Genomic DNA, 57,671 nt, shown 5'->3' with positions numbered 1-57,671 from the left:
GGAGCGGAGATGTCGGCCGCGGTGACTTCGCCCGCACCGGTCTTGCGCAGGTAGGCCGTGATGGGCTCGTCGCGCTCGCTCGAGACGACGAGCTGCTTGATGTTGAGGATGATCTCGGTGACATCCTCCTTCACGCCCGGGATGGTGCTGAACTCGTGCAGCACGCCGTCGATGCGGATGCTGGTGACGGCGGCGCCGGGGATCGACGACAGGAGGCTGCGACGCAGCGCGTTGCCGATCGTGTAACCGAAGCCGGGCTCGAGCGGCTCGATGACGAAGCGGCTGCGGAACTCCCCGATCTTCTCCTCGGTCAGAGTGGGACGCTGTGCGATGAGCACTATGGGTTCCTTTCGATCACGTGCCCGCTATATGACACGTGCGGTGGGTGAGGTGTTGAGTTGTACTCAGGGATGCTGCGGCCACCGCGTCACGCGGGGCCGCAGCATCCGTGCGACGAGGGGTCAGACGCGGCGGCGCTTGGGGGGACGGCAGCCGTTGTGCGCCTGGGGGGTGACGTCCTGGATCGAGCCGACCTCGAGGCCGGCGGCCGTCAGCGAGCGGATCGCGGTCTCGCGACCCGAACCCGGGCCCTTGACGAAGACGTCGACCTTCTTGACGCCGTGCTCCTGCGCCTGGCGGGCGGCGGACTCGGCCGCCATGCCGGCGGCGTACGGGGTCGACTTGCGCGAGCCCTTGAAGCCCACGCCGCCCGACGATGCCCAGCTGATGACCGCGCCGGAGGGGTCGGTGATCGAGACGATGGTGTTGTTGAACGTCGACTTGATGTGGGCGTGGCCCAGCGCGATGTTCTTCTTCTCCTTGCGACGCGGCTTGCGCGCGGCGCTCTTGGCCTGTGCCATGGTGTGCGTTCTCCCTAGATCCTGAGGCGCCGGCGGAGGCCTAGCGCGCCTTCTTCTTGCCGGCGACCGTGCGCTTGGGACCCTTGCGGGTGCGCGCGTTGGTCTTGGTGCGCTGTCCGCGCACGGGAAGGCCGCGGCGGTGGCGGATTCCCTCGTAGGAACCGATCTCGACCTTGCGGCGGATGTCGGCGGCCACCTCGCGGCGAAGGTCACCCTCCACCTTGTAGGTGCCTTCGATGTGGTCGCGCAGGGCGACCAGCTGGTCGTCGGACAGGTCCTTGACGCGCACATCCGGGCTGATGCCGGTGGCCGTGAGGATCTCGGTCGAGCGGGTACGGCCAACGCCGTAGATGTAGGTCAGGGCGATGACCACGCGCTTGTCGCGCGGGATGTCGACGCCGGCGAGACGTGCCATGCGACTCTCCTAGGAGTGTTGTGGAGGTGTGGAGCAGGATCGGTGCCCGGGCCTCCGCCCCGAGGTGTCCCCCGCATCCGCGGGTTCTGATCCTGCCGTTGTGTGTTCAGTTGTGAATCTGGGGGCGTCAGCCCTGGCGCTGCTTGTGGCGCGGGTTGCTCTTGCAGATCACCATCACCCGGCCGTGGCGGCGGATGACCTTGCAGTGATCGCAGATGGGCTTGACGCTGGGGTTGACCTTCATCGTGTTTCCTGTTCGCTGTCTTCGTACCGCGCCGGAGCACGGCCGTTACTTCTCGACCGGTCTAGCGGTAGCGGTAGACGATCCGGCCCCGCGTGAGGTCGTAGGGGCTGAGCTCCACGACGACACGGTCTTCGGGGATGATGCGGATGTAGTTCTGCCGCATCTTGCCGGAGATCGTGGCGAGCACCTTGTGTCCGTTGCTGAGCTCGACGCGGAACATCGCGTTGGGCAGCGCCTCGGAGATGACACCCTCGATCTCGATGACACCGTCTTTCTTCGCCATATACTCGCTATCGCTCGTTGCAGACCGGTCGGTCTGCGGTGGATGGGGATTCGGTGCTGTGACACGCCAATGAAGGCGCAACGCACCAAAGATCAATCATACGTGGTATCGCACCCCCCAGCAAACCGCCCGCTCCCCTCCCCCGCGCGCTCTCCCGCGAGACACCACATCTCGTCCGAAACGCACGGCGTCGCCTGATGTTCCAGCCAGGATGTGGTGTCTCGAGCGGATGCGGCGCTCCTCCCCCGCGCGCGAATCCGAGGATCCATCCACAGATCGCGCGCACACTCGCCGCGCTTCGACCGCGGATCCGAGGATGGCGCCATGTCGCTGCTCGATCCTCACTCCCTCCGCGCCCTGGTGCCGTCCCCGGTCATCCTCTCCGCCGCGCGCGACGAATCCCTGACCGGCGCCCGGCTGCGGGCCTCGAACACGCACGTCCGGGTGCGCCCCGGCGTGTACGCCCGTGCCGACCAGTGGAGCGCCCTGCGCCCGTGGGAGCGGTATCTCGCCCGCGTGCACGCCTACGCCCTGGTCCATCCGGACGCGGTCTTCTGCCTCGAGTCCGCCGCCGCGCTGCTCGGGCTGCCGGTGTTCGGCGAACCCCGCGACATCCACGTCTTCGACATCGGTCGCGCCCGCGGACGCCGGCACGGCGATGTGTGCATCCATGCGAGCGACACCGGACGGGCGATGACGGTGGGCGACCTCATCGTGACCTCGGTCGCCGACACCGCCGTCGATCTGCTGCGGGTCCTGCCACCGGCGTTCGCCCTTGCGGTGGGCGACGCGGCTGCGCGCCATCCGGCCGACCCCTGCACGGCCGACGACCTGCACGCCGTGGCCGGCACGCAGTCGAACCGCCGGGGCCGAGCTCAGCTGGAGTGGGTGTTCGCGCGCATCGACGACCGCGCGGAATCGGTGGGTGAGTCGGTGAGCCGCGCGGTCATCGAATGGTGCGGCTTCCCGACGCCGGTCCTGCAGCAGACCTTCCATTACGAAGGAGCCGAGGACCGCAGCGACTTCTACTTCCCCGACGAGCGGGTCATCGGCGAATCCGACGGGTTCGGGAAGTACCTGTCGGGGCAGGATGCGGCGGATCCCCGCGCCCTACGCAGGGAGAAGGCCCGCGAGGACCGGCTCCGCAGATACGAACGCGGCTTCGCCCGGTGGGACTACGGCGACGCGATGCGGGCGGCTCCGCTGGACGCCAAGCTGCGGATGGCCGGGGTGCCGGCGGTTCGCCCGCCCCAGCACGCCCTGCTCGCGACGCTGCGCGACCATCCTCGCGCGCGCTGAAACACCACACTCCGGCTGAGACCACCGGCGACGCCTGGTGCTTCAGCCGAAAAGTGGTGTCTCGGCGCTCAGTTGAAGCGGGAGACGATGTCGCGCTCGGGATCGCCGGTCAGGTCGGTCTGGTTGGACAGGACCTCTCCGTTGACCGCGATCGTCGGGGTGGCGACACCGGAGGCGCCCTCCTGCACCGGCGTCTCGCGGGTCATCGCGGTGACGAAGCGCTTGTACGTGCCGTCGGTGATGCACTCGGCGACGGCGTCGGATGCTCCGGCCCCCTGTGCGATCGCGATGATCTCGTCGTCGGTCATGCCGGTCCCGCCCTCGCTCGGCTGGTTGGCGTACATCGCCTGCACGAACGGGAGCACGTTGTCGGGGTCGTCCTCGGCGACGCAGTAGGCCGCGGACGCCGCCCGCGTGGAGTACTCCGTCCCTCCGGAGGCGCGGTCAAGGATCGAGACGGGGTGGATGTTGAGGGTGATCGTGCCGTCGGCGGCGAGGTCGGCGAGGGTCGGGCCGTAGGCCTGCTCGAACGACGCGCACGCCGGGCACATGAAGTCGACGTAGGTGTCGACGGTGTCTGGTCCGTCGCCCACCGAGATGGCGCCGGTGGATGCATCCACCGCGGGGCTGTCCGGTGCCTCACCGGCGGAGTTGGCCAGGGCGTTGCCCCACCACACCGCGGCGCCGATGCCGATGAGCACCACCACCACCGCGATGCTGATGCCGATTGCGAACCAGTTGACCTTGCGTTGCGCCACGATCTATCCGATCTCCGTCGGGACCACACCGAAGGGTGCGAGCTTGTCCGCGCCCCCGTCGGGGGCCGTGAGCACCCAGATGCCTCCATCGTGCACTGCGACGCTATGTTCCCAGTGTGAGCCGTCTGAACGATCGATGGTCGAGACCGTCCAGCCGTCGTCCTCGACGAAGGTCTCCTGGTCGCCGGCGACGACCATCGGCTCGATCGCGACGGCCAGCCCCGGCCGGACGGGCGCTCCGGGCTCGGCCGTGCGGTAGTTGAACACGCTCGGCGACTCGTGCATCTTGCGGCCGATGCCGTGCCCGACGTAGTCGCGCAGGATGCCGTAGGAGCCGGTCGCCGGGCTGTGGGCCTCGATGTACTCCTGGATCGCCGCGCCCACCTCGCCCAGATGCGATGCCGTCGCCAGCCGCGCGATGCCGGCCCACAGCGACCCCTCGGTCACATCCGACAGCCGCTGACGCGCGGCGACGAGGTCGGCCGGCGCATCACCGGGGACGACCACGCTGATCGCGGAGTCGCCGTTCCAGCCGCGGAGCTCGGCGCCGGCGTCGATCGACACCAGGTCGCCGGCCTGCAGCGCCCGGTCGCCGGGGATCCCGTGCACGACCTGCTCGTTGACCGAGGCGCAGATCGTGTGCCGGTACCCGCGCACCATCTGGAAGTTCGAGCGCGCACCGCGGGAGCGGATGACACGGGATGCCTCGGCGTCGAGGTCGAGCGTCGTGACACCCGGCGCGATCATCGCGCGCACGGCATCCAGCGCCGCGGCGGTGATGAGCCCGGGCTCGATCATCGACCGCAGCTGCGCGGCGGACTTGTAGGCGGAGGAGCGGAAAGCCACGTCAGACCGCGGCGGAGCGGGCGAACCCGCGCACCTCGAGCGCGGCGAAGATGCGCACGGTCACCTCGTCCAGCGAACCGACGCCGTCGATCTCGTCGACGATGCCGCGCGTGCCGTACACGCCGAGGATCGGCGCGGTCTCGGATTCGTAGATCGCCAGGCGCTGCGCGATGGCCTCTTCGGTGTCGTCGGCGCGGCCCTGCTCCTGCGCGCGCTTGCGCAGGCGCAGCATCGACTCCTCGCGCGGCACCACGAGCGCCAGCACGGCATCGAGGCTCTCGCCGCGGCCCTCGAGGAATTCGTCGAGGTTCATCACCTGGCTGAGGTTGCGCGGGTATCCGTCCAGGAGGAACCCGTCCGCGGCATCCTCCTTCGACAGCCGGTCACGCACGACGGCGCCGGTGAGCTCGTCGGGCACGAGGCGGCCGGCGTCGATGATCTCCTGGACCTGCAGGCCCAGCTCGGTGCCCCCCGCGACGTTCGCGCGGAAGACGTCGCCGGTGGAGACCACGGGGATGCCGAAGGCCTCGGCGATGCGGGCACCCTGGGTGCCCTTCCCCGAGCCCTGGGGGCCGACGATGAGGAGACGGAGGGGACGAGCCATCAGCGGAGGAGCCCTTCGTAGTGACGCTGCTGCAGCTGGGCGTCGATCTGCTTCACCGTCTCCAGGCCCACACCGACGATGATGAGGATCGAGGCGCCGCCGAACGGGAAGTTCTGGTTGGCGCCGACCGTCGCCAGGGCGATGAGCGGCAGGAGCGCGATGAGGCCCAGGTAGATCGAGCCGGGCAGCGTGATGCGGGTGAGGACGTAGTCGAGGTATTCGGCGGTGGGCCGGCCGGCGCGGATGCCGGGGATGAACCCGCCGTAGCGCTTCATGTTGTCGGCGACATCGACCGGGTTGAAGGTGATCGCGACGTAGAAGTACGTGAAGCCGATGATCAGCAGGAAGTACACCAGCATGTACAGCGGCGAGTCGCCCGTGGTGAAGTACTGCGAGATCCACGCGACCCAGCCGGGCACTTCCTCGCCCGCCTGCGGCTGGTTGAACTGCGCGATGAGGGCGGGGATGTACAGCAGCGACGAGGCGAAGATGACGGGCACGACACCGGCCATGTTCACCTTGATCGGGATGTAGGTGTTGGTGCCGCCGTACGTGCGTCGCCCCACCATCCGCTTGGCGTACTGCACCGGGATGCGCCGCTGGGACTGTTCCACGAAGACCACGAGAGCGACCACGAGGATTCCGACGGCCAGCACCAGGAGGAAGATCTCGAAGCTGCGGGCCTGCCAGATCGACCACATCGCGGCCGGGAAGGTCGCGGCGATGGAGGTGAAGATGAGGATCGACATGCCGTTGCCGACGCCGCGCTCGGTGACGAGCTCGGCGAACCACATGATGAGGCCGGTGCCGGCGGTCATCGTGATGATCATGAGCAGCTGCGCCCACCACACGTCGTTGGTGAGGACGTTCTCGCACTCGGGGATGCCGGTGACGCCGAACAGCTGGCCGCTGCGGGCGACGGTGACCAGGGTCGTGGACTGCAGCAGCGCGAGGGCGATCGTGAGGTACCGCGTGTACTGCGTCAGGCGCGCCTGGCCGGACTGGCCCTCCTTGTAGAGGGTCTCGAAGTGCGGGATCACCACGCGCAGCAGCTGCACGATGATCGTCGCCGTGATGTAGGGCATGACACCCAGGGCGAAGATCGACAGCTGCAGCAGGGCGCCGCCGGAGAACAGGTTCACCAGCGAGAGCAGGCCCTCGGTGCCGCCGGACTGCGCGAGGCAGGACTGCACGTTCGGGAAATCGACGAACGGGGCCGGAATGTGCGCACCGAACCGGTAGATGGCGATCACACCCAGGGTGAAGCCGATCTTGCGTCGCAGATCAGGCGTGCGGAATACCCGCGCAATGGCGCTGAACAAGTGGATTCCTCCAGAACGGTTCCGGCGCGCCGAGGCGCACAGACGACCAGCGTAACCCAGAAGGGCCGGGGGCTTACGCCTCCCGGCCCTTCTGCGGTTGGGGCGTGGTCAGTTGACCGAGCCGCCCGCCGCGACGATCTTCTGCTCGGCGGAACCCGAGACCTTGTCGACCGTCACGTTCAGCTTCACCGAGATGTCGCCGGTGCCGAGCACCTTGACCTTCTCGTTCTTGCGCACGGCACCCTTGGCGACGAGGTCGCCCACGGTGACGTCGCCACCGGCCGGGTACAGCTCGGCCAGCTTGTCCAGGTTGACGACCTGGTACTCGACGCGGAACGGGTTCTTGAACCCGCGCAGCTTCGGGGTGCGCATGTGCAGCGGCATCTGCCCACCCTCGAAGCCGATGCGCACCGAGTAGCGGGCCTTGGTGCCCTTGGTGCCACGGCCCGCGGTCTTACCCTTGGAGCCCTCACCACGACCCACGCGGGTCTTGGCGGTGTGCGCACCGGGGACCGGACGCAGGTGGTGCACCTTGAGCACGCCGGGACGCGTCGCCGGAGCGGCGTTCTTGGCGGCGGCGGGCTTGCTCGCCTTGGCTGCCGCGGGCTTGCGCGCGGGCGCCTTCTTCGCGGGCTTGTCGGCCTCGACGTTGTCGTTGTCAGCCATCAGTCGATCTCCTCAACCTTCACGAGGTGAGCCACGGTCTTGACGTAGCCGCGCGTCTGCGCGTCGTCGGGACGGACGACAGCGTCGCCGATCCGCTTGAGACCGAGGCTGCGCAGCGTGTCACGCTGGTTCTGCTTCTCGCTCACCTTGGACTTGATCTGGGTCACCTTCAGTCGGCTCGCCATCAGACACCTGCCTTCGCCGCAGCGGCGGCCTTGGCCTCGTTGCGGATGATGATGCCGGGCACGACAGCGTCGTACTCCAGGCCACGGCGCGCGGCCACGGCACGGGGCTCTTCGAGCTGCTTGAGCGCCGCGACGGTCGCGTGCACGATGTTGATCGTGTTCGACGAGCCCAGCGACTTCGACAGGATGTCGTGGATGCCGGCGCATTCGAGCACCGCACGCACCGGACCACCGGCGATGACACCGGTACCGGCGGCTGCCGGACGCAGCAGCACGACACCGGCGGCCGCCTCACCCTGCACGGGGTGCGGGATGGTGTTGCCGACGCGGGGAACGCGGAAGAAGTTGCGCTTGGCCTCTTCGACACCCTTCGAGATGGCCAGGGGCACCTCGCGGGCCTTGCCGTATCCGACGCCGACGACGCCGTTTCCGTCGCCCACGACCACGAGGGCCGTGAAGCTGAACCGACGACCGCCCTTGACGACCTTCGACACGCGGTTGATCGTCACGACGCGCTCGAGGAACTGGCTCTCGTTGCGGTCGCGCGATCCGCGGTCGCCGCGGTTCGGGTTGCGCTCGCGGCCGCCGCGGCGAGCCTCACGAGGCTCGCGGCTGGCGTCGGCGGTGCCGGCCGTGGCCGTCTCGGCCGTGGCCGGTGCGGCCTGGGACGCGTCGGTCACTTCGGTCTCCTTGTTGTCACTCACAGGTTCAGCCCTCCTTCGCGGGCGCCCTCGGCGATCGCGGCGACGCGACCGGCGTACCGGTTGCCACCGCGATCGAACACGACGTCGGTGACGCCGGCGGCCTTCGCGCGCTCGGCGACGAGTTCGCCGACCTTGCGCGCCTTGGCGGTCTTGTCACCGTCGAACGCACGCAGGTCCGTTTCGAGGGTGGATGCGGAGGCCACGGTGTGACCCTTGCTGTCGTCTACGAGCTGGACGAACACGTGGCGCGCCGAGCGGGTCACGACAAGACGAGGACGGACCTCGGTGCCGACGACCTTCTTGCGAAGGCGTGCGTGGCGTCGCGCACGTGCGACGGACTTCGACTGCACAGCCATGCTTACTTACCAGCCTTTCCGGCCTTGCGGCGGACGACCTCGCCCGCGTAACGCACACCCTTGCCCTTGTAGGGCTCGGGCTTGCGGATCTTGCGGATGTTGGCGGCCGCCTCACCGACGGCCTGCTTGTCGATGCCGCTCACGGTGAGGCGGTTGTTGCCCTCGACCGTGAAGGTGATCCCGGCGGGCGGGTCGACGAGCACGGGGTGGGAGAACCCGAGGGCGAATTCGACCGCGCTGCCTCGCTGGGCGACACGGTAACCCGTGCCGACCACTTCGAGACCCTTGGTGTAGCCCTGGGTGACTCCGATGATGTTGTTGGCGATGAGCGTGCGGGTCAGGCCGTGGAGCGACCGCGACTCGCGCTCGTCGTCGGGGCGGGTGACGAGAACCTGGTTCTCCTCGACCTTGACCTCGATGGGGCGCGCCACGGTGAGCGACAGCTCGCCCTTGGGGCCCTTGACGGCGACATCCGAACCGGTCACCGTGACGGTGACACCGGCGGGGATGTCGATGGGAAGACGTCCGATTCGCGACATGTCAGATCACCACACGTAGGCGAGGACTTCCCCGCCCACGCCCTTCTGCTCGGCCTGACGGTCTGTGAGCAGACCGGAGGAGGTGGAAAGGATGGCCACGCCCAGGCCGCCGAGAACCGTGGGGATCTCGGTCGAGCGTGCGTACACGCGCAGGCCGGGCTTGGAGACGCGCTTGATGCCGGCGATCGACCGCTCGCGGTTCGGGCCGTACTTCAGCTGGAGCGTCAGGGTCTGGCCGACGCGGGCGTCCTCGACGGACCATCCCGCGATGTACCCCTCCTGCTGGAGGATCTCGGCGATGTGGGTCTTGAGCTTGGAGCTCGGCAGCGACACGGTGTCGTGGTGCGCCGAGTTCGCGTTGCGCAGACGGGTCAGCATATCTGCGACCGGGTCTGTCATCGTCATGTGATGCTTCTTTCGATCATGAGGTTTCGGCTGCCGTTACACGACAGACGACCTTCTATGAATGGGTGGGGTGTTACGCCTGCGCGTCTTCGGAACGGAACGGGAAGCCCAGCTGACGCAGCAGCGAACGGCCTTCCGCGTCCGTCTTGGCGGTGGTGACGATCGTGATGTCGAACCCGCGGACCCGGTCGATGCGGTCCTGGTCGATCTCGTGGAACACTGCCTGCTCCTGGAGACCGAACGTGTAGTTGCCGTTGCCGTCGAACTGGTCGCCGGACAGTCCGCGGAAGTCGCGGATGCGCGGCAGCGCCAGGTTCACCAGGCGGTCGATGAACTCCCACGCACGGTCGCCACGGAGGGTGACGTGCGCGCCGATGGCCTGGCCCTCGCGCAGCTTGAACTGCGCGATGGACTTGCGGGCCTTCGTCACGATCGGCTTCTGGCCGGTGATCTTGACGAGATCGTCGATCGCGCCGTCGATCACCTTGCTGTCACGAGCGGCCTCGCCGACGCCGGTGTTCACCACGACCTTGACCAGGCCGGGGATCTGCATGACGTTGGTGTACCCGAACTCCTCCTGCAGCTTCTGCTGGATCTCGTTCCGGTACTTCTGCTTCAGGCGGGGCTGGATCTTGCCAGCCGCCGCGGCAGTCGCGGTGCTCATATTCAGAGGTCCTTGCCTGACTTCTTCGCGTAGCGCACGCGGACCGTGCGCTTGACGCCGTCCTTGACCTGCTCCTCGACCCGGTGGCCGACACGGGTCGGCTTCTTGGTCTCGGGGTCGACGAGGGCGACGTTGGAGATGTGGATGGGGGCTTCGAAGGTCTCGATGCCGCCCGTCTTGGTGCCGCGCTGGGACTGGCCCACGCGGTTGTGCTTGGTGACGTAGTTCACGCCTTCGACGATCACGCGGTTCTGCTCGACGAGGACCTCGAGGACCTTGCCCTGCTTACCGCGGTCTCCGCCGCGCTCGGGCTTGGCGCCCGAGATGACCTGAACCAGGTCGCCCTTCTTGATCTTCGCCATGATCAAATGACCTCCGGGGCGAGCGAGACGATCTTCATGAACTTCTTGTCGCGAAGCTCACGACCGACGGGTCCGAAGATGCGGGTGCCGCGGGGCTCCCCGTCGCTCTTCAGGATCACGGCGGCGTTCTCGTCGAACTTGATATAGGAACCGTCGGGACGACGGGTCTGCTTGACGACGCGCACGACGACCGCTTTCACGACGTCGCCCTTCTTGACGTTTCCGCCCGGGATGGCGTCCTTGACTGTCGCGACGATGACGTCGCCCAGGCCCGCGTAGCGGCGGTTGGAGCCGCCGAGCACACGGATGGTGAGCAGCTCCTTCGCGCCGGTGTTGTCGGCGACCTTCAGTCGGGATTCGTTCTGAATCATGCGATCACTTGGCCTTTTCGAGAATCTCGACCAGGCGCCAGCGCTTGGTGGCGCTGAGCGGACGGGTCTCGTTGATGAGGACGAGGTCGCCGATGCCGGCCGCGTTCGCCTCGTCGTGCGCCTTCACCTTGGAGGTGCGACGGATGACCTTGCCGTAGAGGGGGTGCTTCACGCGGTCCTCGACCTCGACGACGATCGTCTTGTCCATCTTGTCGCTCACGACGTAGCCGCGGCGGGCCTTGCGGTATCCGCGGGCGTCGACGTCGCGCACATCGTGCGCGGAGCTCTCGTGCCCGGCAGCCTGGTCGGCGACCTCAGCGGTCTTCTTGGTGGTGGCCATCACTCAGCCTCTTCCTTCACGGCCTCGTCGGCGGGAGCCGCCTTCTTGGCCTTCGTGGACTTCTTCGCCTTGGGGGCGGCCTCGACCGGCGCCGGCGTCGCACGGATCCCGAGCTCGCGCTCGCGGATCACGGTGTACAGGCGCGCGATGTCGCGCTTGACGGCGCGGATGCGGCCGTGGCTCTCGAGCTGGCCGGTGGCCGACTGGAAGCGCAGGTTGAACAGCTCTTCCTTGGCCTTGCGGAGCTCCTCGACCAGGCGGGAGTCTTCGAACGTGTCGAGCTCGCTGGGTGCGAGCGTCTTGGTGCCGATCGCCATTACGCGTCGCCCTCCTCGCGCTTGATGATGCGTGCCTTCAGGGGCAGCTTGTGGATGGCACGGGTCAGCGCCTCACGAGCGAGTTCCTCGCTGACGCCCGCGACCTCGAAGAGGACGCGGCCCGGCTTGACGTTGGCGACCCACCACTCGGGCGAACCCTTACCGGAACCCATGCGGGTTTCGGCCGGCTTCTTGGTGAGCGGTCGGTCGGGGTAGATGTTGATCCACACCTTGCCGCCACGCTTGATGTGACGGGTCATCGCGATACGAGCGGACTCGATCTGACGGTTCGTCACGTACGCGGGCGTGAGGGCCTGGATGCCGAACTCGCCGAAGGAGACCTTCGTGCCGCCGGTGGCCTGCCCGGAGCGACCCGGGTGGTGCTGCTTGCGGTACTTGACCTTGCGGGGGATGAGCATTACGCCGACGCTCCTTCTGCCACGGGGGCCTCGTTGCGGGGGCCGCGCGGCGGGCGGCGGTCGCCGCGGTCGCCACGGTCGTCACGACCGCGGGACTTCGGCGCGTTGGCCTGCTCGCGTGCGAGCTCCTTGTTGGTGAGATCGCCCTTGTAGATCCAGACCTTCACGCCGATGCGGCCGAAGGTGGTCTTGGCCTCGTAGAAGCCGTAGTCGATGTTCGCGCGGAGGGTGTGCAGGGGCACGCGACCTTCGCGGTAGAACTCCGAACGGCTCATCTCGGCACCGCCGAGGCGGCCGGAGACCTGGACGCGGACACCCTTGGCGCCGGCGCGCTGAGCGCCCTGCAGACCCTTGCGCATCGCGCGGCGGAAGGCCACGCGGGCGGAGAGCTGCTCGGCGATGCCCTGTGCGACCAGCTGGGCGTCGGCCTCGGGGTTCTTCACCTCGAGGATGTTGAGCTGGATCTGCTTGCCCGTGAGCTTCTCGAGGTCGGAGCGGATGCGCTCGGCCTCGGCGCCACGGCGACCGATCACGATGCCCGGGCGGGCGGTGTGGATGTCGACGCGGACGCGGTCACGGGTGCGCTCGATCTCGATGTTCGAGACACCGGCGCGGTCGAGCTGCTTCTTCAGCAGGTTGCGGATCTTGATGTCCTCGGCCACGTAGTCGGCGTAGCGCTGTCCGGGCTTCGTCGAGTCGGAGAACCACCGCGACACGTGGTCGGTGGTGATGCCGAGGCGGAAGCCGTACGGGTTTACTTTCTGGCCCATTACTTGCTCGCCTTCTTCTTCGTGCCGGTGGCCGCGCTCGTCGGAGCGTCAGCTGCCTCCGGCGTCGAGAGCACGACCGTGATGTGGCTCGTGCGCTTCTTGATCTGGAACGCGCGGCCCTGTGCGCGGGGCTGGAAACGCTTCAGCGTCGTGCCCTCGTCGACGTACGCGTTGGACACGTACAGGTCGGCGTCATCCAGGAATTCGTTCTCCTGGTCGGCCTTGACGCGTGCGTTCGCCATCGCCGAGGCGACGAGCTTGTAGATGGGCTCGCTGGCGCCCTGCGGCGCGAACTTCAGGATGGCCAGGGCCTCCTGAGCCTGCTTGCCCTTGATGAGCGCGACGACACGACGAGCCTTCTGAGGGGTCACGCGGATGTGTCGCACGCGTGCGATGGACTCCACCATTTCTCTCTCCTCTACGCCTCCGCGTCAGCGGCGGCGGCCCTTCTTGTCGTCCTTCACGTGGCCGCGGAAGGTGCGGGTGGGCGCGAACTCGCCCAGCTTGTGGCCGACCATGGTCTCGGTCACGAACACAGGGATGTGCTTGCGCCCGTCGTGCACGGCGATCGTGTGACCCAGCATGGCCGGGATGATCATCGAGCGACGCGACCAGGTCTTGATGACGTTCTTGGTTCCCGCTTCGTTCTGCGACACGACCTTGCGAAGCAGGTGCTCGTCGACGAAGGGGCCCTTCTTGAGACTGCGTGGCATCTTCTGTTCCTACCTACTTGCGCTTCTTGCCGGCGGTGCGACGGCGGACGATGAGCTTGTCGCTTTCCTTGTTGGCGTGGCGGGTGCGGCCCTCAGGCTGACCCCACGGCGTCACCGGGTGACGTCCACCGGAGGTCTTGCCCTCACCACCACCGTGCGGGTGGTCGACCGGGTTCATGGCGACACCGCGGACGGTCGGGCGCACGCCCTTCCAGCGCTTGCGGCCGGCCTTGCCCCAGTTGATGTTCGACTGCTCGGCGTTGCCGACCTCGCCGATGGTCGCGCGGCAGCGCGCATCGACGTTGCGGATCTCGCCCGAGGGCAGACGCAGCTGCGCGTACGGGCCGTCCTTGGCGACGAGGCGCACCGAGGCGCCGGCCGAACGGGCCATCTTCGCACCGCCGCCGGGGCGGAGCTCGATGGCGTGGATGACGGTACCGGTGGGGATGTTGCGCAGCGGCAGGTTGTTGCCGGGCTTGATGTCGGCGCCGGCACCGGATTCCACGACGTCGCCCTGCTTCAGCTTGTTCGGCGCGAGGATGTAACGCTTCTCGCCGTCCACGTAGTGCAGGAGCGCGATGCGCGCGGTGCGGTTGGGGTCGTACTCGATGTGCGCGACCTTGGCGTCGACGCCGTCCTTGTCGTTGCGACGGAAGTCGATCAGACGGTACTGGCGCTTGTGACCGCCACCGATGTGACGCGTCGTGATGCGGCCCTGGTTGTTGCGGCCACCGGTCTTGGACAGCGGGCGCAGCAGCGACTTCTCAGGCGTCGATCGGGTGATCTCGGCGAAGTCGGCCACCGACGAGCCGCGGCGACCGGGGGTCGTGGGCTTGTACTTGCGAATAGCCATAGTTGGAGTCCTTCTGTCCCGACCGTCAGCCGACTGCCGTGAAGATGTCGATGGTGCCCGACTTCAGGGTGACGATGGCGCGCTTGGTGTCCTTGCGCTTTCCCATCCCGAAGCGGGTGCGGCGGGCCTTGCCGACACGGTTGAGCGTGTTGACCGCGGCCACCTTGACGCCGAAGATCTTCTCGATGGCGAGCTTGATCTCGGTCTTGGTCGCGCGGCTGTCCACGTAGAACGTGTACTTGCCCTCGTCGATGAGCCCGTAGCTCTTCTCCGAGACGACCGGCTTGAGGATGACGTCGCGCGGATCCTTGTTGACGGTGGTCATGCCGACACCTCCTGGGTTGCGCCGGCCTTGGACGCGACGAACGCATCGTAGGCGGCCTTGGTGAAGACGATGTCGTCGGAGACGAGCACGTCGTAGGCGTTGAGCTGGTCGAACGTGAGCACGTGCACGTATGCGAGGTTGCGCACGCTCTTGACCGTGACCTCGTCACCGCGCTCGATGACGACCAGAACACGCTTCTGGTTCGGCGCGAGCTGGGCCAGGACCGCAGCAGCGGTCTTGGTCGACGGGGTGCCCTCGATGCCGAACGAGTCCACGACGTGGAGACGCTCGCCGCGTGCGCGGTCGCTCAGCGCGCCCAGGAGCGCGGCGGCGATCATCTTCTTGGGGGTGCGCTGGCCGTAGTCGCGGGGCTTCGGGCCGTGCACGATGCCACCGCCGGTCATGTGCGGCGCGCGGATCGAGCCCTGACGGGCGTTACCGGTGCCCTTCTGCTTGAAGGGCTTGCGGCCGGCGCCGGAGACCTCGCCGCGACGCTTGGTCGAGTGCGTGCCCTGGCGAGCCGCCGCGCGCTGCGCGACGACGACCTGGTGGATGAGCGGAATGTTCGTCTTGACGTCGAACAGAGCGGCGGGCAGCTCCACGGAGCCGGCCTTCTTGCCGTCTGCCTTCACGACGTCGAGCGCGAGAGTCGAGTCAGCCATGGAGATCAGGCACCCTTCACTGCGTTGCGGACGTAGACGATGCGGCCGCGCGCGCCGGGGACGGCGCCCTTGACGAGCAGCAGACCCTTCTCGGCGTCGACGGCGTGCACCGTGAGGTTGAGGACGGTCACGCGCTCGCCACCCATACGGCCGGCCATGCGCATGCCCTTGAACACGCGGCTCGGGGTCGACGATGCGCCGATCGAACCGGGCTTGCGGTGGTTGCGGTGCGCACCGTGCGAAGCGGAGACGCCCTTGAAGTTGTGGCGCTTCATGACGCCCGCGGTGCCCTTGCCCTTGCTGGTGCCGACGACGTCGACCAGCTGGCCCGCCTCGAAGAGGCCGTCCACGGTGAGCTCCTGACCGAGTGAGTAGTCAGCAGCATCCGCGGTGCGAACCTCGGTGAGGTGGCGGCGGGGGGTGACGCCGGCCGCCTCGAAGTGGGCGGTGAGCGGCTTGTTCACCTTGCGGGGGTCGATCTGCCCATACGCGATCTGAACGGCGTTGTAGCCGTCCTTCTCCGGCGTGCGCACCTGGGTGACGACGTTCGGAGCGACCTCGATGACGGTGACGGGAACGAGCTTGCCGTTCGCGTCCCAGACCTGGGTCATGCCGAGCTTGGTGCCCAGCAGGCCCTTCGAAACCTTGGAGTTGATATCAGCCATGTCGGACCTCAGAGCTTGATCTCGATGTTGACGTCGGCGGGCAGGTCGAGTCGCATGAGCGAGTCGACGGCCTTGGGCGTCGGGTCGATGATGTCGATGAGGCGCTTGTGGGTGCGCATCTCGAAGTGCTCGCGGCTGTCCTTGTACTTGTGGGGCGACCGGATGACGACGACGACGTTCTTCTCGGTCGGCAGCGGCACGGGGCCGACGACGGTGGCGCCGGCGCGGGTCACGGTGTCGACGATCTTGCGCGCGGACGAATCCAGTCCGGCGTGATCGTACGACTTCAGGCGAATGCGGATCTTCTGTCCCGCCATTGTCTGCTCACTCTCTTTCTCGCGTCTTACCGCTGTGTTCATTCGGAACACGGGCATTGGACGCACCATGGCGCTTGCACGCCGGGCACTTCGACGCCCTTCCGGGCGATGCTGCACCGCTGTTCTGCTGTCAAACCGGACGCCTGCGCATCCGGCCCGTCCTCCCCGCGCGCGGACGCACGGCTCCGGAGGGAGCAGAGGGGGTCGGTGTGTTGTTCTGCTGCCCGCGGCCTAGGTCTCGCGCTTTCACGCTGCCTATGCACTGCCCTGGCAGTGATCCGGAGCACGCACGTGGCGACTCCTGGAATGTGGAACTGCCCTAGTCTACGTGCAGCCCGGGCGTGTCGCAAACCCGGGCGTGTCGCGGGCCGGGCCCCGGGTCATGGGGCTGCCGCGACGTCCTCACGGGGGCGGCGACGCACGACCAGTGTCGTCGCTCCCCCGGCCAGGGCCAGCACGCCGAACAGGATGAGGGCCGCGAGTGGCCCGCCTCCGGTCGGCGGCAGCAACGATACCCGTACGGCCGCGTCGTCGCTGTCACGGCCCGCATCGCCGGGGTCGCCGAAGGTGTGGGAGTCCACCACGGCGACGTTGCGGATGGTGGTCGAGCCGGTGCCGGGGTCCACGGTGGCCGAGAGCGTGATCGGCGGCGCGCCGGATGCGCCGAGCCCCGACCCCGCCGGATGCAGCGGCCCGAACAGCTCGCAGCGCAGCGTGCCGCCGTACCCGGCACCGTTCTGACCTGTGACGGCGCAGGTCCGCCAGTTCGGGAACGCGTCGGCGTCACCCTTCCCCGGCCACGTCACGTCGGTGACCCGGATGCCGGTGGGGATCGGGTCGGTCACGACGACGCCTTCGGCGGCGGAGTCGGTGCTGACGTTGGCGGCCTCCAGCCGGTAGGTGAAGGCGCCGCCGGGCGCCGTCCGCTCGAGGCTGGACGTCTTCTCGATCCGCACGTCGGAGCGGCGGGCGGCGGTGCAGTCGCCGCCGGCCGGCATCTCGGCGATCTGGAAGGTCAGGGCCGGGTTCACGGTGAGGGTCAGGGTGGTCGGACCTCGCCAGGCGAAGTCCGTCTCGCCGGGGTCGAGGATCATCCCGTTGACGACGAACTGCGCCTGCTGCTCGGGCGTCATGACCGTGGTGGTGCCGGGGAGGTAGTACCCGCCGCCGGGGGCGTAGTCCGACGCGCGCAGCGGCCGCAGGCCGGCGTTGTCGATCCCGACGCCGGCCGCCGTCTCCCGCACGCCCACCCACGCGAACTCGTCCGCGTGAGTCGTCGACCCGCCGGGGTAGGACCGCTCGACGGAGGCCGGGTCGGTCGCCGGGCTCGCGCCATCCGGCGTCCACGACAGCTGGACCGGCTCAGCCACGAGGTCATCCGTCTTGACGAGGGTGAATCCGACGCTGGGCACGTCGCTGACACAGCGCGTGAACACCGCCGCAACGATGTCACGGGTCTGGACCGTGACGTCGTCGCAGTCGTTGCTGGGGTCGCTGTCGCCCACCGCCGTCACGCACGCCTCGTTGACGAGGCGGCTCTCGGGCAGCTGCGGCGTGGGTGCAGGGTCGTCGGGGCCGAGGGCGACGACGTCGGGCGCCGGCAGCGCGTTCACGGTGACCGAGAGGCGGATCGCCACGCTGCCCCCGGCAGGCAGAGTCGCCGCGCGCAGCGCTACGACGTTGCCGTCGTCCACGAGCGCGGGCGCGTTCTCGTTCGACCAGCCCGGGGCCGCCGAGAGGTCGATCGCGGTGACGGTCAGGCGGCTCGGTACGGGGTCGGCGACTCTCACGTCCGTCGCATCCACGATGCCGTTGTTCGTCACCGTGAGCACGTAGTCGAACGTGTCGCCGGCTTCCAGCGGTCCGTCCACGCCGTCGGTGGTCTTGACGATCCCGACGTCGTCGAAGGGCACGAGCTCGCACGCGTCGTCGTCGGCGCGGTACCCGCCCGACACCACGGTGGCGGTGTTGGCGATGGCGACCCCCGGACCTTCGACGTCGTCGCACTGCACCGGCTCGCCGGTCGGTGTCGTGGTGACGCGCACCTGCGCGGTGATGGTGAACAGGTGCTCCCGCACTCCGTCGGCGGCGGGGTCGAAGGTGCCGCTCACGATCGTCCACGTGCCGGTGCCGTCCCACGAGGGCTGGTCCGGTGCCGGGGTGTCGGTCGTGGCCGCCTCCGCGGTCCATTCGCCGGCCACCTCGACGCCCTCGGGCAGGTCGGGAGCGTCGGTGAGGACGTACGCGAGGGTCGGCAGCGGGTCGGCGGTGGTCGTGGGGTACCTGACCGCGACGTCGTAGACGACCGACCACAGCCCCGTGTCGGGATCGAGCACCGCCTCGCCGACGGCGGTCTTCTCGACCTCGGGGAACACCGGCTCGGCGCACGCGCGCACGTCGGTCTCGACGGTCGCCGAGGTCAGCTGCGCGGTGTTGAGGAACCCGCCCGCCGCGTCGGGGAGGCATGCGGTGGTGCCGCCCTCCACCGCGGCGGCGGTGACGGCGGCCACGACGCGCACGGTATACGTGTGGGTGGCCCCGGCCGCGATCGCCGTGCCGGAGGCGAGCACCGCAGGTTCCGGCGAGAACGTGAAGTCGCCGGAGGACTGTCCCGACCACGAGGCGCTGCGGATGTCGATGCCGTCGCCGAAATCGAGCGTGTCGGTGAGGTCGTACGCCGCCGACAGCCCCTTCGGGTTGTCTTCGCCGAGCGGGGGCAGGGTCACCTGGAGGTCGTAGACGATGGTCCACAGGCCCGTCGCCGGGTCCTGCTCGGTGGTGGTCACCGTCTTCGCGACGGACGGGTACACGCGCTCGTCGACGGGGATGCAGTCGGTGGCGTCGATCGGGATGGAGCCCACCTGGAGCAGGGCGGCGTTGAAGAACCCGCTGCCGGGCTCGCCGGTGCAGGCGGCGTCATCCTCGCTGTAGGCATCGGTGAGCTCGACCTGCCACGTCACGCGGTAGACGTGGGTGGCGCCGGCGGCGAGCGCGACGCCGGTGACGAAGTCCGCGCCGGGCGTCACCGGCAGGAGCGGCTGGGCCTCCGTGTCGGTGCGCTGGGCCGTCCCTGCGCCGAGCGTGACCCCTTCCGGGAAGGACGGGCTGTCGCCGAGCGAGTAGAAGGTGTCGTAGCCGCCCGAGGTGACGGTGAGGTCGTACGTGACGGTCCATCGCGTGGGTGCGTCGGGGTTCTGGGTCACCGCGACGCCGACCTTCTCGATCGTCGGCAGAGCGGGCTCCGAGCAGTCGGAGGCCGGAACCTCATCGCCGGCGACGGTGAGCGTGGCGGTGTTCAGGAACCCGCCGGCCGTCGTGCCGTCGCACGCGAGGTCGCCGCCCTCCCATGCCGCCGCGTCGACGCCGGCACGGGCCACCACGGTGTAGGTCTCCGTGGTGCCCGGCGCCAGCGCGCGGTCGGTCGCGAGCGTCGTTGTGCCGTCTGCGGCGAAGTCGCCAGTGCCCGTGGGGCCCGTCCACGTGGCGCCCTCCACGGTGATGTCGCCGCCGAACTGCAGCGCGTCCGCGAGGCTGTAGACCGCGACGAGCGCGTCGGACGAGTTGGCCACGGCGATGTCATACGTGATCTGCCACGTGCCGTCGGTGAGCTGGACCGTCGAGGTCACCGTCTTGGTGACGCCGGCATCGGGCCGCTCGATCTCCGCGCAGTCGGACGAGGTCGGCTCGGCGATCCCGTTCGTGACCGTCGCGGTGTTCCACACCCCGCCACCCTCGCCCACCACGGTCCCGCACGTCAGCGCCGCGTCGGTGACGGATGCCGCCACCGTCACCGTGCGCGAGAGCGTGTAGGTGTGCGTCGCACCGGCGGGAAGCGTGCCGGTCGCCAGCGGTCCGTCCCCCACCGGGTCGGCGCTGCGCACGAACGTGCCGCCGCCGACGGCGACCGGATCCGACGCCGTCCACTGCCCGCCCGTGACTCCGGCCGGGAGGGCGCCGGCGATGTCGCTCAGTTCGTAGGCCAGCTCGATCTGGCTGGGGTTGGCCACCGCGACCCGGTAGCTGAGCGTCCACTCGCCGGTGGTGAGGTTCTGCACCGTGGGCTGCGCGATCTTCTCCACCGTCGGGGCGGCCGGGACGGCGCATCCGGTGTCGGTCGCCTCCCCGCCCGGGTAGGTCGCCTCGGCGGTGTTGAAGAAGCCGCCGCCGGTCGTCGAGCACTCCAGCGCCGACGCGTCGACCGGGGTCTCGTTCGCCTCGGCCGTGATCACGAACGTGTACTCGTCGGTGCCGCCGGCCTCCAGCGGCACGTCGGTCACATCGGGCGCGCCCTCCCAGCCCTGCGTGAGGACGGTGAAGCTCGCGTCGAAGCCGGGCACGTCGGTGAGCGAGTACGTCGTGGGCAGGGTGCTGCTGGTGTTGGTGACGACCACGGGGTAGCGGATGGTCCACACCCCGTCGGCGGACTGCGCCACGGCGCCGTCGGACTTCTCGATGGTGACCGGGACGATGACATCGTCGTTGGTCAGCGTGCACGTGACGTCGTCGCCGGGCTGGAGGGTCAGCTCGGGAGCAGCCCTCGTCGTGTCGGGATAGCCGGTGCAGGTCAGGTCGGTCCAGTCGTATCCGTCGGGGCCGGTCTCGCCGATCGTGTACGCCACGCCAGCGGTGAGCTCCCCCGACGTTCCCGTGGGACCGCTCAGGTTCGGGCCATCCGGGGTCGTCGCCGTCAGGGTCCAGTCCGTCTCGTCCGCGGTGCCGCCGCTGTCGGTGACGATCACCTTCACCAGGGTGAGGGTGGGGGCGACGTCGTCGTTGACGAACCGGTACACCGGTCCGCCCAGCGCGGGGACGGTGACCTCCCAGTCGCCGTCGGCGTTCTGCCGCGGGTAACCGGCCGGGTCGGGGTTGGCCTCGACATCCACCCACTCCTCGCCCACGCGCCGTTGCAGGCGGGAGAACTCGTACCCCGGCACGGTCGACTCCTCGGTGAGGGTGTACACGTGGTCGGGGCGCACCTGGATGATGCTCGCCGCCGAGACCTCCTCGGATCCGGTGACGGTGGTGGGCGTGAGACCTTCGAGGGTCGCGGGGGTGGCCGTGAGCTCCCATTGGTCGGCCGTGGCGGAGCCGCCGTCGTCGTTCACCACGGTCTTCAGCAGGGTGAGCTGGGCGTCCTGGTTCACGAAGGTGCACTCCACGCGGTAGCCCAGCGGCACGTTGACGCCGCCGTTGATCCCGTCGGAGTAGCCGCTGTCGGGATACCGGTCGCCGTTCTCGTCGACGCGGATGCACGTCGCCGACCCCGTGGACAGGGGATTGGACTGCAGGTCCGTGCGCTCGTCGACCTGGAGGTACCGCGCGTCGCCGCCGGTCTCGAACAGCTGGTAGCGGGCATTGGGAGTGACCGGCTGCGATGTCGTGCCGGCGGCACCGTCGACGCCGGAGAACCCGGGGAGGCCTTCATCGACCGGCGCGCCGGCCAGGAACGACGCGTTCAGCGTCCAGCTCGTCGGGTCGGCGTCGCCGCCGTCGACCTCCTTGGCGAGGGTGAGACGGCTCTCGCACGTGACGGTGTTGGTGATCGTCGCGGTGTTCTGCGCCTGGGCGAGCGTCACGTCGTACCCGGCGCCGAGCGGGATGTCCACGGCGGCCCCGTTGAGGCTCGTCACGGCCGCGTCGTCGGTGCACAGCGTCGGATCGATCAGGGCGACCTGCTCGGTGAGCGTGACGGTGTCGCCCTGCGCGTACCCCGATCGGGTCACACCCCACCCCTGGTCGGTCGCTTCGGCATCGCCGGGACCGGTGAGCTGGAGCTGCGCGGAGAGGCCGCCGGGCTGGGCGCCCTCCTCGTAGGAGACACCGTTGACGACCCAGTTCTTGGTCACGGTGAGGTCGGCTTCCGGGCTGGGCGCACGGTTGTAGACGGTGCAGTTCACCGCCTGCGTGCTGGGCACGGTGACGGTGAAGCCGTCGGTGGGCGAGGCTGTGGGCACGACCGGATCACCGGTGTTCAGATTCGTGCAGACGGCGTTCTGGTCATCGACCGGCTGGAGGGTGAATCCGGGCTGCTGCACCTCCGTCACGGTGACCGATGCGTCTGGTGTGCCGCCGGGGAAGTCGAGCGGGTAGCTGACGGTGCCGGTGCCGTCGGCGGAGGTCGTCTGCACGGGCTCGGGCGTCGTGACGCCGGTGGTGCCGATCTCGCTGGTGAACTGCCAGCCGGCGCCGGCGGGCGTCGCCCCCTCGATGGATCCGGCGGGAGCGGACTGCGGGACGATCTGCTTGGTGACGGTCAGGGCCCCCTCGCAGTTGCCCAGCGCCAGGCTGCGCAGCGCCGTCCCGACCGCGGCGTAGTTCGCGGTCTGGTAGTAGTCGGCCGACGTGCCGTTGGAACCGTCGTAGGCGGTGGGGCCGGAGATGGCGCGCAGGTTCAGCGCCGTCGCGGCGCCGCTCGCGCCGTCACCGACGCCGAACGCGATGAGCCGCGTGGGCGATCCGCCTGCCGGACCAGCCTTCAGGGCGTTGGCGGAGAAGATGCCGTTCTCGGTCTCGCGGAAACGATTGAAGTTTCCCGGCCCCTGGTAGGGCTGGTTGTACAGGGTGGGATCGCCGTCGGTGATGATGACGGCGAGGTCGAAGTTGTTCGCCGCGGTGTTCGCGGCGGCCGCCACACCGAGTCCCCGGTCCCAGTTCGTGCCGCCCACCGCCGTCCAGCCGGCGTACCGGTTCTTGAAGGCATCCGCCTGCGTGGCGGTGGCCACGGAGGTCAGGCTCGGGAAGTTCGCGGTCGCCCCCTCCGCCGGCGTGACGGTGGAGAAGGAGAACAGCGACATGCGCGAGGGGGTGCCCTGGAGGGAGTCCACGAAGGCGTCGGCGGCACTCTTCAGCTGCCCCGTACTGGATCCGACCGAGCCCGACAGGTCGAGGATCAGCGCGACGTCGAGGCCGCAGGACACATCGAGCGCTGCATTGGTGCGCGACTGCTGCCAGATCCCCCGGACGCCGTCGCCTGCGACCCGGAGGACAGCATGAAGTCGCTCGCGTTCTGCGAGCTGTAGACGTTGCCGGCGCGCAGCTGGGTGCCGGTGCGGAACTGATAGGCGGTGGCCGTACCGCCGCCGCTCCCGGGGCCCGTGCGCAGTGACGGGTTGGCGTAGTACCCGTCGGGCACGCTGGCCTGGACGACCCAATAGCGGTCGTCGCGGTTGGCCTGGGGGATGTTGAAGAGCCCGAGGCCCGTCTCGGGGACGATGAAGGAGCAGTCGCCCGCGGCATCCGACGTGCACTTCGCCCATCCGTCCGCCGTGCCGGCCACCCCGTCGGGGCGCGTGCCGTTCGGCCCGCCGGCACCGCCTTCGTTGAGGAGCAGTACCACCCCGGCGAGGTTGGTCACACCGGTGATCCCGGTGCGGTCGGAGCCGACCTTGACGGTGATCACGGACGTGGTGGCGCCCGGTGCGGGCACGGCGAGCACGCCGACATCCGCAGGCTCATCGGTGGGCTCAGACTCGACCGGGGTCGGTGCGGCCGTGGGTGTCGGCGTGGCCCCGTCCTGGGGCGGTACGGGTTCGGCGGTGGGCGCGGCGGGCTCTTCGACCGGCGGCGGGACCGGCGCCTCCGTCGCAGGCGGAGCCGGGTCCGGCGTGGGCGCCGGGGAGGGGGCGGGCTCTTCCGGCGCGGGCGGAGCGTCCGGCGCGGGTGCGGCGTCCTGCTCGGGCGGGACGGACGCGGCGGACTCCGCTGAGTCGGCGGGAGGTGCGACGGCGGCCATCGCCGGCGAACCGAAGCCGGTGAACACGAGCACCGCGGTCAGCAACGCGGCCACGCCGCCGCCGTACCACCGGCGCCGCAGTCCGAGAGGGCGACGGGCAGAGGATGCCCCCATGTGTGTGCCTCTACTCATGATCACCTCGTTGCGCATCCCGCCGGGGTGAGCCTGCACCCGGTGGCGGCCCGAACCTAGACCGGGGACTTTGCGCACGGGAAGGGTACTTCGACCCGTCTCCGCGTGATCCGGGCCCTAAGGCCCATAGCCGAAAGTGCACCGACCCGGCGAGAGTGCACGGGATCCGGTGCACTCTCGCGGGGTTGATGCACTCTCAAGATCAGCGGAGGAGCTGGTGGGAGCGAAGGAAGGCAGCGAAGGCGTCGATTCCCGTGAGACGCTCGCTCCCCCACCGAACGGGCGTCCAGTCCGTCGCCGCGCAGAGCTCGCTCTCCCGAGTCCGCTGAGTGCGCAGAACGTCGCGGACGGAGAGTCCACGGGCCATCGCCGGGTCGAGGTACTTGCCGTCGCCGTCGAACGCCCCGAATCGGCGGAGCATCGGCCACGCGAAGTCGGGGTACGCCCGGCGCCCGCCGGCGAGGAGGACCTCGAGCTGCAGGATCGGCGCGGGCACCCCGAGCCGCTGCATCCACAGCCGCGACACGCTCTCCCCCGGCAGCTGCGCCCGTCCGTCGGCGAAGTCGGTGACGAAGCGCGCCTGCCGGATGCCGCGGGCCCCCGGCATCGCGTCCAGTCGCGCGTGGATCCCGGCGCGAAAGGCTTCGGCGGCGGTGAGGTCGTACAGCCCGTGTCCGCGCCAGGCGACAACGCGCAGCGCGGCGTCGAAGTACGCGACGGCGGCCTCGACCGACACCATGCGGATCACGTCGGCGATGGTGCGGGGCAGAGACGTGACGAGGATCCCGTCGCGCACCTCGACGTCCTCCGGGGGCAGCGGACCGCTGTGGCGGAACACGTCGGCACGGCTGCGCGCGGGATGAGCACCGGGATCGAGGGTGTGGACGCGGTCATCGCGCACGCGGAACCCGGGCAGATCCCATTCGGCGGCAGCACTGGTGAACGCGATGACCGGCGGGGACGCGCACGCCCGGACGAACGCCCGGGTGCGCAGTCTCGTACGCTCTTCGCTGGATGCCGCGTCCCACCGGCCGGCGTCGATGTACGCGCCGTGGCGGATGCGGACCACGGCGCCGCTGCGCACGCCCGCGGCCAGGGTGGCCTCGCGGCCTTCGCCGCCGAGGTCGGAGGTGAGGAGGAGTCCGTTCGTCTGCACGCCCTCCACCCTCCGCGCGCCCCACTACCGACGTCGTCGCCTCCCGCGCCTCTGTGCACTCCTCCCCCGCCCGCGCCCCTGTGCAGGAGAGGTGGCTCCCGCCGCGCCGCGCGCCGAGAGTGGGTGGATGGGGTGGGGCGGGCACGACGAAGGCCCCCGTACTGGACGGGGGGCCTTCGGGAAGGGGAAGCGTTACGCCTGGTCGGCCTGGCGACGACGGATCATCGCGACGCTCGTGACGGCGATACCGGCGGCCAGCAGCGCGCCGCCACCGATCCACACACCGGTCATCGACGCGGCGTCGATACCCGTGGCCGGCAGGGCCCCGCCACCGGCGGCCGCGACCGTGATGGCGAGGGTCTCGGCGTCGGTCGACGGGCTGTCCGAGGTGAGCAGGTAGGTGCCCGTGGCGTTGGTCGGCAGCGTGACGGTGGCGGTGGCCGCACCGTCGGCCGTGGCCGTCTTGCTCACCTGCGTCGAGGTGGGGGCGGCCTTCACGAGCGCGAGGTGCTCGTCGCCGACACCCTCACCCGTGAGGGTGAAGGTCACGGGCTCGCCGGGAGCGAAGCCGGTGAACGTGAAGGGGGCGCTGGCGCCGGGGGCCAGGGTGGCGGTCTCTGCCGGCGGGACGGCCGGGGTGTAGGCCGATGCCGCGACGGGCAGGGCGACGAGGGCGGCGGCCGCAATGACGACGGCGGCGAACTTTGCGCGGATGTTCTTCATTCGTATTCTCCAGAACTGGGGACGAGGACAAGGACAAGGACAAGGGGGTCGATCTGGGGCTGATCGACGGGGGGAAACTGCTACCTTTCCCGCCCTGTCGTCAGGCTATCGGCATTCAAAGGAAATACACAACTAAAGTTGTCGCCCCTCGCCGAAGTCTTCATCCGCCCGTAACACACGAGTCCGGAGACGACTCAGGGGCCGGGCCCGAAGGCCCGACCCCTGAGTCGGAAAGTCCGAGGACTTACTTGAGGATCTTCGTCACCGTGCCGGCGCCGACGGTGCGGCCACCCTCACGGATCGCGAAGCCGAGGCCCTCTTCCATGGCGATCGGCTGGATGAGCTCGACCGACATCTCCGTGGTGTCACCGGGCATGACCATCTCGGTGCCCTCGGGCAGCGTGATGACGCCGGTGACGTCCGTGGTGCGGAAGTAGAACTGCGGGCGGTAGTTCGTGAAGAACGGGTTGTGACGCCCACCCTCATCCTTGGACAGGATGTACGCGGTGCCCTCGAAGTTCGTGTGAGGGGTGACCGAGCCGGGCTTGACGACGACCTGGCCGCGCTCGACGTCGTCACGCTTGGTGCCGCGAAGGAGCAGACCGCAGTTCTCGCCGGCCCACGCCTCGTCGAGCTGCTTGTGGAACATCTCGATACCGGTGACCGTGGTCTTCTGCGTCGGGCGGATGCCGACGATCTCGACCTCGGAGTTGATCGCGAGCGTGCCACGCTCGGCGCGACCGGTGACGACCGTGCCACGGCCGGTGATGGTGAAGACGTCCTCGATGGGCATGAGGAACGGCTTGTCCTTGTCACGCACCGGGTCGGGGATGGACTCGTCGACGGCCTCCATGAGCTCGACGATCGAGTTGACCCACTTCTCGTCACCCTCGAGAGCCTTCAGGCCCGAGACGCGCACGACGGGAGCGTTGTCGCCGTCGAAGTCCTGGCTGGAGAGCAGCTCGCGGACCTCGAGCTCGACGAGCTCCAGGATCTCCTCGTCGTCGACCATGTCGGCCTTGTTGAGGGCGACCAGCAGGTACGGCACGCCGACCTGCTTGGCGAGCAGCACGTGCTCGCGGGTCTGGGCCATCGGGCCGTCGGTCGCCGCGACCACGAGGATCGCGCCGTCCATCTGAGCGGCACCGGTGATCATGTTCTTGATGTAGTCAGCGTGCCCAGGGGCGTCGACGTGGGCGTAGTGACGCTTGGGGGTCTCGTACTCGACGTGCGAGATGTTGATGGTGATACCGCGCTGGCGCTCTTCGGGCGCCGAGTCGATCGACGCGAAGTCGCGCTGGACGTTGGTGGCCGACGGGTACTTGTCGGCGAGCACCTTGGAGATCGCGGCGGTGAGCGTGGTCTTGCCGTGGTCAACGTGACCGATGGTTCCGATGTTGACGTGCGGCTTGGTGCGCTCGAACTTGGCCTTAGCCACTGGGTCCTCCTCAGGACGTTCGTGTAGAGGTTCCGGGCACTGGGTTGCGACCGGTCAGCTACGGGGTTGGTTCTCAGATTACTAGAGAGTCGGTATTGAGTTTGCTGGATGCCGGGGCCCTCACGAGGGAGGGACCCCGACATCCCGGGGCGGTGTTACTCGCCCTTGGTCTTCTGGACGATCTCGTCGGCCACGGCGCGAGGAACCTCGGCGTAGCTGTCGAACTCCATCGAGTACACGGCGCGGCCCGAGGTCTTCGAGCGCAGGTCGCCGATGTAGCCGAACATCTCCGACAGCGGCACGTTGGCCCGGACGACCTTGACGCCGGCGGCGTCCTCCATCGACTGGATCTGGCCGCGGCGGGAGTTCAGGTCGCCGATGACGTCGCCCATGTACTCCTCGGGAGTACGCACCTCGACGGCCATGATCGGCTCGAGGATGACGGGGTTCGCCTTGCGGACGGCCTCCTTGAAGCCCATGGAGCCGGCGATCTTGAACGCCATCTCGGACGAGTCGACGTCGTGCGACGCACCGTCCAGGAGGGTCGCCTTGACACCGACCATGGGGTAGCCGGCGAGCACGCCGACGTTCATGGCGTCCTGGAAGCCCTGGTCCACCGGCGCGATGTACTCGCGCGGGATGCGGCCACCGGTGACCTTGTTCTCGAACTCGTAGGTCTTGTCGGCCGTGACCTCGAGAGGCGCCAGCGCGAACTGGATCTTCGCGAACTGACCCGATCCACCGGTCTGCTTCTTGTGCGTGTAGTCGTGACGCTCGACGGCCTTCTTGATCGTCTCGCGGTAGGCCACCTGCGGCTTGCCGACGTTGGCCTCGACCTTGAACTCGCGCTTCATGCGGTCCACGAGGATGTCCAGGTGCAGCTCGCCCATGCCCTTGATGACGGTCTGACCCGTCTCGGAGTTCTGCTCGACGCGGAACGTCGGGTCTTCCTCCGCGAGCTTCTGGATCGCCAGACCCAGCTTCTCCTGGTCGGCCTTGGTCTTGGGCTCGATCGCGACCTCGATGACCGGCTCGGGGAAGGTCATCGACTCAAGGACGACCTGGTTGGCGCTGTCGGACAGCGTGTCACCGGTCGTGGTGTCCTTCAGGCCGATGACGGCGTAGATGTGACCGGCCGTGACCGAGTCGATCGGCATCTCCTTGTTGGCGTGCATCTGGAAGATCTTCCCGATGCGCTCCTTCTTGCCCTTGGTCGCGTTGACGACCTGGGCGCCGGAGTCCAGGTGACCGGAGTACACGCGGATGTAGGTGAGGCGACCGAAGAAGGGGTGCGTCACGATCTTGAACGCGAGGGCCGCGAACGGCTCCTCACGGTCGGCGTGACGCTCGATGATCGTCTCTTCGTTCTTCGGGTCGCGCGCCTCGATGGCGGGGACGTCGAGAGGCGAGGGCAGGTAGTCCACGACCGCGTCGAGCATCGGCTGCACGCCGCGGTTCTTGAACGCCGAGCCGCACAGCACGGGGTACAGCTCCGAGTTGATCGTGAGCTTGCGGATGGCGCCCTTGATCTCGGCGACCGTGAGCTCCTCACCGCCGAAGTACTTCTCCAGCAGAGCCTCGTCCGACTCCGCGACGGTCTCCATGAGCTTCTCGCGGTACTCGGCGGCCTTGTCGGCGAGGTCGGCCGGGATCTCCTGGATCTCGTACTTCGCGCCCATGGTCACGTCGCCCTTGGAGTCGCCGGGCCACACCAGCGCGCGCATCTCGACCAGGTCGACGACGCCGACGAAGTCGTTCTCGGCGCCGATCGGCAGCTGCAGCACGAGGGGCTTGGCCTTCAGGCGGTTGACGATGGTGTCGATGGTGAAGTAGAAGTCGGCGCCCAGCTTGTCCATCTTGTTGACGAAGCAGATGCGCGGGACGTCGTACTTGTCGGCCTGACGCCACACGGTCTCGGACTGGGGCTCCACGCCCTCCTTGCCGTCGAACACCGCGACGGCGCCGTCGAGGACGCGCAGCGAACGCTCCACCTCGACGGTGAAGTCGACGTGACCGGGGGTGTCGATGATGTTGATCTGGTTCTTGTCCCAGAAGCACGTCACGGCGGCGGAGGTGATCGTGATGCCACGCTCCTGCTCCTGCTCCATCCAGTCGGTGGTGGCAGCGCCGTCGTGGGTTTCGCCGATCTTGTGGTTGACGCCCGTGTAGAAGAGGATCCGCTCGGTCGTCGTGGTCTTGCCGGCATCGATGTGGGCCATGATGCCGATGTTGCGGACCTTCGTGAGGTCGGTGAGCACTTCTTGTGCCACGGGGTTTTCCTTTACGTCTTGTGTGGTGCGTCCGGCCGGGGACGGTATCCCCGGCCGGACGCGGAAAAGCTGTTTACCAGCGGTAGTGCGCGAAGGCGCGGTTCGACTCGGCCATCTTGTGGGTGTCTTCGCGGCGCTTGACCGCAGCCCCCAGGCCGTTCGAGGCATCCAGGATCTCGTTCTGGAGGCGCTCGGTCATGGTCTTCTCACGACGACCCTTGGCGTAGCTGACGAGCCAGCGCAGGGCGAGCGTGTTGGCGCGGTGGGGCTTGACCTCCACCGGCACCTGGTAGGTGGAGCCACCGACGCGGCGCGACTTGACCTCGAGGGTGGGGCGCACGTTGTCGAGCGCCTTCTTGAGGGTGGCGACGGCATCCTGGCCGTTCTTGGTCTCGACGCCGCGGAGCGCGGTGTACACGATCGACTCGGCGATGGACTTCTTGCCGTCGACGAGGATCTTGTTCACGAGCTGGGTGACGACGGGGGCGCCGTACACCGGATCGTTGACGACGGGACGCTTGGGGGCGGGACCCTTACGAGGCATCTAACTCAACCCTTCTTCGCGCCGTAGCGGCTACGGGCCTGCTTGCGGTTCTTCACGGCCTGGGTGTCCAGGGCGCCGCGGACGATCTTGTAGCGCACACCGGGAAGGTCCTTCACACGGCCGCCACGCACGAGCACGAGCGAGTGCTCCTGCAGGTTGTGGCCCTCGCCGGGGATGTACGCGGTGACCTCGGTGCCGTTGCGGAGCTTGACACGGGCGACCTTGCGCATGGCCGAGTTCGGCTTCTTCGGCGTGGTCGTGTACACGCGGGTGCAGACGCCTGCCTGCTGCGGGTTCGCCTTCAGTGCGGGAGCCTTGGTCTTCGAGACCTTCGGCGCACGCCCCTTGCGAACCAACTGCTGAATGGTTGGCACGTTCTCTCCTTGATAATGCTGCACGGTGACAGCCATGTGGTTTCACCACAGACCCGCCGGCGCGGCAGGAGGACTGACGCGTACTGGTGGTGGGTATGCCGTGGGGGTGGCCTGTTCGCAGGCCGTTCCCTGAGATGCGGCGCTTGCTCGCCTGCACGGGCCGAGGCACGACGCAGGGCGCGCATGTGCGCACACCCGATCCATGATACGCCCGTCGGCGGGGGCTGGCAAACGCGCGGTTCAGCCCAGAGCGAGCATCAGTACGACGGCGGACGCGGCGAGCACCACGAGAACGGCCCCCGCGGCGGCCCACCCCGCCCAGCGCCGGCGCCGCCGGCGATCGCGCGTGCCCGCGGCCCCGGCAGCGACCGGATGCTGCGGCGCACGGGGGGCGGGAGCACGCCGCTCCACGATCTCGGGCTCCATCGTGCGGGGACGGTAGATCTCGCGCGCGTGTCCGTCCGGTACCCGGGCGGCCCGCCGGCCCTCCGGCAGCGACGGCTGGTGCGGGGCGACGGTGTCGCGCCGGGGACTCAGGGCCGTGGCATCCTCGGGCGGCCGCGTGGCCCGGCGGCGGGTCTCGCGACGGGCCACGACCGTCGATCCGGCCTCCGGTTCCTCCGGGTGGGGCGCGGCGGCCTCGGCGCGCCGCCGCGGTCCCCCATCCCGTGCGGCCAGGGCGGTGGCGTCGTCGAAGTCGGTGTCGAGGGCAGGCCATGACCGCAGCCGGCCCGCCCACAGCGTGACGTCGTCCTCGTCGCTGTCGTCGTCCTGGCCCATGGATGCTCCGCTCAGGCGTCGGTGCGACGCAGCCGCACTTCGGCGTCGCCGAGGAAGAAGCGCTCACCCGCTTCCAGCTCCTGCCCGGGCTGCGCCTCCACCTCGGTGCCCATCAGCGTGGCGAACAGCACGCCGTTGGTGGAGCCGAGGTCGGTGACGTACCAGGTCTCGCCGCGCAACTCGAGCCGCGCGTGCGTCTTGGAGACGGTGCGGGTCTCGTCGGGGATCGAGACCAGTTGCGCGTCGGGGTACGCGGGGTCGGGTGCGGGCTTGCGCCCGAGGATGACGACGTCGGAGGAGATGTCCAGCGGCGCACCCGAGGGCGGGATGAGCTTCCACGGAGTGCGGCGGCGCTTGGCGATGACCGTCTGGTCGAAGGGCTCGTCATCGGCGGCCGGATCGGCCGCGCCGAACTGCTCGTCACCGATCCCCGGCTCGGCGTACAGCGCAGACACCGACGACCGGGCCGAGCGCGGAGCGCCGGCATCCGGTGCTCCCGACACCGCCGAGACGGCCTCGGACAGCTCGCCGAACGTGTCGTGCTGCACCGGCGGCTGAGCCTGCGTCACGGGGGCCGGCGCCCACGGCTCGGGCTCGGGTGCCGGAGTCGGAGCATCCGGCACGCTGTGCACGGGCGCGGGTGCGGCAGCCGGCGGCGGGGCCGAGCGCATGCCGGGAACGGAGGAGATCGGGGTGATCGGCTCGGGCGCGGCGGCGGCCGCGGGCGGCACCGGCGGCGGGGTGAACGATCCGGCGGGCTGGGCGGCCGCGGCGGGCATGCGGTCTTCGGGATCCACCGCGCTGTCCTCCAGCTCCGGCGACAGCGGGCCGCGCGCGGGGGCGGGTGCGGCCGACACGCGCGGCAGCGGAGGCGGCGGCGGGGTCGAGGGCGCCCACGCCGGAGCCGCCGCGCCAGGGCCGGCGGACGCGCCGGCCGGCGCCGGAGCGGGCAGGGGCGGCGGCGCGGACGGGGTCCACCCGCCCACCAGCGGCGGGGCGGCGGGGGCGGCGGGCTCGTTCGAGCGCCGCACGTGGGCCGGAGGCTCGCCGATCCAGCGCGCCGCGCCGAACCCCAGGACGCTGGCCCAGATGAGCATGAACAGCGCCGCGAGGACCGTCATCCCGGCGCCGTAGCCGAAGGAGCGGTTGATGCGGTGCGCGGCCACGACGAGCAGCACGTACACCGCCAGGGCACCCAGGCCGGGGATGAGGATCAGGAGGATCAGCCACGGCGAGAACCCGCCCAGCTGCAGCAGCACGGCCTGGTTGAGCACGGGCACCCAGCCCTTCCACCCCTCCTCGCCGGCTTTGCGGAACAGGGCGGACAGCGCCAGCGCCATCCAGAGGTACAGGACCACGAGCAGGATGAACGAGGTCACCCCCATCGCGACCGTGATGACATCCATGTTCATGACGTTTCGCGCCCGCGGCTCAGCCGCCGGCGCTTCCCCCTCTCAACGATGCGAGCTATCCGCTCCGTCGCCCGCGGCGCGACGACGCGGACGAATGATCTCAAAGATAGGGCCGCGAGGATGCTGCGCCGGAATCCTGCGCCGCGCGTCAGCGCGCGTCGCTCGTCATCCACGATGCGCCAGAACTCCTCCGCGTCATCCAGCGTCGCCGTCTCGCTCGAGAACACCGCCCGATCGGCCTCCGCCGCCAGGTGGGCGCCGGCGGGTGTGGCGAACGCTGCGGCGAGCTCGGGTCGCGTGCCGGCGGGCGGCGCGGCGCGCCCGGCGTCCGTGCCCGCGTCGACGTACTCGTCCCAGCCGCCGGCGATCCGCTGGACTGCGTCGGGGGCGAGGCGCCGACCCCGCCGACGCACCGCCTTCGCGGCGACGATGAGGAGGAACGGCCCCAGGATCACCAGAAGGATGAGCAGGACTGTTCCCACGATCCGCAGGATCGGCCACAGCCACGACAGGTCCCATCCCGCGCCGTCGTCGCCGTCGTCATCGCGCGCGGTGTCCTCCTGCACGGGCTCGGGCGGCACGACCTCCTCGACGGTGTCGGGGCGCACCTCGGTGACGTTCTCCGGGTCGCGCTGCTCGGTCACCTCCAGGCTCGGGGGCCGGCTCCACTGCGGCGTGACGTCGACGGCGGTCCAGGCCCCGTCCACGTCGCGGACCTCCGTCCACACCGAAAGGTCCTGCGCGCGGCACACGCCGTCCTCGCAGGTGAAGACGCCGGTGTCGGCGGCGCTCAGCCGCGCGCCCAGCACGACGCGCGCGGGGAATCCCAGCTCGCGCGCGATGAGCGCGGTGGCCACGGCGAACTGCTCCTCATCGCCCACGGCGGCGACGAAGTTCCCGGATGCGGCTGCCCGCGGGTCGCTCTCGCGTTCGAGCAGACGCGCGAACATCGTGTCGATGCGGGCGAGGGAGTGCCCCGCGGCGCTGGGCTGGAACGTGTAGGGCGCGAGCTCGGGCATCCACGACGGCGGCGCATCCTCGTCGATCGCCAGCGCGTGGCTGAGGAAGCCGCGCTCGCGCAGCAGCTCCACGAGGCCCGCGAGGGCCGCGCCGTCCGAACCCGTCGCGTGCTCCTCGACCCACCGCACGAGGTTGTCCGGCGCCGGCAGCGCCGACGCGTCGTAGCCGGGCGCCTCGAGGGCGGCCAGATCGGCCGCGGGCGGTTCGACGGCGCGCACGCGGTACGTGTCGCCGTCGCGGGCCCCGCCCCGGCGGTCACGACGCCGGCCTGGGCGTGGGCGCTGTAGTAGAAGCGGTCGGCGAGGGCCGCGGCGCGCTCTCCGGCGAACTCCACCGACGACACCCGCCCGACCGTGGGCAGCCAGATGCCCTCAAGCGCCTCGATCGCGATCTCCGCTTCGACCGCGGCCCCCTCGCCGGCATCCAGCGCCGCCGGCACCCGTACGAACGACGCGGATGCCCCGGGGTCACCGCTGCCAGCACGGAACGTCTCGCCGTCGTACGTGTCGAGCGTCGCCACCCGCACGCGTTCGGGGAGCCGGCCCTCCCCCGACACGCGGAACAGCACGTCGTCGGCGCGCTCGGGGGCGAACAGCGCGCGGTACTGCGTGAGCGGGCTGACGGCGGCGGCGATCTCGCGCTCGGGTCCGGCCGCCGAACGCAGCACATCGCGGTCGGCGCCGCGTGCGGCCCACGGCACGATCGCGACGGCGGCCACGAGCGCGAGCGAGACCATCGCCGCCCCCAGCGCCGTGCGGCGCCGGTCGGTGCGCGAGGGGCGTCGCGAGACCCGTACGCCGCTCGCGGTGGCCGCGCGGTACAGCGCCCGCACGCGCTCGTCGTGCGTCCGCCACGCCAGCCACAGCACCGCCGACAGCAGCCCGACCACTCCCAGGAGCGTCTCAGCCGGCGCGTACAGGGTCACCGCACCCACCCGCAGGGGGTCGCTGACCTCGGTGCGTCCGAAGAACAGCCCGAATCCCAGCATCCCGAACCCGACGGGGACGGCGGCGATCGCCCAGCGGTCGCTGCGCCACGACAGCAGCAGGGCCCCGCACGTGCCGGCCAGGAAGATCACCAGCGCCGGGACGAGCAGGTTGCGGTACGCCCCCACCGGAAGGTCGACGGTGATGAGGTCCTTCCACGCCAGGACGACGCCGGCGGCGGCCTCCCCCAGGCCGCGGAGGAGGTCGACGGGGCCGCCCAGCCGCGCGGGCACGGCCAGCGGCACGCACAGCAGGATGAACGCCCCGGCCAGCAGGGCGGCCGTCCGCCACGGGCTCCACCGTCGCCGGAACACCAGCGCGGCGATGCCGGCGCCCACGGCCGCTGCCACCGCGGCGAGGACGGCGAACTGCCACGAGGCGTACACCGGCCACGCCGCGACCGCCGCGGCGACGGCGGTGACGCCGACGAAGACGGATCCCCCGGCCACGCGCCGCGCGGTCACGACGCAGCTCCCCGCAGGAGCAGGCCCGACAGATCCTCGATCGTGCCGATCGTGAGGACGGAGATGCCCGGCAGCGACTGCATGCGGGGGTGGGCGTGCTCGTCGCACATCACAGCGACGACGGTGGTGTCGAGGGGGAAGGCGAGGGCGGCCTGCCGCAGCCGCACGAGCGGGACGAGGGAGCCGACCACGACGAACGCGATCGACAGGCGCTCGTTGGCCTCGGAGGTGAGGCGGCAGATGTCCTCGATGTTCATGGTGTTCTCGAGCCGGTTGACGGCGCTGAACCCGTCGAGCATGGGACGCGGGGCGACGGTGGGGATGTGCTGGATGGCGCGCAGGCGACCGCGCACGACGCGCGGGATCTCCGAGCCGATCACGATGTCGAGGTCGCGCGCGTCGCGCACCGCGCGCAGGCCCAGGGATGCGGCGGCGCTGACGGCGAGCTCGAACTCGTCGGCGTCGGAGTACTCCTGCTGCGCCGTGCCCAGCACCACCGCCATGCGCGAGCGGCGCGACTCCTCGAACTGGCGCACCATGAGCCGGCCGGTCTTGGCGGTGGATTTCCAGTGCACCTGGCGCTGCGCGTCACCGGGGGCGTACTCGCGGATGGCGTGGAAGGACATGTCGGCGTTCACGAGCCGCCGCGTGGGGTTGCCCTCCAGGTCGCGGATGAGACCGGCGCTCGTGGAGGGCAGGCCCACGGTGCGCGGGTGCACGTACAGCTCGTGCTGGTCGGGGAAGGCGTGCTCGCGGCGGAGCAGCCCGAGCGGGTCGCTGCGCACCGTCGTCACCGGCCCCACGCGGACGATGCCGCGGGGCAGGGCTGGGATCTCCAGCGGCTGCGCGACGGTGTGCCCCGGTCGCAGCAGCGGAACGCCGAATTCCACCAGGCCGCGACCGACGGGGATGTCCAGGCGGCCGGGCAGGGCGATGCGCCGTCCATGGTTGCGCACGACGATCTCGCCCTCGACCCCCTGGCCGGCCACGATCCGCTCGTGGGCGAGGCTGAGGTCGACGTCGTACGCGCGCGCGCCGAAGAGGAAGGGCACGCTCATCACCAGCAGTACGAGGGCCGCCGCGCCCGCGACCATCCACTCCACCCATCCGAACACCATCCCGAGGACCAGGCCCGCGGTGGCCGCCACGACCACGAGCGCGCCCGCCGGGCGCACCGTGCCGGCGCACCAGCGCACGGCGGCGGCGACCGCGCGCACGAGCGCCCGCCACGCCGCCGTCGCCCACACGACCGCACGGACGAGCCCGCGTCCGCGCCGCGCCGTCGTGGTGGAGGTCACCGACGTGCGCGACGCCGTCGCGGTGGACGAGAACGACGTGCGCGTGAGGCCTGCCTCGGTCGGGGTCATACCGCCTCGCGCTGGGTGGGCGGCGCGACGTCGAGGAGCACCTGCCCGATGACGGCTTCGGGCGTGACGCCGTCGAACTCGGCCTCGGGGTGCAGGATCAGGCGGTGCGAGAGCACCGCGACGGCGAGCGCCTTGACGTCGTCGGGGGTGACGTAGGTGCGCGCCTGCGACGCCGCGCGGGCGCGCGAGGCGCGCGTGAGGGCGAGGGCACCGCGGATGCTGACACCCAGGCGCACCTCGTCCGCCGAGCGCGTGGCATCCACCAGGCGCGCGATGTAGTCCAGCACGAGCGCGTCCACGTACGTGTCGGCGGCGAGGTCGGCCATGCCCACGAGCGCCTGCGGCGTGATGACCGGGGTCAGCTCCGCCGTGGCCGTGGAGCCGCCGTCGAGGATCCGCACCGTCGCGGCATGGTCGGGGTAGCCGAGCGAGGTGCGCATCATGAAGCGGTCGAGCTGCGCCTCGGGGAGCCGGTAGGTCCCGGCCTGTTCGACGGGGTTCTGGGTCGCCAGGACGAGGAACGGCACCCCCACCGGCCGCGTCACGCCGTCGATCGTGACACGACCCTCCTCCATGACCTCGAGGAGCGCGGACTGGGTCTTGGGGCTCGCGCGGTTGATCTCGTCGGCCAGGACGATGTTGGCGAAGACGGGGCCGGAGTGGAACTCGAACTCACCGGTCTTCTGGTCGTACACGGTGATGCCGGTGATGTCACCGGGGAGCAGGTCGGGCGTGAACTGGATGCGCGTGTTGGTGCCCTGCACCGACTGCGCGATCGCGCGCGCGAGCGAGGTCTTGCCGGTGCCGGGCACGTCCTCCAGCAGCACGTGGCCGTCGCTGAGCATCGCGGTCAGCACGAGCTCCACGATGTGGCGCTTTCCGAGGACGGCGCGCTCGACGTTGTCGGCGAGCTGGCCGAACGTCGTGGCGAACCAGGTGGCCTGCTCCTGGGTGAGGGTCATCGGTGGGGTCCTTCAGTCGGTGCGGTGGGGCGGAGGTCAGGGGGTCGTTGGGTCGGTCGGGGTCGGCGTGGGTTGCGGCTCCGGGGGCAGGTTGGGATCGCAGCTGCCGAAGGACGCGGACCCGCGGGCATCGCCCAGGCCCCACTGCCCCACCGACGCGGTCACCGGGATGTTCTCGACCCGGACCGCGCGCACCGGCACGGTGCCGGCAGTGTCCGGGATGACGAGGATGTTCCGGGCATCGAAGTACCGGATGAGGAGGGACTGCGTGTCGGCGGTCACCGTGCCCGGCCCTGCGGTCTTGCCCACCGCGAGCGGTGACCCCCCGACGCAGCTGGTCACGCCCCATTCGATCGCCACCTGGTACGGGGCGCTGCCGGATGCGGGCGGTACGGCGACCGACCCGGAGGGCTGCCATCCGGCTTCGTTGCGCACGTAACGCACGGTGATGCCGGGGTCGCTGTTGAAGACGCTGCTGGGCCACCCGGAGAACTCCGGCTGGTAGCCGCGCGGAATGCGGTCATCCGACCGGGGCTCGCCCATCCGCCACTCCGCACGCTGGCCCGACACGTCCGGGCGCGAGTTCACCGCGTAGCTCCACCCGCGCGGATCCCGGGCGATCTGGATCTGGATCGAGCTGCGCGCCTCGGCGTCGCCGAAGCGCTGTCCGTTGCGTTCGGAGACCACGCACGCCACGTACTCGTACACCTCGCCCGCTTCGAGTCCGGTGAACTCCTCGGTGTAGGCGGGTGACCCCGCCGTGCGCGGGTCGCACCGTCCCGCCTGGTTCGCGGGGACGATGTCGAAGAGCAGTCGGGAGCCGGCGCCGTTGAGGTCTGCTCGCGCGGTCGCGGTGACCGCCGCGCTGTCGTCGCCGGTGGATCGGGCAACCAGCACCAGCGACAGGTTGGCCGGGGCGCCGATGCCGTTGGCCGTGATCGTGCGGGCCTGACCCGACGCGGCACCCCCGAGGCCCGGAGGAGTGTCGAAACGCGAGAACGGCGTCACGGTGACGGCCGTCGCCGCGTTCGAGCCGATCTCGAAGCGGTCCAGCGAGACGGAGTCCTGCCCCACTCGCACCTCGACGTCCCGCGAGACACCGGTCGCGCTCTGGATCCGCAGGAACCCGGTCTCGGCCGAGTCGATGCCGCCGATGGTCAGGGCGATGACGCCGCCGGCGTCGCCGTTGGGCACGGGCTGCCAATCCACGCTCCCCGGGGTCGCGGGGACGTCGTACGCCCACGCGATCGTGCGCACGCTCGTGCGGGATTCGCCGACGGCGTTCACGGCCCACGCCTCGTACGTGCGCTGCTCCCCGTTGGGCGCGGAGATGACCGGGCACACGCCGTCCGCCGAGCAGCGGGCCACCTCGGCGCCGCCGCTGCGCACGACGAAGCCGCTGAGCCCGGGGTAGGCCAGGCGCGATTCGCCCGCGTCGACGCGCAGCGTCACGGTCCCGTCGGCGTAGGCGCTCTGGCGGACACCGGCGGGCGCCTTGGGGTAGCCCTGGAGGTCGAGCAGGATGCGGCCGTCGCGCTCGGAGGCGGTGGTGCGTCCCTGCGCGTCGCGCACGGAGAATGTCGCGGTGCACGTCGCCCCCGGCGCATCCGGTGTCCACGACGCCGCCACCGCCCCGGCCGAGGCGACCTGGAAGCTCACGCCCACGCACGCGCCGGTGGGGCGGACGTCGACCACTTCCAGCGGCGTGCGCGGCAGCGGATTCACTTCGCCGCCGGCGCCGATGACGGGGATCGTGCAGGAGGTCCCCGACGCCTGCGAGCACTGCTGCGTGACCGACCCGCCCTGGGGGAGGGTCGAGGGCGCGGCCCCCACGCGCAGCAGGAGTCGGGCGGGGGCGACGGCGGGATGACTGCTCACCCCGACGATCGCCGCGCTCTCGCTGCCCGGTGTCGCCCGGTCGGCGCCCACGACGGTGACGGTCGACCCCGAAAGCGTGACCTCGAACGCGGGGCCGCCGTACTCCAGGGTGTACTGGATGGCGCCCCAGTCCTCGCGCGCCAGCTGCCACGTGGTCATCTCGCGCAGGTCGAACGTGGCCGTCTCGCCCGGCCCCACCGTGAGGGAGGCAGGGCGCAGCTCGGGCTGCGGATCGCGGGCGGCGACCGTGATCGGCACCGACAGGTACGTCCACTCCTCGGTGCCGGCCAGACGCACGGGCACCTGACACGCGTCGGTCCACGGCGCCCCGGCCCCCGCGTCGTAGCGCACGCGCGTGCCGGCCTCCAGGGCGCACGCCGCCTCCGGCCGCGCGCCCGAGGCGCTGACATCCGTCCCCACCTCCAGCTCGGCCCCGCGGGGCAGGGCCACCAGGTCGGCCATGTCGAAGGCGACCGACTCCAGTTCGGGCACCTCCTGCGGCGCCGTCCCCGAGCGCAGGGAGAGCGACAGGTCGTCGTCACCGGGTACGCGCAGGAACGCGTACGTCGTGATCTCCTCCTCGCCGACGACCCCGTGGACGGCGAAGGGGATCAGGCGCGTGGTGGCCGGCAGATCGCCGCTGAGCTCGCGCCCGCTCAATCCGACGCCCTCCGGCTCGCCCCACAGGCTCACCTCGAGGTCGTCGACGTCGCCACGCGACCACGTCGCCTTGCCGGTGAGCACGTCGACCCCCGAGATGAACTCCTCGCGGTTCTCCGCCGTGAGCACGGTGTCCGAGACGATCGGGTGGTCCGGCACGCTCTCGCGCACGACCTTGACGACGATGAGGCCGCGACCGGTGTTCCCCGAGTCGGATTCGACGTCGTAGAGGAACGACATCGTGCCGGGCAGCGCCCCGGCGGCCAGGACGACGCCGGTGTCGGTGACGGAGAGGATCTGCTCCTTCAGCCGCGCGTACTCGGGGTTGTCGCTGCCGTCGTCGGCGAAGGTCTCCGGCAGGTCGGGGCGCACATCGGTGAGGGTCAGGGATCCCTGCGTGGGGTCGATGTCGTTGGCGAGCGGGCTGATGCGGATCGTGTTGTCCTCGCCGGCTTGCACCTGCACGTAATCGGTGAAGGTGATGGGACTCGGGTTGGCCTGCGCGTCCAGGACGCCGATGCGGGCGGTGCCCTCCCCCGTCGCCCCCGAGGCATCCACCGCGCGGTAGCGGAACGACACCTGCCCGCGGTCGCCCGGCAGCGAGGAGTACACGATCGACGAGCCGTCGGCGGAGATCGTGGCCGACCCGCGCTCGGGCTGGGTGAGGATGCGGTCCAGCGTCACGACGTCGCCGTCGGGGTCCATGCCGAAGCCGTCGAACTCGACCGTCGTCGTGCCGCCGCTGAGCACGCGCCCCTCCAGCGTCGCCGGCAGCGGCGGGCGGTTGGCGTCGTCGGGCAGCACCCGGATGCGGACGGTCGCGGTGTCCACGAGGGAGGGGGATCCGGTCGTGTACACGGAGTACTCCACCCCGTAGTCGCCCGGCTCGGTGGGCGCGAGGTAGCGGAGCAGATCGCCGGAGGCGAAGGCCAGCGCCTCCGGCACGCTCGAGGCGACCGACGACGGGTCCAGGCTCGGGCGTCCCCCGGCCGGGGAGATGTCGTTCTCGAGCACCGGGATGTCGACCTGGGCGCCGGCGCGCACCGTGACGATGTCGTCCACGGCGATGGGCGCCAGCTCCGGCGCCGGGGGCAGCAGGTACACCGTCGCCTCCCCGGCCACGCGCGCCCCGGCGTCTTCGGTGCCGTCGCTGACGGTGTACGACACCGTGCCCAGGCGCCCCGCGCCGCCGGAGGCGGTCGTGCCCGACACGCGCAGGTTGCTCTGCCCCACCGCGTCCACCGACAGCGTCGCGCCCTCGTCGGCGGAGGCCACGACGTCGCTGAGCAGCAGTACGCGACGCGTGGGATTGGACACCGCGGCGAACACGTCGAGCGTGACGTCCTCCTGCGGGCGGACGAAGGCGACGACGGGCGAGGTGGCCAGCTGCGCGGGGGCGTCGGGCGGGAGGATCGTGATGCGCGCCGTGCCCGTGGCATCCGAGACCCCGTCGGTGACGGTGAAACCGACGCGGAATGTGCCAGGCTCGCCCGCGGTGAAGTCGAACGTCGTCGTGCCACCCACGACGGTCGCGGTGGCGGCACGGTCGTCCAGGACGCGCACCGAGGTCAGCGACAGCGTGCCCGCCGTCCCGGTGACGTGCGGGGCGACGTCGATCGTCATGCCGCCCTCCACCGTGTCCACGCGCGCGAAGGACTGCACGCTCAGCGCGGGCGAGGGGGTCACCCGCACCACGAGCGGCTTGCTGGTGATCTGTCCCGCGGTGTCGGCGACGTTCACGGTCAGCTCGATGAGCTGCTCGCCGCCGCTGCCGTCGTCGGCGTGCTGATAGACCACGTCGCCGCCGGGCGAGGAGGCGACCGTGCCGATGCCGGAGGGGTTCTCCACCGACAGCAGCAGCAGCGGATCACCGTCGGGGTCGACCCAGCCGGGCAGCACCGGCACCGTCACGGTGCCGCCGCGCGCGACCTCGGGTGCGGGCCAGGGCACGAGGCACTTCTCCACGCCGCACCACTGCGGGGCGCCGTCGCCGCCGGAGACGGTGAGGGTGACGGTGGTGGCCGGTGACACCATCCCGTCGGCGGTCGTGCCGTCGGTGACGCCGTACGTGAAGGTCGCGCTGCCGGATGCGCCGGGGGCGACGTGCACGGCGAAGCGCTGGCCGTCGTCGGTGACGCTCACGGTGCCGAACCCGGGATCCAGGCCCGTCACCGAGGCGGGGTCGATGCTCAGCACGTCCTCGTTGGGATCGTGGTCGTTCAGGAGCACCGGGAGGGTGGCCAGCCGTCCCGCCCGCACGCCGAACGCGTCGGGTTCGGCGATCGGTGGCTTCGGGTCGATGACGACGGCCAGCTGCTCCTCGCTGGGGACGGCTGCGGGGTCGGTGCGGTCATCCAGCGACCAGTCCTGGCTGGAGGGCACCAGCCGCCCGTCGGGCAGGGTCCACACCCACCCCGTGCGCACCTCGTTGAGGATCACCGCCCCACCGGTCGCGACGAACACCGGCCGCCGCTCGTCGCCGAGCGACTCCGCGCCGTACTCCAGCGCCGTCTCCCCCGCCCGCGAGCTCCACAGCGTGCCGCCGCCGTCGGTGGGCCCGAGCCACGCCGCGAAGGTCTCGCCCTCGTGCACGATCGGCGCGGCCGGCGTACCGAGCACCGTGGCGCCACGATCGACCTCGACGCTCACGGCCCCGTCGGCGGAGACGCGCACGAGCCCGTTCTCCCCCGCGATCCACACGTCGGTCCCGTCGGGGTCGGGCTCTCCCACGACGATGTCGCCGGAGAGCTCCACCGTCACCGACTCCTCGCGGCCGCGCACGTGCACCTCACCCGATTCGCGGTCCACGAGGGCCCACGTGTCGCCGGCGGCGGTGAGGACCGGGCTGGCGATCTCGGCCGTGAGCGGGTCGCGACCGCGCACCTCGTCGCCGGCGATGTCGTAGCGCAGCACGGATCCGTCCGTCGCCGAGTAGGCGAACAGGAGCCCCTCGCGGTTGACCGCCACCGCCTCCGCGGTGTACTCGGGAGCGTCCTCCTCCTCGTCCTCCGCCGAGGCGAACGGGTCGAGCTGCGCGGCGTCGGCGGTGGAGAGCCGGCCGGCGTGGACGGCCCCGGTGTCGGTGCGGTAGGCCACGAAGTCGCCGGAGGTCAGCACCTCGGTCGTGCCCGCCGGTGTCGACTCCGACGAGCGCAGGGTCTCCTCATCCAGGTCGGCGGGGAGGGCTTCGTCGATCCGGGTGAGCTTGCTGTAGCTGTCGGAGAAGAGGAAGGCGCCATCGGGCGACTGCGCGACGGCGGTCGGGTTGCTGACGCTGCGCACGGTGTCCAGCTCGCCGATCGCGGTGTTCACGCGCGCGTACCGCCGGCCGTCGGCCGTCTGCAGCGCCCACACCGACGCGTCGACCTCAGGCGTCTCCTGGGCGTCCAGGCCCGGCCAGACGATGCTCACGCCCGCCACGAGAGCGAGTGCGGCGGCTCCGGCGGCGAGGCCGGCGATCCTGCGGCGACGCATCAGAGGATCCCAGTGGCGAACAGGGCCGTGACGGCGACGGCGCCCCCCGCGATGAGGGCCGCGGCGCCGAGCAGCCACGGCACCGCCGTGCGGGTGCGCCGCTCCGGGGAGGAGATCTCGGTGTCCTCGTCCCGCGCGAGGCCTGCCATGCCGGAGGACGTGCGCGACTTCCGCCGCCCGCTGTGCTCGACCGAGCTGCGCACCGGGCCGCGCACCGACGAGTCGGAGAAGTCCACCGAACGCACCCCCGGAGCCCACTCGTCCGCCGCCACCTCCAGCGGCGTGACCGGCAGGCCCAGCTCGGCCTGCACGGTGCGCACGGCCTGCCCGACCTCCAGCGCGCTGGCGAAGCGGTCCCGCGCGTCGCGGCTCATCGTGCGTGCCAGGAGCGTCTGCAGCGACGGCGGCACGTCCGCGCGCGCGATCTCGGTGTAGCTCGCGCGCGCGATCCGCCGGCGCAGCTGCTCGCGTGTGTTCTGACCGCGCTCGAGCCGCTCGAAGGGGCTGTGACCGGCCAGGAGCGAGTAGATCGTGGCGCCCAGGCTCCACACTTCGCTGGGAACGGTGCCGGCGGTCTGCTCGGCGACGACCTCCGGCGCGCTCCACGGCACGCTCATCGCGAGCACTTCGTCGGCGGTCTGGCGGGCCAGGGCCGACGCGATGCCGAAGTCGGCCAGCACCGGGGCGCCGAAGGTCGTGATGAGGATGTTGCTGGGCTTGACGTCCCGGTGCACGAGGCCCGCGCGGTGGGCGGTCTCCAGGGCGCTGGCCATCTTCACCCCGATCGCCAGCACCTCGGGCACGGGGATGCGCTCGACGCGGTACCGCTGCGCGAGAGACCCCGGGCAGTACTCCATGACGATGTAGGGGCGTCCGTCGGCGGAGATGCCGGCCTGGTACACCGTCACGATCGAGGGATGCGCCGACAGCTGCGCGAGGACGTCGGCCTCGGCGTTGAACATGCGCAGCAGGTCGGGGTCGCGCACGTCACTGGGGAGCACTTTGACCGCGACGCTTCGGCGCGGCATGTCCTGCTCGTACAGGAAGACGTCGGCGAATCCCCCGGATCCGAGCGGGCGGGTGTAGGTCAGGCCCGGGAGGATCGGAGGCGCGGCGGGCAGGCGTGTCGGCAAACCCGCCCTCCCCCGGTCGGAACTCCCCTGGCGTCACACATCGACGCGCCTGTTGTCAGGCTCGGTCATGCTAACAAATCCGCGGCACCCCCACCGCGGGGCCCGGGCCCTGCGGGCGGCTCAGGGAGCCGGCGGCCCGGGGTCGTGGGGATCGAACGGGGAGTCCAGCGAACGGGTGAGCTCCTCCAGCATCGCGGCGATCTGCGGTTCGACGAACTCCGAGACGGCCGCCTGGATGCGCAGGCGGTGATGCAGGAGGATGGCGCACACTTCCCGGCCGATCATGTTGGCGTAGTCGTCGGCCAGGCCCACCTCCTGCCGCAGCGCCGCCTTGGCCTCATCGGTCAGGGGCGGCAGGGCGGGGATCGCGGCCTCCTCCTCGGCGGCCAGGCCCGACACCGTGAAGAGGAACGGCGCACCCGGCACGGGATCGGGATCCAGCGGGAGCCCCTCGAACTCGGGCTCGAGGCCTTCGGCGGGGCGATAGGTCCGCGCGCGGTTGCGGGCGGCCTGCTGTTCGAGCTCGGCCTGCAGCATCGGGAGGTTGCGGGCGGTGTAGTCCGCGACGGCGGCGTCGACGATCGCCTTCACGCGCGTGGACAGCCCGTGCTGCACGCCGTGCGGCACGTCGGCGCCCAGTCCCGCCGCCGACAGCAGGGGCGAGCCGAAGCAGCGCCGGCACGGCGCCACCCTCCCGCGGTGCGTCGCCGGCTCCCAGCGCGGCAGCCAGCGCAGCCAGACGTCCACGGCCTGGCTCACCTGCGTCTCGAGGGAGCGCTCCACGCTCTTACGCTAGTGCGCCAGGTGCCGGATGCGGCGTCATCGCTCGTCCTCGTCGCGCTCCCACGGCCAGCGCGGGCGACCGGCGCGGGTGCGCACCAGGGCGATGCCGCCCCATCCGGCGACCAGCCCCGCCCCTGCGATCACCGCGCCCGGCCAGCCGATCGCCACGCCGCCGGCCGCGGCGAACCCCGCCGCCGGGCCGCTGCCGCTGATCACGGCGCCGAAGGCGACGCCGACGATCTCGCCCAGGTACGCGCACACGGCGGTGCCCAGCGCCGTCCAGAATGTCGGATGCTCCGCCCGCAGGCCGAACCACAGCGCCGCCGCGAATCCACCCGTGGCCAGCAGCATCCCGATCGCGCCGGCAATCTGGCCGAGGCCCGGCGTCGGGATGACGTCGGCATCGAGGATGAGGCTCGTCAGACCCAGGCCCGCGATCGCCAGCGCGACGAAACCGACGACGGCGAACGCCAGCGCGACGGCAGGGGCCACCGGCCCCCCGCGCGAACCGGCGTCGCGCGACATCCTCAGACGCGGTGCAGCTGCGGGCCGGCCTCGAGGGTGCGCTCGTACTCGCGCTGTGCTTCGGCGTTGAGCTCGGTGACCCGCCGCCCGCGCGCGGCGACCCACGCGCCGAACCAGATCGTCAGTTCGCGTCCGAGGACGAACGCCACGATCGCCAGTGGCGTGAGCACCTCGGCCTCGACCAGTTCCGCACCCTGACGTTCCGTCAGCATCCAGAAGGGCGCCTCGAAGAGCGCACCGAGCACGTGGCCGGCGTAGGCGGCGAAACCGACGAGCAGGCCCCACACCACCCAGTGGCCCCACCGGCCGCGGTTGATGACCGCGCCCAGCAGCCAGAACGCCAGGAAGAAGACCACGACCGGCACCCACAGCGTCCACGTCGTCAGCGCCGCCAGCGCGAACTCGGGTACCTCGGACACCTCGAGGAGTCCGTTGAGCAGGCCCAGTCCGAGGGCTGCGGCCAGATAGAGCACGCCGAAGACGAGCGCTGCGAGCAGCCCGATGGCGCCGGCAGCTCCTCGGTTCCCGCGCGGCCGGGGGGCCTCGGGCGCCTGCACGAAGATCGGCTGCGCGCCGGGGTACGCCGAGGCGGGCTGGGAGACCGGCTCGCTCGGGGTCACGACGGGCGAGGCGACCACCGTCGGGGTGTCATCGTCGCGCGCGTCGGCGCGGCGGGCATCCTCCACGGGGATGTCGTCGGCGCGCGTGGGCGCGTCGCCGGAGGCGGCGTACATCGCCCAGCGGTCGTCGTCGGGTTCGTCGTCGACGCGCTCGTGGACGACCACGGTCTCTTCGACGACGACGGTCTCGGTCGCGTCGGCCGGACGCTCGGTGGACTCGGGGGAATCGGCCGGCTCGGCCGGAAGGTCTGCACGCGCGGCTTCCGCCTCGGCGAGCCCCTCCCGTGCGCGGCCGACCACGTCGGCGTCGCGCTCGGCGTCCGTCGGCTCGTCGACCGGGTCGCCGTACGACGATCTGGGGTCACTCATCGCCAGCACTCCTCACGCGGGGTGGATCCCCGCTGTGCGAGGGTAACGCGCGCGCCCCGCGTGGTTCGGGAGGCGTGCCGTCGTGTGTCGATGTCGGATGGCTATGTCGGGCGCGATCCGCCCTCACCCCCCGTCGGGCGGGGACGGGAAGACGCGGGACGCGACCTGGCTGCTGTACTCCTCGGGGAGCCAGTCGTCCGCCACCGTGGACAGCCACACGTCGCCGCGCAGGTCATGCACCTCCATGACCTTTCCGCGCGTGCGCTCGCAGCGGGCGGCGCCGTCCTCGAGGGTGCACTCGAAGCCCTCTGCGGAAAGCGCGGCGTGGGCGACGGGAGCGGTGTCGGCCGGCACGGTGGCCACGGTCGTGGACACCGACCGGCCGTCGCCGGTGCGCCATGTGCACGTGAAGCGCACCGCCGGGGCCAGCGCCGTCGCCAGCGCCGACGCGGTGGCGGGCGGATCGGCGTTCTGCGACAGCAGCACGTCGGGCGTCCAGGTGAGCTCGGCCCACAGGCGGTCGGGATACAGGTCGCGGCAGTCGGTCGCCGGCGCCGCCTCGGTGGCGGCATCCCCCGTGCCGTCGGCGGCAGGGGTGGAGGTGGCGCCGCGCAGCGTGGCCCCGATCATGTCGATGGCGGCGGGGACGCCGGGGGCGGCCAGCCACAGCAGCGCCGCGACCACCGCCGCACACAGCACACCGGCCGGCCATGCGACCCACAGGCTGCGCCCGCTCACCCGAGCCATGTCATCCCCTCCCCGGCCACGGTAAGCGCTCGGGAGCCGCGAGGCGCCATGCCACGCCAGGGACGACGAAGGCCCCGGCCCCTGCGGCATGCGCAGGGACCGGGGCCTTCGAGGCGATCAGTTGTAGGTGCCGGGCGTGAAGTCGTCCGTCGAGAAGCTGTCGAAGTCGACGTAGCTCAGGTCGGCGTCGCTGTACGCGCCGTCCGAGGCGAAGATGCGGTTGGGGTACCGCTCGCTCTTGGCCTCCTCCGTCGCCTCGACCGTGACGTTGCGGTACTTCGCAAGTCCGGTTCCGGCGGGGATGAGCTTTCCGATGATGACGTTCTCCTTGAGGCCGACGAGCGGGTCGCTCTTGCCCTCCATGGCCGCCTGCGTCAGGACGCGGGTGGTCTCCTGGAACGATGCCGCCGACAGCCACGACTCCGTCGCGAGCGACGCCTTCGTGATACCCATCAGCTCCGGGCGGCCCGACGCGGGACGCTTGCCCTCGGCCACGGTCTCCCGGTTGATGTTCTGGTACTTCTTGAAGTCGACCAGCTCACCGGGGAGCAGCTTCGTGTCGCCGTGGTCGACCACGGTGACCTTCCGCAGCATCTGGCGCACGATGACCTCGATGTGCTTGTCGTGGATCGGCACACCCTGGGAGCGGTACACGCCCTGGACGCCGTTGACGAGGTAGCGCTGCACCTCGCGGGCTCCCATGACACGCATGACCTCCTTGGGGTCGAGCGTTCCGACCAGGAGGGGCTGACCGACGGTGACGTGCTGGCCGTCCTCGACCAGAAGCGTCGCGCGCTTGAGGACGGGGTACACGACCGGCTCGTCGCCGTTGTCGGGCGTGAGGATGACCTTCTTGGACTTGTCGGTCTCGTCGATCACGATGCGGCCGTCGGCCTCCGCGATCGGCGAGGCACCCTTGGGGGTGCGCGCCTCGAAGAGCTCCTGCACGCGGGGCAGACCCTGCGTGATGTCCTCCGCCGACGCCGAACCACCGGTGTGGAAGGTGCGCATCGTCAGCTGCGTGCCGGGCTCACCGATCGACTGGGCCGCGATGATGCCCACGGCCTCGCCGATGTCGACCATCTTGCCGGTGGCCAGCGAACGGCCGTAGCACTTCGCGCACACACCGACAGCCGAGTCGCACGTCAGGACCGAGCGGACCTTGATGTTCTCGACGCCCGCCTCGACGAGCTTGTTGATGAGCACGTCGCCCACGTCGTCGCCGGCCTCGGCCACGACCGTGCCCTGCGCGTCGACCACGTCGGAGGAGAGCGTACGGGCGAACACGGAGTTCTCCACGTTCGCGTCCTTGACCAGCGTGCCGTCGGCACCGGCTGCGGCGATCGGCAGCTCGAGGCCCTTCGACGTGCCGCAGTCCTCCTCGCGGATGATGACATCCTGCGAGACGTCGACCAGACGACGCGTGAGGTACCCCGAGTCGGCCGTACGGAGGGCCGTGTCGGCCAGACCCTTACGGGCACCGTGCGTCGCGATGAAGTACTCCGCCACCGACAGACCCTCGCGGTACGAGGAGATGATCGGACGGGGGATGATCTCACCCTTGGGGTTGTTCACCAGGCCTCGCATACCGGCGATGTTCCGGATCTGCAGCCAGTTACCACGCGCGCCCGAGGACACCATGCGGTTGATGGTGTTGTCCTCCGGGAAGTTGTCGCGCATCGCCTTCTGGACCTCGTCGGTCGCCTCGGTCCAGATCTTGATGAGCTCCTGACGACGCTCGGCGTCGGTGGTGAGGCCCTTCTCGTACTGCGCCTGGACCTTCGCGGCCTGCTTCTCGTAGCCGGCGACGATCTCCTTCTTGTTCGGAGGCGTCAGGATGTCGCTGAGCGCCACCGTCACACCCGAACGCGTGGCCCAGTAGAAGCCGGCGTCCTTGATGCGGTCCAGCGTCGCGGCGACCTCCACCTTCGGGTACTCCTCGGCCAGCTTGTTCACGATCTGCGACAGCTTGCCCTTGTCGGCCTGCTCCCGCACGAACGGGTAGCCCTTGGGGAGGGTGTCGTTGAAGATCGCCTGACCCAGCGAGGTGTCCACGAGGCCGTGGCGCTCGTAGCCCTCGGGGCCCTGGCCCTCGAGGAAGCTGAGCCCGGGGATGCGGATGCGGACCTTGGCCTGCAGGTCGAGGGTGCCCTCGTCCTTGGCCAGGATCGCCTCGCCGACGGACCCGAACACGCGGCCCTCGCCGGTCGCGCCCTCCTTGAGGGTCGTCAGGTGGTGCAGGCCGATGATCATGTCCTGCGAGGGCAGGGTCACCGGACGGCCGTCCGACGGCTTCAGGATGTTGTTCGACGCGAGCATCAGGATGCGGGCCTCGGCCTGGGCCTCGACCGACAGCGGCAGGTGCACGGCCATCTGGTCACCGTCGAAGTCGGCGTTGAACGCCGCGCACACGAGCGGGTGCAGCTGGATGGCCTTGCCCTCCACGAGCTGCGGCTCGAACGCCTGGATGCCCAGGCGGTGAAGCGTCGGCGCACGGTTCAGCAGCACGGGGCGCTCGCGGATGATCTCCTCGAGCACGTCCCACACCTCGGGGCGCGTGCGCTCCACGGCGCGCTTGGCGGCCTTGATGTTCTGCGAGTGACCGAGGTCGATCAGGCGCTTGATCACGAACGGCTTGAACAGCTCCAGCGCCATCTGCTTGGGCAGACCGCACTGGTGCAGCTTCAGCTGGGGACCGACGACGATGACCGAACGGCCCGAGTAGTCCACGCGCTTGCCGAGCAGGTTCTGGCGGAACCGGCCCTGCTTGCCCTTGAGCATGTCGGACAGCGACTTCAGCGCACGGTTGCCGGTACCGGTGACGGGGCGACCACGGCGGCCGTTGTCGAACAGCGCGTCGACGGCCTCCTGCAGCATCCGCTTCTCGTTGTTGACGATGATCTCGGGGGCACCGAGGTCGATCAGGCGACGGAGGCGGTTGTTGCGGTTGATCACGCGGCGGTACAGGTCGTTGAGGTCGCTGGTCGCGAAGCGGCCACCGTCCAGCTGCACCATCGGGCGCAGCTCCGGCGGGATCACCGGAACGACATCGAGCACCATGGAGGCCGGGCTCATGCCGGTCTGCAGGAACGAGTTGACGACCTTCAGGCGCTTGATCGCACGGATCTTGCGCTGACCCTTGCCCTCGGAGATCTGCAGGTGCAGGTTCTCCGACTCGGCGGCGAGGTCGAACGCCTCCAGGCGCCGCTTGATCGACTCCGCGCCCATGTGGGCCTCGAAGTACTGACCGAACCGGTCCTGCAGCTCGTGGAAGACGTCGTCCTCGGGCTTGAGCGTGCCGACCTCGAGCGTGCGGAAGTCCTCCCACACGCGCTCGAGCTTGGCGATCTGCTCGTCGGCGCCCTTGCGGATCTGGGACATCTCCTTCTCGGCGGCGTCCTTGACCTTCTTCTTCTGGTCGGCCTTGGCGCCTTCCGCCTCGAGGGCGGCGAGCTCCTCCTCCAGCTTGGCCAGGCGGGCCGCGATCTTGGAGTCGCGACGGTCGCCGAGCGTCTTCAGCTCGAGACGGATGTTGTTCTCCTGCGTCGGCAGGTCGCGGTGACGCGCCTCCTCGTCGACGGAGATGACCATGTAGGCGGCGAAGTAGATGACCTTCTCGAGGTCCTTCGGAGCCATGTCCAGCAGGTATCCCAAGCGCGAGGGGACGCCCTTGAAGTACCAGATGTGGGTCACGGGTGCGGCGAGCTCGATGTGGCCCATGCGCTCGCGACGGACGGAGGACTTGGTGACCTCCACGCCGCAGCGCTCGCACACGATGCCCTTGAAGCGGACGCGCTTGTACTTGCCGCACGCGCACTCCCAGTCGCGGGAGGGCCCGAAGATCTGCTCCCCGAAGAGGCCGTCCTTCTCGGGCTTGAGCGTGCGGTAGTTGATGGTCTCGGGCTTCTTGACCTCGCCGTAGGACCAACGACGGATGTCGTCAGCCGTAGCCAGGCCGATGCGAAGCTGATCGAAAGTGGTTGATTCGAGCACTACTTCTCCTGTGTCGGAATTCTGTTCGTTGCCTGGCCGGATCAGATCTCGTCGATGGACGAGGACTCGAATCGGCTGGAGATGTTGATGCCGAGCTCTTCCGCCGCGCGGAAGGCGTCGTCATCCGTGTCGCGGAGGTTGACCGCGGTGCCGTCGGCCGAGAGGACCTCGACGTTCAGGCAGAGCGACTGCATCTCCTTCATGAGGACCTTGAACGACTCGGGGATGCCGGGCTCCTGGATGTTCTCGCCCTTGACGATCGCCTCGTACACCTTGACGCGGCCGAGGATGTCGTCGGACTTGATCGTGAGGAGCTCCTGGAGCGCGTATGCGGCACCGTAGGCCTCGAGTGCCCACACTTCCATCTCACCGAAGCGCTGACCGCCGAACTGCGCCTTACCACCGAGCGGCTGCTGGGTGATCATCGAGTACGGGCCGGTCGAGCGGGCGTGGATCTTGTCGTCGACGAGGTGGTGCAGCTTCAGGATGTACATGTAGCCGACCGAGACCGGTGCCGGGAAGGGATCTCCCGAGCGTCCGTCGAACAGCAGCGTCTTGCCCGAGGAGCCGATGAGGCGATCTCCGTCGCGCGTGGGGAGCGTGGAGTCCAGCAGACCCGCGATCTCGTCCTCGCTGGCACCGTCGAACACCGGCGTGGCGACCTTCGTGCCGGGCGCGGCCTCGAAGGCCTGCTCGGGCAGGCGCACGGCCCACTCCGGGGTGCCCTCGACCTTCCAGCCCTGCTGTGCGATCCAGCCGAGGTGAAGCTCCAGCACCTGGCCGAAGTTCATCCGGCCGGGGATGCCCAGCGGGTTGAGCACGACGTCGACGGGGGTGCCGTCGGCGAGGAAGGGCATGTCCTCCACGGGCAGGATCTTCGCGATGACGCCCTTGTTGCCGTGGCGTCCGGCGAGCTTGTCGCCCTCGGTGATCTTGCGCTTCTGGGCGATGTAGACCACGACGCGGCGGTTGACGCCCGAGCCGAGCTCGTCGTCGCCGTCCTCGGCGTTGAACTCCTTGACCGCGATGATCGTGCCCTGCTCACCGTGGGGCACCTTCAGCGACGTGTCGCGGACCTCGCGGCTCTTCTCGTTGAAGATCGCACGGAGCAGACGCTCCTCGGCGCTCAGCTCGGTCTCACCCTTGGGCGTGACCTTGCCGACGAGGATGTCGCCGGGGCGGACCTCGGCGCCGATGCGGACGATGCCGCGCTCGTCGAGGTCCTTCAGCAGGTCGGGGCTGACGTTGGGGAGGTCACGGGTGATCTCCTCCTTGCCGAGCTTGGTGTCGCGGGCGTCGACCTCGTACTCCTCGATGTGGATCGAGGAGAGGGTGTCGTTCTTGACCAGCTCCTGGCTGAGGATGATCGCGTCTTCGAAGTTGTGACCCTCCCACGTCATGAACGCCACGAGGAGGTTCTTGCCCAGGGCCAGCTCGCCGTTCTGGGTCGCGGGGCCGTCGGCGATGACCTCGCCGGCTTCCACGCGCTCACCGGCCGAGACGACCACGCGCTGGTTGTAGGAGGTGCCCTGGTTGGAGCGGTCGAACTTGCGCAGGAAGTAGTCCTGCGTGCCGCCCTCGTCCAGCTGCACCGTCACGACGTCGGCCGAGACCTCCATCACGACACCGGCCTTGTCGGCGGTGATGACATCGCCCGCGTCCACGGCGGCGTAGCCCTCCATACCGGTGCCCACCAGCGGGGAGTCGCTGCGCACCAGCGGAACGGCCTGACGCTGCATGTTCGCACCCATCAGGGCGCGGTTGGCGTCGTCGTGCTCGAGGAACGGGATGAGCGAGGTCGCCACCGACACCATCTGGCGCGGCGAGACGTCCATGTACCCGATCTCGTCGGCGGGGATGAGGTCGACCTCGCCGCCGATCTTGCGGGCGAGGACGCGGTCCTCCTGGAAGTGACCGTCGGCCTTGAGCGGCGCGTTGGCCTGGGCGACGATGAAGTCGGCCTCTTCGCTCGCGGTCAGGTAGTCGATCTGGTCGGTGACCCGGCCGTCGACGACCTTGCGGTACGGGGTCTCGATGAACCCGAACGCGTTGATGCGCGCGAACGATGCGAGCGAGCCGATCAGGCCGATGTTCGGGCCTTCCGGCGTCTCGATCGGGCACATGCGGCCGTAGTGCGAGGGGTGCACGTCACGGACCTCGACGCCGGCACGCTCACGCGACAGACCACCCGGGCCCAGCGCCGAGAGGCGGCGCTTGTGGGTCAGGCCCGCGAGCGGGTTGTTCTGGTCCATGAACTGCGACAGCTGGCTGGTTCCGAAGAACTCCTTGATCGCGGCCACGACGGGGCGCACGTTGATCAGGGTCTGCGGCGTGATCGCCTCGATGTCCTGCGTGGTCATGCGCTCGCGCACGACTCGCTCCATGCGCGACAGGCCCGTGCGGACCTGGTTCTGGATGAGCTCGCCGACGGCGCGGATACGACGGTTGCCGAAGTTGTCGATGTCGTCGGTGTCCAGGCGGATGTCGGCCTGCTTGCCGCCGCGCAGACCCGGGAAGGTCTCGTCGCCGCGGTGCAGGCGGACGAGGTACTTGATGGTCGCGACGATGTCGTCGACCGTGAGCACCGAGTCGCTCAGCGGCAGGTCCAGGCCCAGCTTCTGGTTGATCTTGTAGCGACCGACCTTCGCCAGGTCGTAGCGCTTGGAGTTGAAGTAGAAGTTGTCCAGCAGCGCGCGGGCAGCCTCGGCGGCGACCTGCTCACCCGGACGGAGCTTGCGGTAGATGTCGCGGAGCGCGTCCTCCTTGGTGAGGATCGTGTCCTTGCTCAGGGTGTCCTCGATCGAGTCGAAGCCTGCGAACTCGGCGAGGATGTCTTCGCTCGTGAGGCCCAGGGCCTTGAGGAACACGGTGACCGACTGCTTGCGCTTGCGGTCGATGCGGACGCCGACCTGGTCGCGCTTGTCGATCTCGAACTCCAGCCACGCACCGCGGCTGGGGATGATGCGGGCCGACACGATGTCCTTGTCGGAGGTCTTGTCGGGGTCTTGTCGAAGTACACGCCCGGCGAGCGGACCAGCTGCGACACGACGACACGCTCGGTGCCGTTGATGATGAACGTGCCCTTGCCGGTCTGCAGCGGGAAGTCGCCCATGAAGACCGTCTGGGTCTTGATCTCACCGGTCTGGTGGTTCATGAACTCGGCCTCGACGTACAGCGGGGCGGCGTAGGTCTTGCCGCGCTCCTTGCACTCCTCGATCGAGTACTTCTCCGGCTCCAGGTACGGGTTCGTGAACGACAGCTGCATCGTCTCGCTGAGGTCCTCGATGGGCGAGATCTCCTCGAAGATCTCCTCGAGGCCGCTGATCTCCGGCACATCCGTGCGACCGGCGGCCTTGGCCTCGGCGACGCGTGCCTTCCACGCCTCGTTGCCGACGAGCCAGTCGAAGGACTCGGTCTGCAACGCGAGAAGGTCGGGGACCGTCAGCGTGTCGGAGATTTTCGCGAACGAAAGCCGGGATGCTCCGCGGCCGTTCTTAGGGGTGGTGGTGGGGTTGGATGCGTTGCGCGCAGCAGCCAAGGGAATAACCTCCGCAGAGCCGGGTGAGGGCTCGTGATTTCCTTGTCGTCAGGGTGGAGTGCTCCCGGCCCCGAAACCTGACGCGTCGCACACCGCGAGAGCGGGGACGCGCAGGAACAGCCGACCACCATATGAGGGCAGGGGAAAGGGGAGCGCAAACAGCAACTATACGACGGATGACGCGCCGTGTCCAGCGGCATTCTTGACGCGTTCCGTCACGTGCGGTATAACGGCGACCTCTCCGGCGCGGTCAGGGCAGCGGCCGGGCGTGCCGGAAGCGCACGCGCGTGCCGGGTCTGGCCTGCGCGAGGACGTCCAGCGCCGCCTCGGTCGCCACGGCGATGACGGGGTAGCCGCCGGTGACGGGGCCGTCGGCCAGCAGGATCGTGGGGCGCCCGGACGGCGGCACCTGCAGTGCGCCCGCGACCATCCCCTCGCTGGGCAGCTCTCCCTGACGGACCCGCTCGAGCTCGGGCCCGTCCAGCCGCATCCCGACCCGGTCGGCGGCCGCGGAGACCGTCCACTCCTCCTCGAAGAGGGCGCGGTGGGCGGATGCGGCGAACCAGTCGGCGCGGGGGCCCGGCGCGAGCTCGACCTCGATCCGCTCGTCGGAGCCGGAGCCCCACGGGGCGAGGTCGGCGGCGGGGACCGGCGTGGACGGCGCGGGCCCGACCGGGAGCACGTCGCCCGAGCGCAACGGAGCGGGGCCGATCCCGGCCAGGACGTCGGTGGCGCGGGAGCCGGCCACGGGCGCCGACTCGATGCCGCCGCGCACGGCGAGGTAGGCGCGCGCGCCGTGGGCGAAGCGGTCGACGTGCAGCTCGGTGCCGGCCGGCCACGCCGCGGCGGTGTGCGCGTCGACGGGGCGCCCGTCGATCGTGATCGGGCCGGTCGCGCCGGCCAGCGCCATCCATCCGTCCCGCGCGGCGACGGCACGGAAGCCGCCCATCGTGATCTCGACCCCGGCCGCGCCCTCGGGATTGCCCACGAGACGGTTCGCGCGGCGCAGCGCCGCCCGATCCAGCGCGCCGGAGCGGGCGATCCCCAGCCCCGCGCGCCCGGGCCGGCCGAGGTCCTGCACGGTGGCGAGCAGGCCCGGCTCGACGACGCGCAGCCCGCCCTCCGCGGAGACACCACTTTCCGCCTGAGACACCCGGCGTCGCGGGGTGTCTCGGACGGGAAGTGATGCCTCACCCGCGGGGACGAAACGCACGCGCGCGCCCGGCGGCAGCAGGACGGGCGCGTCGGCGGATGCGTCGAACAGCGGCGCGTCCGTCGTCCCGATGAGCCGCCACCCGCCGGGCGTCTCACGCGGGTACGCGCCGGAGAACGCCCCCGCCACCCCGACGGCCCCGGCCGGCACGCGCGTGCGCGGCGACGCCAGCCGCGGCACGTCGAAGGTCCACTGCGCGCTCACCAGATACCCGAACCCGGGTGCGAAGCCGGAGAACGCCACCGTCCACTCCGCCGCGCGGTGCCGTGCGACGAGCTCGGCCGCCCCGATGCCGAGCAGCTCGGCGGTGCCGGCCAGATCGGGCCCGTCGTACCGGATCGGCACCTCCACGACCGGCCCCGCCGGGCGGGCCGCCGCCGCCGCATCCGCGCCCGCCGAGCGGATCCACGCGCGCACGACCGAGCCGGCGATGACGGCGGGGTCGAATGCCACGAGGACGGTCGTGGCCGCCGGCACGACATCGACGACCCCGTGGGGCCGGGATGCGGCGAGCGCAGCCGAGAGCGTCAGCACCTCCGGGAGCGATCCGACCTCGGCCAGCACCGCGCGCTCCCCCATCGGACGCAGCTGGAAACTCACCACGGCGCGCGCACCACGACGCCCTCGGCCTCCAGCGCCGTCCGCACCGCCCCGGCCATGGCCACCGCCGCGGGGGTGTCGCCGTGCAGGCACAGCGACACGGCATCCGAGGCGACCAGGGCGCCGTCCACGGCCACGACGACCCGCTCGCGCACGAGGCGCACGGCGCGTTCGGCCACCGCGTCCGGATCGTGCAGCACGGCCCCCGCGACCCCGCGCGAGAGGAGGCCGCCGTCGGCGGTGTAGGCGCGGTCGAGGAACGCCTCCCGGACGAACGGAAGTCCCGCCGCCTCCGCCGCCCGCGCGATCTCGCCGCCCAGTCCCAGCACCGGCACGGCGCGGCCCACGCGCGCGGCCAGGTCCGCCACGGCGGCGGCGACCGCGCCGGCCTGCGCGGAATCGACGGTGACGGCATGGTACAGCGCGCCGTGCGGCTTGACGTAGCGCACGTCCGCCCCCGCGCCCGCCAGCGCCGCCAGCTGCGCGGCCACCTCGGCGCGCAGCTGCGCAGGCT

The 57,671-nt window shown here is 70.3% G+C and carries 53 protein-coding genes and 1 pseudogene (2 of these 54 cut by a window edge); 1 reads left to right on the top strand and 53 read right to left on the bottom strand.

Annotation, left to right across the window (positions count from 1 at the left end; all coding sequences use genetic code 11):
• The 5 genes from F6J85_RS02655 to infA form a co-directional block, all read right to left on the bottom strand.
• A protein-coding gene (locus tag F6J85_RS02655) for a DNA-directed RNA polymerase subunit alpha (RefSeq protein WP_150917513.1) crosses the window boundary here: on the bottom strand, positions 1-338 show its start. It extends 652 nt beyond the left edge of the window; only the first 338 of its 990 coding nucleotides appear in the window; it begins with the start codon at positions 336-338; its stop codon lies off the left edge, out of view.
• Between the two features lie 123 nt (positions 339-461).
• The gene (gene rpsK / locus F6J85_RS02650; RefSeq protein WP_023954078.1) at positions 462-860 is read right to left on the bottom strand and encodes a 30S ribosomal protein S11; all 399 of its coding nucleotides are present in this window, start codon (positions 858-860) and stop codon (positions 462-464) included.
• 40 nt (positions 861-900) lie between these two features.
• Complete coding sequence (gene rpsM, locus F6J85_RS02645; protein ID WP_150923710.1) at positions 901-1,275, bottom strand: 30S ribosomal protein S13; 375 nt, start codon at positions 1,273-1,275, stop codon at positions 901-903.
• Positions 1,276-1,402: 127 nt separating this feature from the next.
• Positions 1,403-1,519 (bottom strand): 50S ribosomal protein L36, encoded by a 117-nt coding sequence (gene rpmJ, locus F6J85_RS02640; protein ID WP_005050492.1) that lies wholly within the window; start codon positions 1,517-1,519, stop codon positions 1,403-1,405.
• A 61-nt stretch (positions 1,520-1,580) separates the two neighbouring features.
• Positions 1,581-1,802: a translation initiation factor IF-1 gene (infA, locus tag F6J85_RS02635; RefSeq protein WP_017201569.1), complete on the bottom strand. Its 222-nt coding sequence runs from the start codon at positions 1,800-1,802 to the stop codon at positions 1,581-1,583.
• Positions 1,803-2,126: 324 nt separating this feature from the next.
• On the opposite strand from infA, the gene F6J85_RS02630 reads away from it, so the two are divergent.
• A complete protein-coding gene (locus F6J85_RS02630) occupies positions 2,127-3,101 on the top strand; it encodes a hypothetical protein (RefSeq protein ID WP_150923709.1) in 975 nt (324 codons plus the stop codon).
• 68 nt (positions 3,102-3,169) lie between these two features.
• Here F6J85_RS02630 and F6J85_RS02625 read toward each other — a convergent pair whose 3' ends face one another.
• The 48 genes and pseudogenes from F6J85_RS02625 to pxpA all read right to left on the bottom strand — a co-directional run.
• Complete coding sequence (locus tag F6J85_RS02625) at positions 3,170-3,859, bottom strand: DsbA family protein (protein ID WP_150923708.1); 690 nt, start codon at positions 3,857-3,859, stop codon at positions 3,170-3,172.
• A 3-nt stretch (positions 3,860-3,862) separates the two neighbouring features.
• Positions 3,863-4,705, bottom strand: a complete 843-nt coding sequence (gene map / locus F6J85_RS02620; RefSeq protein ID WP_150923707.1) for a type I methionyl aminopeptidase — start codon at positions 4,703-4,705, stop codon at positions 3,863-3,865.
• A 1-nt stretch (position 4,706) separates the two neighbouring features.
• Positions 4,707-5,309 carry an adenylate kinase gene (locus F6J85_RS02615; protein ID WP_191906715.1) on the bottom strand — a complete coding sequence of 201 codons (603 nt, stop codon included), beginning with the start codon at positions 5,307-5,309 and terminating at the stop codon, positions 4,707-4,709.
• Entirely contained in the window at positions 5,309-6,631 is a 1,323-nt protein-coding gene (gene secY / locus F6J85_RS02610) for a preprotein translocase subunit SecY (protein WP_150920662.1), read from the bottom strand. The genes F6J85_RS02615 and secY overlap by 1 nt, the downstream gene beginning before the upstream one ends.
• Positions 6,632-6,739: 108 nt before the next feature.
• Positions 6,740-7,297 (bottom strand): 50S ribosomal protein L15, encoded by a 558-nt coding sequence (rplO, locus tag F6J85_RS02605; protein ID WP_150920663.1) that lies wholly within the window; start codon positions 7,295-7,297, stop codon positions 6,740-6,742.
• Positions 7,297-7,482, bottom strand: coding sequence for a 50S ribosomal protein L30 (rpmD, locus tag F6J85_RS02600; RefSeq protein ID WP_135063347.1), 186 nt, complete (start codon positions 7,480-7,482; stop codon positions 7,297-7,299). Before rpmD ends, rplO begins: the two co-directional genes overlap by 1 nt.
• A complete protein-coding gene (rpsE, locus tag F6J85_RS02595) occupies positions 7,482-8,186 on the bottom strand; it encodes a 30S ribosomal protein S5 (RefSeq protein ID WP_150923706.1) in 705 nt (234 codons plus the stop codon). The genes rpmD and rpsE overlap by 1 nt, the downstream gene beginning before the upstream one ends.
• Positions 8,183-8,542: a 50S ribosomal protein L18 gene (gene rplR, locus F6J85_RS02590; protein WP_135063343.1), complete on the bottom strand. Its 360-nt coding sequence runs from the start codon at positions 8,540-8,542 to the stop codon at positions 8,183-8,185. The genes rpsE and rplR overlap by 4 nt, the downstream gene beginning before the upstream one ends.
• A gap of 2 nt (positions 8,543-8,544) precedes the next feature.
• Positions 8,545-9,081: a 50S ribosomal protein L6 gene (rplF, locus tag F6J85_RS02585; protein WP_150923705.1), complete on the bottom strand. Its 537-nt coding sequence runs from the start codon at positions 9,079-9,081 to the stop codon at positions 8,545-8,547.
• A 6-nt stretch (positions 9,082-9,087) separates the two neighbouring features.
• On the bottom strand, positions 9,088-9,486 hold the full coding sequence (gene rpsH, locus F6J85_RS02580) for a 30S ribosomal protein S8 (RefSeq protein WP_135063339.1): 399 nt from the start codon (positions 9,484-9,486) through the stop codon (positions 9,088-9,090).
• Between the two features lie 73 nt (positions 9,487-9,559).
• Complete coding sequence (gene rplE / locus F6J85_RS02575) at positions 9,560-10,150, bottom strand: 50S ribosomal protein L5 (RefSeq protein WP_150923704.1); 591 nt, start codon at positions 10,148-10,150, stop codon at positions 9,560-9,562.
• A gap of 2 nt (positions 10,151-10,152) precedes the next feature.
• On the bottom strand, positions 10,153-10,512 hold the full coding sequence (gene rplX, locus F6J85_RS02570) for a 50S ribosomal protein L24 (protein WP_135063335.1): 360 nt from the start codon (positions 10,510-10,512) through the stop codon (positions 10,153-10,155).
• 2 nt (positions 10,513-10,514) lie between these two features.
• Positions 10,515-10,883, bottom strand: coding sequence for a 50S ribosomal protein L14 (rplN, locus tag F6J85_RS02565; RefSeq protein WP_055833708.1), 369 nt, complete (start codon positions 10,881-10,883; stop codon positions 10,515-10,517).
• A gap of 4 nt (positions 10,884-10,887) precedes the next feature.
• A complete protein-coding gene (rpsQ, locus tag F6J85_RS18115; RefSeq protein WP_275094057.1) occupies positions 10,888-11,223 on the bottom strand; it encodes a 30S ribosomal protein S17 in 336 nt (111 codons plus the stop codon).
• Complete coding sequence (gene rpmC / locus F6J85_RS18110; RefSeq protein ID WP_135063333.1) at positions 11,223-11,540, bottom strand: 50S ribosomal protein L29; 318 nt, start codon at positions 11,538-11,540, stop codon at positions 11,223-11,225. The genes rpsQ and rpmC overlap by 1 nt, the downstream gene beginning before the upstream one ends.
• Positions 11,540-11,959: a 50S ribosomal protein L16 gene (rplP, locus tag F6J85_RS02550; protein ID WP_105673694.1), complete on the bottom strand. Its 420-nt coding sequence runs from the start codon at positions 11,957-11,959 to the stop codon at positions 11,540-11,542. The genes rpmC and rplP overlap by 1 nt, the downstream gene beginning before the upstream one ends.
• Positions 11,959-12,729, bottom strand: a complete 771-nt coding sequence (gene rpsC, locus F6J85_RS02545; RefSeq protein ID WP_135063331.1) for a 30S ribosomal protein S3 — start codon at positions 12,727-12,729, stop codon at positions 11,959-11,961. Before rpsC ends, rplP begins: the two co-directional genes overlap by 1 nt.
• Positions 12,729-13,136, bottom strand: a complete 408-nt coding sequence (gene rplV / locus F6J85_RS02540) for a 50S ribosomal protein L22 (protein WP_150920666.1) — start codon at positions 13,134-13,136, stop codon at positions 12,729-12,731. Before rplV ends, rpsC begins: the two co-directional genes overlap by 1 nt.
• Before the next feature lie 24 nt (positions 13,137-13,160).
• Positions 13,161-13,442: a 30S ribosomal protein S19 gene (rpsS, locus tag F6J85_RS02535; RefSeq protein WP_147911206.1), complete on the bottom strand. Its 282-nt coding sequence runs from the start codon at positions 13,440-13,442 to the stop codon at positions 13,161-13,163.
• A 13-nt stretch (positions 13,443-13,455) separates the two neighbouring features.
• The gene (rplB, locus tag F6J85_RS02530) at positions 13,456-14,295 is read right to left on the bottom strand and encodes a 50S ribosomal protein L2 (RefSeq protein ID WP_150920667.1); all 840 of its coding nucleotides are present in this window, start codon (positions 14,293-14,295) and stop codon (positions 13,456-13,458) included.
• 25 nt (positions 14,296-14,320) lie between these two features.
• Positions 14,321-14,620, bottom strand: coding sequence for a 50S ribosomal protein L23 (gene rplW / locus F6J85_RS02525; protein WP_135063323.1), 300 nt, complete (start codon positions 14,618-14,620; stop codon positions 14,321-14,323).
• Positions 14,617-15,282, bottom strand: coding sequence for a 50S ribosomal protein L4 (gene rplD, locus F6J85_RS02520; protein WP_150920668.1), 666 nt, complete (start codon positions 15,280-15,282; stop codon positions 14,617-14,619). The genes rplW and rplD overlap by 4 nt, the downstream gene beginning before the upstream one ends.
• A 5-nt stretch (positions 15,283-15,287) precedes the next feature.
• A complete protein-coding gene (gene rplC, locus F6J85_RS02515; protein WP_125131032.1) occupies positions 15,288-15,947 on the bottom strand; it encodes a 50S ribosomal protein L3 in 660 nt (219 codons plus the stop codon).
• Positions 15,948-15,955: 8 nt separating this feature from the next.
• Positions 15,956-16,264, bottom strand: coding sequence for a 30S ribosomal protein S10 (rpsJ, locus tag F6J85_RS02510; RefSeq protein WP_045246810.1), 309 nt, complete (start codon positions 16,262-16,264; stop codon positions 15,956-15,958).
• Between the two features lie 380 nt (positions 16,265-16,644).
• A complete protein-coding gene (locus F6J85_RS02505; protein ID WP_150923703.1) occupies positions 16,645-23,181 on the bottom strand; it encodes a prealbumin-like fold domain-containing protein in 6,537 nt (2,178 codons plus the stop codon).
• Complete coding sequence (locus F6J85_RS02500) at positions 23,154-24,128, bottom strand: hypothetical protein (protein WP_150923702.1); 975 nt, start codon at positions 24,126-24,128, stop codon at positions 23,154-23,156. The genes F6J85_RS02505 and F6J85_RS02500 overlap by 28 nt, the downstream gene beginning before the upstream one ends.
• A 202-nt stretch (positions 24,129-24,330) precedes the next feature.
• Positions 24,331-25,284: a hypothetical protein gene (locus tag F6J85_RS02495; protein WP_150923701.1), complete on the bottom strand. Its 954-nt coding sequence runs from the start codon at positions 25,282-25,284 to the stop codon at positions 24,331-24,333.
• Between the two features lie 192 nt (positions 25,285-25,476).
• Complete coding sequence (locus F6J85_RS02490; RefSeq protein ID WP_150923700.1) at positions 25,477-26,007, bottom strand: hypothetical protein; 531 nt, start codon at positions 26,005-26,007, stop codon at positions 25,477-25,479.
• Positions 26,008-26,251: 244 nt separating this feature from the next.
• Positions 26,252-27,445: an elongation factor Tu gene (tuf, locus tag F6J85_RS02485; RefSeq protein ID WP_135063311.1), complete on the bottom strand. Its 1,194-nt coding sequence runs from the start codon at positions 27,443-27,445 to the stop codon at positions 26,252-26,254.
• Between the two features lie 155 nt (positions 27,446-27,600).
• A complete protein-coding gene (gene fusA, locus F6J85_RS02480; RefSeq protein ID WP_150920672.1) occupies positions 27,601-29,715 on the bottom strand; it encodes an elongation factor G in 2,115 nt (704 codons plus the stop codon).
• 73 nt (positions 29,716-29,788) lie between these two features.
• Positions 29,789-30,259, bottom strand: coding sequence for a 30S ribosomal protein S7 (gene rpsG, locus F6J85_RS02475; RefSeq protein ID WP_150920673.1), 471 nt, complete (start codon positions 30,257-30,259; stop codon positions 29,789-29,791).
• A 5-nt stretch (positions 30,260-30,264) separates the two neighbouring features.
• Positions 30,265-30,633 carry a 30S ribosomal protein S12 gene (rpsL, locus tag F6J85_RS02470; protein WP_150920677.1) on the bottom strand — a complete coding sequence of 123 codons (369 nt, stop codon included), beginning with the start codon at positions 30,631-30,633 and terminating at the stop codon, positions 30,265-30,267.
• A 240-nt stretch (positions 30,634-30,873) separates the two neighbouring features.
• Complete coding sequence (locus F6J85_RS02465; RefSeq protein ID WP_150923699.1) at positions 30,874-31,413, bottom strand: hypothetical protein; 540 nt, start codon at positions 31,411-31,413, stop codon at positions 30,874-30,876.
• An 11-nt stretch (positions 31,414-31,424) separates the two neighbouring features.
• Positions 31,425-32,819: a DUF5684 domain-containing protein gene (locus F6J85_RS02460; RefSeq protein ID WP_150923698.1), complete on the bottom strand. Its 1,395-nt coding sequence runs from the start codon at positions 32,817-32,819 to the stop codon at positions 31,425-31,427.
• 2 nt (positions 32,820-32,821) lie between these two features.
• Entirely contained in the window at positions 32,822-33,682 is an 861-nt protein-coding gene (locus F6J85_RS17890; RefSeq protein ID WP_238707038.1) for a transglutaminase-like domain-containing protein, read from the bottom strand.
• Positions 33,616-35,295, bottom strand: a complete 1,680-nt coding sequence (locus tag F6J85_RS17885) for a TgpA N-terminal domain-containing protein (protein ID WP_238707037.1) — start codon at positions 35,293-35,295, stop codon at positions 33,616-33,618. The genes F6J85_RS17890 and F6J85_RS17885 overlap by 67 nt, the downstream gene beginning before the upstream one ends.
• Positions 35,292-36,662: a DUF58 domain-containing protein gene (locus F6J85_RS02450; RefSeq protein WP_150923697.1), complete on the bottom strand. Its 1,371-nt coding sequence runs from the start codon at positions 36,660-36,662 to the stop codon at positions 35,292-35,294. Before F6J85_RS02450 ends, F6J85_RS17885 begins: the two co-directional genes overlap by 4 nt.
• Entirely contained in the window at positions 36,659-37,624 is a 966-nt protein-coding gene (locus F6J85_RS02445) for an AAA family ATPase (protein ID WP_150923696.1), read from the bottom strand. Before F6J85_RS02445 ends, F6J85_RS02450 begins: the two co-directional genes overlap by 4 nt.
• Positions 37,625-37,660: 36 nt before the next feature.
• Positions 37,661-43,636, bottom strand: coding sequence for an Ig-like domain-containing protein (locus F6J85_RS02440; protein ID WP_150923695.1), 5,976 nt, complete (start codon positions 43,634-43,636; stop codon positions 37,661-37,663).
• Entirely contained in the window at positions 43,636-44,769 is a 1,134-nt protein-coding gene (locus F6J85_RS02435) for a serine/threonine-protein kinase (RefSeq protein ID WP_150923694.1), read from the bottom strand. Before F6J85_RS02435 ends, F6J85_RS02440 begins: the two co-directional genes overlap by 1 nt.
• Positions 44,770-44,889: 120 nt before the next feature.
• Entirely contained in the window at positions 44,890-45,552 is a 663-nt protein-coding gene (locus F6J85_RS02430; protein WP_150923693.1) for a spermidine/putrescine ABC transporter substrate-binding protein, read from the bottom strand.
• Positions 45,553-45,588: 36 nt separating this feature from the next.
• The gene (locus F6J85_RS02425) at positions 45,589-46,077 is read right to left on the bottom strand and encodes a hypothetical protein (protein WP_238707036.1); all 489 of its coding nucleotides are present in this window, start codon (positions 46,075-46,077) and stop codon (positions 45,589-45,591) included.
• A gap of 2 nt (positions 46,078-46,079) precedes the next feature.
• Positions 46,080-47,066, bottom strand: coding sequence for an ABC transporter (locus tag F6J85_RS18105; protein WP_150923692.1), 987 nt, complete (start codon positions 47,064-47,066; stop codon positions 46,080-46,082).
• A gap of 123 nt (positions 47,067-47,189) precedes the next feature.
• The gene (locus F6J85_RS02415) at positions 47,190-47,813 is read right to left on the bottom strand and encodes a hypothetical protein (protein WP_150923691.1); all 624 of its coding nucleotides are present in this window, start codon (positions 47,811-47,813) and stop codon (positions 47,190-47,192) included.
• Positions 47,814-47,930: 117 nt separating this feature from the next.
• The gene (rpoC, locus tag F6J85_RS02410) at positions 47,931-51,806 is read right to left on the bottom strand and encodes a DNA-directed RNA polymerase subunit beta' (protein WP_150923690.1); all 3,876 of its coding nucleotides are present in this window, start codon (positions 51,804-51,806) and stop codon (positions 47,931-47,933) included.
• 41 nt (positions 51,807-51,847) lie between these two features.
• Positions 51,848-55,344: pseudogene (gene rpoB, locus F6J85_RS02405) on the bottom strand (DNA-directed RNA polymerase subunit beta).
• Between the two features lie 250 nt (positions 55,345-55,594).
• Positions 55,595-57,157 (bottom strand): 5-oxoprolinase subunit B/C family protein, encoded by a 1,563-nt coding sequence (locus F6J85_RS02400; protein WP_238707034.1) that lies wholly within the window; start codon positions 57,155-57,157, stop codon positions 55,595-55,597.
• Positions 57,154-57,671: the 3' portion of a 5-oxoprolinase subunit PxpA gene (pxpA, locus tag F6J85_RS02395; RefSeq protein ID WP_150923689.1), read on the bottom strand. 238 nt of this gene lie beyond the right edge of the window; the window shows 518 of its 756 coding nt (coding positions 239-756); the start codon falls outside the window, past its right edge; the stop codon is at positions 57,154-57,156. The genes F6J85_RS02400 and pxpA overlap by 4 nt, the downstream gene beginning before the upstream one ends.

Source organism: Microbacterium lushaniae (assembly GCF_008727775.1).
GTDB lineage: Bacteria > Actinomycetota > Actinomycetes > Actinomycetales > Microbacteriaceae > Microbacterium > Microbacterium lushaniae.
Note: the sequence above shows the minus strand (reverse complement) of the source record. Positions and strands in the feature narration are given on the sequence as shown.

Coding starts and splice junctions, on each gene's coding strand:
- rpsK (WP_023954078.1), bottom strand. CDS start 860: ATGGCACAGGCCAAGAGCGCCGCGCGCAAGCCGCGTCGCAAGGAGAAG.
- rpsM (WP_150923710.1), bottom strand. CDS start 1,275: ATGGCACGTCTCGCCGGCGTCGACATCCCGCGCGACAAGCGCGTGGTC.
- rpmJ (WP_005050492.1), bottom strand. CDS start 1,519: ATGAAGGTCAACCCCAGCGTCAAGCCCATCTGCGATCACTGCAAGGTC.
- infA (WP_017201569.1), bottom strand. CDS start 1,802: ATGGCGAAGAAAGACGGTGTCATCGAGATCGAGGGTGTCATCTCCGAG.
- F6J85_RS02630 (WP_150923709.1), top strand. CDS start 2,127: ATGTCGCTGCTCGATCCTCACTCCCTCCGCGCCCTGGTGCCGTCCCCG.
- F6J85_RS02615 (WP_191906715.1), bottom strand. CDS start 5,309: ATGGCTCGTCCCCTCCGTCTCCTCATCGTCGGCCCCCAGGGCTCGGGG.
- rplO (WP_150920663.1), bottom strand. CDS start 7,297: ATGGCTGACAACGACAACGTCGAGGCCGACAAGCCCGCGAAGAAGGCG.
- rpmD (WP_135063347.1), bottom strand. CDS start 7,482: ATGGCGAGCCGACTGAAGGTGACCCAGATCAAGTCCAAGGTGAGCGAG.
- rplR (WP_135063343.1), bottom strand. CDS start 8,542: ATGGCTGTGCAGTCGAAGTCCGTCGCACGTGCGCGACGCCACGCACGC.
- rplF (WP_150923705.1), bottom strand. CDS start 9,081: ATGTCGCGAATCGGACGTCTTCCCATCGACATCCCCGCCGGTGTCACC.
- rpsH (WP_135063339.1), bottom strand. CDS start 9,486: ATGACGATGACAGACCCGGTCGCAGATATGCTGACCCGTCTGCGCAAC.
- rplE (WP_150923704.1), bottom strand. CDS start 10,150: ATGAGCACCGCGACTGCCGCGGCGGCTGGCAAGATCCAGCCCCGCCTG.
- rplX (WP_135063335.1), bottom strand. CDS start 10,512: ATGGCGAAGATCAAGAAGGGCGACCTGGTTCAGGTCATCTCGGGCGCC.
- rplN (WP_055833708.1), bottom strand. CDS start 10,883: ATGATTCAGAACGAATCCCGACTGAAGGTCGCCGACAACACCGGCGCG.
- rpsQ (WP_275094057.1), bottom strand. CDS start 11,223: ATGGCCACCACCAAGAAGACCGCTGAGGTCGCCGACCAGGCTGCCGGG.
- rpmC (WP_135063333.1), bottom strand. CDS start 11,540: ATGGCGATCGGCACCAAGACGCTCGCACCCAGCGAGCTCGACACGTTC.
- rplP (WP_105673694.1), bottom strand. CDS start 11,959: ATGCTCATCCCCCGCAAGGTCAAGTACCGCAAGCAGCACCACCCGGGT.
- rpsC (WP_135063331.1), bottom strand. CDS start 12,729: ATGGGCCAGAAAGTAAACCCGTACGGCTTCCGCCTCGGCATCACCACC.
- rplV (WP_150920666.1), bottom strand. CDS start 13,136: ATGGTGGAGTCCATCGCACGCGTGCGACACATCCGCGTGACCCCTCAG.
- rpsS (WP_147911206.1), bottom strand. CDS start 13,442: ATGCCACGCAGTCTCAAGAAGGGCCCCTTCGTCGACGAGCACCTGCTT.
- rplB (WP_150920667.1), bottom strand. CDS start 14,295: ATGGCTATTCGCAAGTACAAGCCCACGACCCCCGGTCGCCGCGGCTCG.
- rplW (WP_135063323.1), bottom strand. CDS start 14,620: ATGACCACCGTCAACAAGGATCCGCGCGACGTCATCCTCAAGCCGGTC.
- rplD (WP_150920668.1), bottom strand. CDS start 15,282: ATGGCTGACTCGACTCTCGCGCTCGACGTCGTGAAGGCAGACGGCAAG.
- rplC (WP_125131032.1), bottom strand. CDS start 15,947: ATGGCTGATATCAACTCCAAGGTTTCGAAGGGCCTGCTGGGCACCAAG.
- rpsJ (WP_045246810.1), bottom strand. CDS start 16,264: ATGGCGGGACAGAAGATCCGCATTCGCCTGAAGTCGTACGATCACGCC.
- F6J85_RS02500 (WP_150923702.1), bottom strand. CDS start 24,128: ATGAGTAGAGGCACACACATGGGGGCATCCTCTGCCCGTCGCCCTCTC.
- F6J85_RS02490 (WP_150923700.1), bottom strand. CDS start 26,007: ATGAAGAACATCCGCGCAAAGTTCGCCGCCGTCGTCATTGCGGCCGCC.
- rpsG (WP_150920673.1), bottom strand. CDS start 30,259: ATGCCTCGTAAGGGTCCCGCCCCCAAGCGTCCCGTCGTCAACGATCCG.
- F6J85_RS02465 (WP_150923699.1), bottom strand. CDS start 31,413: ATGGGCCAGGACGACGACAGCGACGAGGACGACGTCACGCTGTGGGCG.
- F6J85_RS02460 (WP_150923698.1), bottom strand. CDS start 32,819: ATGGATGTCATCACGGTCGCGATGGGGGTGACCTCGTTCATCCTGCTC.
- F6J85_RS02450 (WP_150923697.1), bottom strand. CDS start 36,662: ATGACCCCGACCGAGGCAGGCCTCACGCGCACGTCGTTCTCGTCCACC.
- F6J85_RS02445 (WP_150923696.1), bottom strand. CDS start 37,624: ATGACCCTCACCCAGGAGCAGGCCACCTGGTTCGCCACGACGTTCGGC.
- F6J85_RS02440 (WP_150923695.1), bottom strand. CDS start 43,636: ATGCGTCGCCGCAGGATCGCCGGCCTCGCCGCCGGAGCCGCCGCACTC.
- F6J85_RS02425 (WP_238707036.1), bottom strand. CDS start 46,077: ATGTCGCGCGACGCCGGTTCGCGCGGGGGGCCGGTGGCCCCTGCCGTC.
- F6J85_RS18105 (WP_150923692.1), bottom strand. CDS start 47,066: ATGAGTGACCCCAGATCGTCGTACGGCGACCCGGTCGACGAGCCGACG.
- F6J85_RS02415 (WP_150923691.1), bottom strand. CDS start 47,813: ATGGCTCGGGTGAGCGGGCGCAGCCTGTGGGTCGCATGGCCGGCCGGT.